This is a genomic window from Bacillus sp. P14.5, assembly GCF_003316765.1.
Classification (GTDB): domain Bacteria; phylum Bacillota; class Bacilli; order Bacillales; family Bacillaceae_B; genus Rossellomorea.
In genome coordinates, this window is sequence record NZ_NIJF01000116.1 from 115,343 (window position 1) to 173,013 (window position 57,671).

A 57,671-nucleotide genomic window follows, 5' to 3' on the forward strand; every position below is an offset into this window, starting at 1 on the left:
TTTGTACTGAAAGATGTTTATCTTGGTGATATCTCAGCTCTTTGGCTGACGATTAATGGTGAAGTTTACAAATGCGATATCACTGAAGCGGATGATGTTGATGGGGTACTGAACATCAACCTTGGCTTGGATGTCTTCTTTGACACAGTAACAAAGCTTGACTTGGATCTTCCTGAAGGACTCCATATTGAAGAGGCAAAACTCGTACTGGCAGACGGAACCTTTGTCGACCTTGATCTATCAAAGGATTGGGAGTTCCTATTCGAAGATGGAGTGTTTTATCTGCAAAATGTTACTGCCCTTTGGTTGATGATCGACGGGAAAGAATGCTTAATCAATCTTGAAGACTGGAACTATGAGCTTTCAGATGAAGGAGATCTTTCGGTAACCATTCCAGAAGAACTGATTGACTGGACGGAAGCTCCAGAAGAAGAAACAGAAATTGATTTTCTTACGTGGATTAAAATCAACCTTCTGGGCTTCACTGGAACAATCGACAGCGCCTTCCTTGTTTATGGTGACCATGAACGTTTGGAGCTGGAAATTGTTGAGGGCATGCTGATGCTTGATTTGGAAGATTTAGAACTTGCCTGGGAAGATATGCTTCATGTAGAAGTTGTCATTGATGGAGAAACCTACACGATCGAGTTCGATGAAGAAGAAATCACTATTGTGGATGGAGAAGTAACAGTTGACACAGATTTTAATGTTGATGCGGATACAGATGTAGACTCTGATGTGGATGCAGATACAGATGTAGATGCCGACACAGACACAGATGAAACAATGACTGAGGACACTGACTCGGATGAACACATGAAAAAGAGCGGGGTCCTTCCTTACACTGGGGAAAACAGCAATATGCTGTTCTACCTGATCGGATTGTTCATTACAACTCTGGGTGTATTCACGCTAAAAAAGAAAAACTTGACTGAAGAATAAGCAGGTAACAGGAGGGGACTTTTCCTCTCCTGTTCTATTCATGAGGTGAACTATGAAAAAAGTAATTGCGTTCTTACTAATCTTTATCGGGCTTGGTGTCATGGTATACCCAAAAGCGGCGGATCTCTATAGTGCCCAGAAGCAAAACAACCTGATAGAGGAATGGGAAAATCAAACGAACAGCTCTGAAAGCACTCCAGCAAACTCTAAAAGTTCCAATGAAGATGCAGCGAAAAACAGCTATATCAATCTGGATTCAATCTTTAACCCAGCTGAGAGAACAGTGGAAGCTTCGGAAACTACTTCTATAGAAGAAACCCGGCAAAATACGGATGAGGATGAAGAAAATAATCAGCCTTTAGGTGAAAGCATGCTCGGCATTATCACCATTGACAAGATTAATGTAAAACTCCCTATTTTGGAGAGTGCCTCACAGTATCACTTAAAATACGGTGCAGGTCATTTATCCGGAACCGTGCTGCCTGGACAGAAAGGCAACAGCGCAATTGCGGCACACAGGAGCCGGGAATATGGAAAGATGTTCAACCGGTTGAATGAAATCAGTGAGGGAGATACCATTACAGTAAAGACCAGGGATGGAAGCTATACTTACAAAGTAACTGAAACTAAGATCGTAAAACCTGAAGATTTATCTGTGCTTAATCACACTAGTAATGAAACATTGACACTCATCACCTGTGATACCCCGGAAAACCCGGTAAACAGACTCATTATAAAAGCAGAAATGATTTGAAATGCAGCTTCCAACCGGAATGCTGCTTTTTATTTTGTTCGACAAAACCCGGGGCGTGACTGTCACGCCCCGGGTTTTCTTTATTTTCATCCCAATTGCGCAGGTAACGATTAATCGACAAATCTCGGGGCGTCACCCAATCATATCCTTTGAGGGTTCGTCATAAAAATAAAACAAGGCACTCATTAAGGAGGCTGTCATGCGAAGAAGAAGAAGGAGCAGTTCTTCATTGCCATTAATGGCTGGGCTCGTGCTTTTAGTACTAATTATGCTATTTTCTCTGCGCTCTTGTGGGGGCGGGGCAGCTTCTGCAGGTTCTCCGGAAGATGCAATCGAGGAGTTCTATGAAGCTGAACAGGAAGCAGATTTTGGAAAGGCGTGGGACCTGTTTCACTCGGAAATGAAGAAGCGGTTTAAGAAGTCTGCCTATATCCAGACGAAAAACCATGTTTTCCTTGGCCATATGGGGGTGGAAACGTTCCGGGTGGACATCGGTGAAATGAAGAAATTGAAGGAATGGCAAATGGCCAAAGACGGTCCAGTATTTAAAGATGTTACTGCAGCTGAAGTCACGATGACTTACAACAGCCAGTTCGGTGTCTTGGAAATCGGGCAAAAGTGCTATGCCGTCTTGGAAAAAGGGGAGTGGAAGGTGCTCTGGGATTACGATTATTAATCAAACGTTTGATTAATAAATTGCTGCTTTCAAAAAACCTCATAGTAGTTGATTTTTCCCCAAATACCAAGGTACTCTCTCTAATCGGAGTGAGCAGCTCTTTTCTATCTTGCTTACCAGAACATTCAAGGTGAATTATGGCGTTACCCTACCAAAATAATATGAAAAACAACGAAGCGAAAAGAGCCTTAATAAAAAAATAATTAAAATAAGGTTTTAAAACTCTGTGTCCGGGTAACTAGAAACTAACTTTTTAATAGGAGGGTGAGAGACTGTGACAATGTTGTTCATGAAAGCGCGCGAAATGTTTGAACAGGACGCCAAGCGAGTTGAAAAGACCGGCGAGGATTTGTCAGCCAATCGTGTATATCGCAGCAAACCATCACCCATGGGCTTAAAAAAGAAATAATCATTAACCAAACTAAGAAAAACCAGCCCAAAACCGGACTGGTTCTTTTTTTGTTTAATTTTCCAAGCGGCAGCTATCGAACCCTCTTCAATTTAGGAGTGAGCGGATCTTTAATCATGTCGAAAAAAGTTATCGTTTTAGATTGATTCATTGAAAAATTTGTCATATATTTAACTTTTTTGAAAATTCATGTTTTGGAGTGGAAGGAAAAGGGTAATTCACTAATTAAGGGAACGGCAAGAGTTGAGTGGAGTGCTTTATGGAAATTTCCGTACATAGCAGGAAATACATAGAAAAAATGATTATCTTGTCGTATTGAATTTTAAAAAGGGGGGATTGTCCTGCTCGCTGACTGAATGCTCAGTCATTTTACACCTCAGAATACATACTTCCAGGAATCTTAAATTCTACTTTTCTATAACCACTTACAGTATTAATACCCATCTTAAATAAACATAAACAAAGGGGATGTCAAAATGAGAAAACCATTATCATTGCTTCTGATGTTTATTCTGCTGGTGTCCAGCTTTCTTGCGGGATGCTCGTCTTCTGAGAGCGGATCTGGATCGGACAGCGGAGACAAGGAAATCAGCTTTATTCATTGGCGTGGGGAAGATTCAGATGCCTTTGATGAATTGATCAGCCGTTTTGAAGAGGAAAATCCGGATATCAGTGTCGAAATGACGGTCTATCCGTCTGAACAGTACCAATCCACAGCTCAAACATTGCTGCGGGACGGTTCAACAGGGGACGTTTTTACAGCATTTCCAGGATCGCAGTTTGAAATCATAAAAGAAGCCGGCTTGTTTGAGGACCTATCCGGTGAGGATCTTGTCGGCAATTTCAATGAAAGTTTAATTGAAGCAGGCCAATCAGATGGAGAACAGCTGGCGCTTCCGCTGCAGCTCGTCTATAACCAGCCCGTCTATAATAAGACACTTTTCGATGAGCTTGGCTTAGAGCCTGCAGAAGATTGGGAAGGTTTCCTGGAGCTATGCCAGACGCTGAAAGATAACGGTTACACTCCTATCGCATTTCCGGGAGCTGATATCGGTCCTGGACAAATGATGAATCCGATGATGATGAACAATGCACCTGAAGGAGTCTTCGGTGAAATGATGAATGGGGAAACAGAATTGACCGATGACTGGTGGGTCGATACACTGGCTCAATTCAAGGAACTCATGGATAAAGGATATATCGGCGAGGATGCGCTTGGCATGAAACATGAAGGGGCCATCGCGCAGGTCGCACAGGAAGAAGCGGCGATGCTGGCATCCGGCTCTTATGCCATGGCAAATATCAAGGAACTGAACCCTGAAATGGAACTGGGGCTTCTGGCTCCAATCACAGTACCTGCTAGTGAAGCGGAATTTGAAGGCATCCACACGACAACCTTCATGCTTGCCGTGAACAGCAAATCGCAGAACAAAGAAGAAGCAAAAATGTTCATCGACTTCCTGTCGCAACCTGAAAATGCAGAGTTTTATGCAAACGAGACAGGCCAAGCCCTTACAATCCCGGAACTGAATTATGAATCTGACTCACTTAAGGCAACGGAGGAATGGATGGAAAAAATACACGCTTCCAGCCTCGTTACCTGATTCCTGATGCAGATGTGGAAAAAGCGGTCATTGCTTCCATTCAGAATGTCCTGAGCGGGGAAGACCCGGAAGCTGCAGCACAGTCAGCACAGGAAATCGTTAACCAGAAGATGCAATAATATCTTGTTGGGGAGAGAGGGGGGAGACTCTCTCTCTTCCTATTGAATTAGGAGGGGGTTCAATGGATCTCAAGAAAAATAAAGCCCTGTACCTGTTTGTTTTGCCGGGCCTCATACTTTATTCAATCTTTTTTATTTACCCGACGTTCAGTGCGCTTTTCTACTCTTTCACTGACTGGGATGGGTTGACGCCGGATTACAACTTTGTCGGTGCAGAAAACTACATAAACATTTTTACCAACGATTCAATATTTGTCAAAGCCCTTGGCAATAACATAAAGTTCATGCTATTCGTCGTCATTTTCCAAACGTTATTCTCGCTTGTGTTTGCTCTGTATCTCGTCAAAAATACCAGAACCAATGTCTTCTTGAGAGCACTGTATTTCTTCCCGACCATCTTGTCATCCGTATCGGTCGCATTCATTTGGTCCTTTGTGTATGATCCGAACCTCGGGATACTAAATACACTGCTTGAAAGGTTCAATCTCGAGTCATTGACCCGCAATTGGCTGGGTGACCAGGATATCGCAATTTTCTCGATTGCAGTGGTCCAGGTTTGGATGCATACCGGGCAGATGCTGATTATCTTTGTTGCGGGACTTCAGAATATTCCGAATGATTTATATGAAGTGGCTAAAATTGAGGGAGCTTCCAAGTGGCAGCGATTCCGCTTTGTAACGTGGCCGCTGGTCGCGCCTGCTGCAACCATCGTGGTCGCTTATACGACGATCCAGTCCTTTAAGGCGTTCGACCTGATTTTCGCCATGACCAGGGGAGGCCCAAACTACTCCACTGAAATCCTGGCAACCTTAATTTATTCCACAGCATTCCGCAGCTTTAAATTCGGGTATGCTTCAGCAGAGTCTGTCATTTTTATGATACTCATTGCCATCATTACAATTGTTCAATTTAAAGTGCTCCGTTCCGACCGGGCAGCAACCTGATAGAGAATGTTTTCGTGAACTTTGTTGCTGTTAAATATGATTTTCCTAGGACATCGCCATAATTAACCGGAAATTTTCCAGTAAAAGAAAAGAACTGCTCTCCGCGTTTAGAGAGAAAAAGCCTAGTATTCATTGGGAAATTCGGTTCTCGGGATTTTTCCGAAAGCGACAATACAACTGCCTTTTAAAAGGAGGGGAAACTCTTGAAGATTACAAAAGGTTTTCTGAATCTAATTTATGCCTTGCTGATCACCATTCCGGTCATTGCTATCTTTTTTGCCACATTCAAGTCAAATGCCGAGATGTACCAGGATGTTTTAGGCTTTCCTGAGACCTTCAACATTGGAAACTATGTTTCGATGTTTGCCGAGGAGTCCATGGGTGATTACTTCTGGAACAGCGTCATCGTAACGTTATTCTCAGTGAGCGTGACTCTGTTTTTCTCAAGCTTGATTGCCTTTGCGATAACGCGCATGTCCGGGTGGCCGGGAAGGATCCTTTTCGGTTTATTCACCTTGGGAATGATGGTTCCCGCTCAGGTAAATATGATTCCTCTTTATCAACTCGTATTCGATTTGGGACTGACGAACAGTCTCACCGGGTTGATTCTTGTCAACATAGCGGTAACTTTGCCGGTGGCAGTTTTCATCTTGACCGGGTTCATGAAATCACTGCCGAGTTCACTCTTTGAAGCCAGCCGGATCGATGGTGCTTCCAACTGGCAGATGTACAGGAAGGTAGCTGTCCCATTATCGCTTCCGTCCATTTCGGCTACGGCAATCTTTCTGTTCGTGATGGTGTGGAACGACCTGTTGTATCCATTGCTGTTTATCACAGACAAGGATTATAAAACCCTGCCGCTCGCTCTGCTGGAGTTCCAAGGTGAATACATGACCAACTATCCGATGCTGTTCACGGGGGTCATTATCGCTTCAGCTCCAATGGTCCTCGCCTATCTTTTCCTGCAGCGTTACTTTGTTGCCGGTATGATGGCCGGGTCTATGAAAGGATAAAAGCCTGGATTTTTCCGGGCTTTTTTTCTGTTTTTAGATGAGGCAATCAGGTCAGGTTTTACCGGATCGCATCTCTAATAAGCGGTTTCGTTGATAGACTGTCCCGAATCGTCGATAGACTGGTTATATTCGTTGATAGAGGCGCTTACTTCGTCGATAGAAAGGCCAATTTCGTTGATAGATAGAGGGAAATCCGAGGCAAAACTCTGCTGAATGACAAGGCACGAGAAGATTGGCTGCTAAAAATAGCAAAACGGTTGATAGCAATCTCAAGCTCTTTCAAAAAAACTCAGCCCGGAGAGTGGAACAGAAGCAGCATTGCCCGCAGCTCAATGCAAGACCAAAAAAACGATCACTCTTTAGAGTAATCGCCCCTCACTAAACTGTAGCCAATCAGGCCTAATCCTATTAAGAATGATAGGATGGATATTGTTACAGGCAGGGTGCCTGCCTCTTTAAGAGCTGTCCCGAAAATACCATACCTGCCATCCCAGCCCTGACCGCCATCTCCTGCCAAAACAAGCGAATAGACAGAGGCTGCTATTAAGGCACCTCCGTAAGTGATTGCGCTGGATATAATTAAGATTAACCCGATTTGTAGGTTTTTAATGTAGATTCCCCCATGCAACTTCAAAGTTTTTTAATCGATATCAGCTAATACGTTTCTGCCAAAAGAAATAAGAAATGGAAAAAGTGCAGACTGCCAAGCATAAAAGAGCGACACCTAAAATTAAGGGAATGTAGGTCCATGCCCGAGTTAACTGGTCCGAAACCATCCACACATCTTCACTACCCTGCCTGGAAAGAGTGGATGCGATGCTTCCGCCGAAACCTGACAGAATAACGAACAGACAACCAAACAGAAAACTCCAGGCAGGAATGCCAAAGGCTTTAAGAGCAAGATATTTCAAGGTGATTTCTCCTTTTATTTAGATGAAGTTATTATAACCTTTTTTATGGTAAAAGAGAACTAGTTGTTTGAAAATTAAAATTATTTAACTCGTATGCTCACAGACCCTGTATTTACTATAATAAATAGAAGAGGGGGAGAAGGGTATGCCATTAATTGAACATCATCAATTCATAAAAGCACCGACCGAAGTGTGTTTTGATCTCGCGAGAAACGTGGATGTCCACACTCAGACTACTTCAGGAACAAAGGAAAAGGCAGTCGGCGGAGTGACAAAAGGCCTTTTAAAAGAAGGAGATATCGTAACATGGGAAGCCGTGCATTTTGGAGTGAAGCAAAGGCTGACAGCTAAAGTTACTCATATGAAAAAGCCATCTCTATTCGTCGACATAATGGTGAAAGGAGCTTTCCATTCCTTCGAACATACCCACCAATTTATCGAAAAAGATGGCGGGACACTCATGATTGACCGTTTTCAGTATAAGTCCCCCTTCGGCCCGATCGGCATTCTGGCAGACAAGCTGTTCTTAGAAAACTATATGAGAAGATTTATTAAATCCCGGGCAGAAGCGTTAAAGGAGATGGCGGAAGCGTAGAAAAACCCAGCCATTTATAAACGAGTGAGCCTGATTTATCCTGAGTGGTTGATAGAATGGGTGAAATGGTTGATAGAGTGGCCAAAGTGGTTGATAGAACGTTAAACCTGGCTGATAGAGAGTCACACCTTCCTCCCTAGATCTGCACTTCGTTGATAGAAGAGGCAAAGTCGTCGATAGAACAAGCTGCTTCGTCGATAGCCAGCCAATTTTCGTCGATAGACAAGCCAATTTCGTTGATAGAACACCAAAACTCGTCGATAGAAACTAAACTGGTTGGTGGCGAAAGTTGAGACAGCCGGCCGAAAGAGAGTCTCACCTTTTAGATAGTCACAGAAAATTAGCCTTCCGAGACCAGCAACTCGTTGATAGAAGAGGCAAAGTCGTCGATAGAACAAGCTGCTTCGTCGATAGCCAGCCAATTTTCGTCGATAGCCAAGCCAATTTCGTCGATAGAACACCAAAACTCGTCGATAGAGCAACAAACAAACTTCGGTGATAGAAGAAAAAACCCACCTGCTAGGAAGCAAAAACCAATTAATAAAACCCCAAAAACAGGTTTATACATCAAATCAAAAGGGAAAAGTAAAAGAGCACCGAACCATCTAAAAATTTCGATGCCCAGTAAAATTAACTTAAGGCTTTGCGCACAACCAAAGCTCTTTCATATTTACTATACATATACCCGCCAAGCACAATCGCCGGGATAACAACGACAGCCATTCCAAGGAAGGCATAACCTGGTGCGTAGTCATACAGGAATCCGCCGATAAAGGTTAAGACAGCGGTACTCAAACCTGTACCTAACGCCGTGTAAACACCTTGTGCAGCCGGAACGTCCTTGCTTTCCAGCTCTTCATAAATTAGCCTCATAAAGGCGTAATGTGTTAGCCCGAAAGTAAAAGCGTGCAGCAGTTGTGTCGCAACAAACACGGACACACTCGGGAATAGGAACAACATCGTCCATCTCAGGACAGCGGCCGAACCGGCTATCATGAACATGATGGAAATGGAACGCCCTTTTAAAAACTTATCAGATAGTGCGAAGAAAAGAATTTCAGCAATTACAGCCACATTCAAAAGCACTCCGATATAAAGGTTGCTGACGTCGAGGTCCTTCAGATACAGCACACCATAGTTGTAGTAAGCTGCGTGAGTTCCCTGCAGGAAAATGACGATTCCCATAGCAAGGACGAACTTTTTAGACTTAATCAGATTGCGATACGACATCCGTTCCTGTCCACGAGGCGCGCTCATGGATTCCGGAAGCTTTTGCAGTGAAGAAATCAGGATAATGATAATCCCCGCGAACATCATATAGATGACCGCACCCTCATTGAAAATCGAGGTGACCACACCTGCCAGAAGAAGCGCAGCGGTGTACCCGATGGACCCCCATGATCTGCTTTTACCATAATCGATTTTATCTTTTTTCATCATGACCGCCGCCATGCTTTCAACGAGCGGCATTACCATCGGATAGACAAGACTGAAAATTACCATGCAGGCCAGCATCCCGATGTATGAACTTAATGGAAAGAATAATAGAAGTGACAGGCCTGACCCGACAACGATGATGCGGGCGAGTTGTCCAAGCGGAAACCTCTGGCTCAAGGTTGGAAATAAATAAAAGCTGGAAAACGAACGGGCAATCATGCCGGCAGCGATTAGTGAAGACGCTGTGGCAATCGAAAAGCCTTTGCTTTCAACAAGCCATGCAGTCCAATATGGTACGAAAATGCCCCAGGTGAAAAAGATTGCAAAGAATTGAATGGACAGCCAGTTTTGTTTCTTCATAAAAAGAAGGGATCCCCCTTATGTATTGGTTGAATGAATGGTTACTTGTATAATCAAGAATTCATTATACGCCTGGCAAAAAGCCGATTCAAGGGGGTGTCTGGGAAAAATAACAGTGGTTGCGCTTACATTCCCAGCGCGTCAACCGGGAAAAAATTAATACAAATTCTGCAGGTGTTTTTTGAGCTTTTCTTTAGCTCCGGAACGCCATTTTTTTACTGCGGAGGGAGATACGCATTCCGTCTGTGCGATCTCTTTTAAAGTAAGCCCATCCAAGCAAGTATAGATCACCCATTTGGTTTGATTATTGTTCAATTCATGGCAGTAAGACAGCAGCAGATCAGCTTCCAATGGCATAACCTTATTAGGGTCCTCTACATATTCCCAATACTCTTCCTTGGGAGTGCTGTGCCGCTCCTCATGTAAAATGCTTCTCTTCATTTCATCCAGGATTCTTCCCCTTATGTAAGAGTAGGCATAGCTGGAAAAATGGCCTTTCTCGTGATTGAAACGGGTGGCTGCCTCCCAAAGCGCAATCAACCCCAGCTGGTAAAATTCATCTTCATTCTTATACACATGAAGAGTCTTCATTACTTTGTAAATCATCGGCTCATACTGCACTGCAATCTCCTCAAAATTCATGGTTCTTTCCCTCTCAGGAAAGCGCGCTTTCACTAGGTTATTCCCGGGTAAGTTCATCTTACTTTTCTGGAAATAATCTGACGAATAGCTAAAAAGCCGTTTTTAGCCTAAGAAAATGGGTTTTTAATATTCTAAAATGAAACGTTCAGGAAGACTAATATTAATTTAATAAAAGAAAAATTAAAAACCGTCATTGCTTTCTAAAGGTAAGCTGATTTTTCCTTCATTCTTAGTAAAAGCCTAGAACAGTAGAACAACACCTTAAAAGATTAAAACACTATTAATAAGTGGATAAGATTACAGGCTTTAACTAAAGCATTAACTTAGGGGAAGAAGATAAGGAGATAATAGTGCGACATATTTTAAAGTTATCTACTTGAAGTGGTGGCTCCAATGAAACATGAAAACACCAAATAGAGCACTCTAATGGGAAATCCTGAAGGTAAATACACTTCTTCACCTTTCTTTACTTAAGGCAGCATTGAGTTGGGGGAGGAAAGAAGTAAACTTTATTGTAGATAATGGCTAGATGGTTGCTGCAGGATGGTTGAAAAGAACGCATCCTTTAAGGATGCGTTCTAACTTTAGACAGATGCGAATTATTGTTTAATAGGAAAGATCTTATCTATTAAATTGTTTTCCAATAAATATCTGGATAATTGTACATCATTATAAACTTTTTCATAGTTTAGCTTGCAATTCTCTAGTTTAACTGCGGTTCCATTTTGACTATTAATACATTTTCCATCTTCAAATTTACCGGTATGTGCTGCCTGATAACTATAGGTACTTCCATAGTAACTATATTGTGTGGTCTCATAGTAAAAACCTACAGTTCGTTCTATTTCTGAGTCAAGGGGGAGACCGAATTGTACAAGCGGCCTTGTAATTCCCATCATTTGAGAGATGGTTGGATAAATATCCATCTGACTTCCTATGACTTTATTGACAACCCCTTTAGATTGTTCAGGATGGTGGATGATCAGTGGGATATTAAATCGTTCCTTTTCATCAAAATCAACATTGATTAGATCTTTCATTTCCTCTCTATCCTTTGGGACTGGCCCGTAATGGTCACCATAAATAATAAAAATAGTATTATCCCATAAGTTATTTTCTTTTAAATCTGTGATAAAAGATCCTAATGCTTGATCAAAATAATTAACACTTTCCAAATAGTTTCCTGTTGGAGTATTCTTTATATTGCTCGTCAAGTTCAAGTGCTGGTGCTCTTGAGGTAACTCAAAAGGTCTGTGAACAGTTAGAGATACAATAAAATTATAAAACGGTTGGTCCATGTTTTTATATTGTTTAACCATTTGACGAAAAATACTCTCATCAGAGATTCCAAGCCCCACAATTTCATCACTTTCAATTTGTTTATGTCCGGAATGATAAAATGTGTCAAATCCTTGATTAGGGTATGCTTTCTGTCTGTTCCAAAACTCAGGGCTGTTTCCATGGGTGACCGAAGTTTCATATCCTTTTTCCCTTAAAACATTAGCTAGAGAAAGGTAATTATTATTAGGATATTTTTTGTATACCCCATTATCAGACATAGGATAGAGGGAATTATTTGCTACAAATTCAGCATCGGATGTATTTCCCCGCCCGATCTGCAAGTAAATATTGGGATAGTAATTACTAGTACTTGCTAATTCATTCAGAACTGGGGTTACTTCCTTGCCCTCTACCTCTAGATTGATAACAAAATCGTTTAGGGATTCTGCTTGAATAATTATAAGGTTTTTTCCTTTGAACTTACCGAAGTCAGGATTACTTTTTTGTATATCCTGAATAAGTGAGAATCTTTTTTGTAAGCTGTCTGATTCATCTTCATCAGCAGTAGAAGAAGTATCGAGGAACACTGCTTCTTCAATAGGGTCATTAGATTTAAAAGTGTTGTAAATATGTGCTGGAATAATTCCTGAAACAGCAACTTTATATTGATCTGAATAAGAAGGCTCCAAAGTAGTAAAGGCTAACAGGATAATCATTCCAAGGCCTATAACATATAAAAATAGAGGAGCTAAACCTGCGCTTATAGTTTTATTTCTTTTTGAATAATATATTAGCAGAATTAATAAAAAGGGAAGATCAACCCAATACCATAAATCAGATATGTATATTAAAGAAAGAATAGAGCTGAAAACAGTACCGACTTGATTAGCTTGACTTAATAATTGAATATCTAATATGGCATCATAATATCGTTCGTATACGACATCGGCATATAAAAGTAAAGTTACTAAAAAATATAGAAAGAAAGAAAGAGCTGCTTTTTTCAGGGTAGGCTTTGATAAAGAAAAACTGCAGACAACAAAGCCCACTGCTAATGATGAAATAGTCATGAAGAGGATATTGATATTAAAGGACAACTCATTAATGAATAAAGTTTGCTTAATGAGCCAGGAAATACTAAAAATGAATATCAGCAAAGTTTGCATTAAATATACTCTTTTGCGTTCAATCAATAAACTCCCTCCTTATTTTCTTTGTAAATTTTTTGTAAAGTTTATTACATTCTAACAAAAATAGTTTAATGTTGAAAATATTAGAACGAATAAAAAACCGGTCTCCTATAAGAGACCGGTTGACTTAACTTTATTTATTGTTATATTTCTTCAATATCTAAGATGTAGAATCTTACGGAATTACTATTAAGATCAATGGGGTAAAGCATAACTGTAATTTCAAATTCCTGAAATTCAAAACTTATTATCTGAGTTTCTCCAGAGATTAAAGAAGTTTCAAGTTTATAATAGTCTTCTATTCTTCCGCCTTCTTTAGTGAAAAAATAAAAATTCATTGTATCTTGGTAATTATCAGAGGAATACATAAGAAATTCCGTTACATAACCATATATATCAGGTTCTTAGTTATAATCCATCATTTCTTCAAAATCAACTAACTCATCTTGGAGTGCTTTGAAAACGTGAGCAGGATACCTAGCATGAACTTCAGGGAGAAATCCATTGATAGTTTCGAGCATATAATAAGCATCATAATTATCTGATGAAAGTTCTAAATTTGCTTCTTCGACTAAATCATAAACTGTCACAAAATAGGTAAAGTGTTTTTTAATTTCTTCAGCTGGCAGCTTATATTTTTTTAATATGGCATCTCTTGTAGATTTTCCATATACCCTTTAAAGCAAGACTGCTTGTTTTCTTATTTCTGAAGAGAGTTTGTGATAATAACTGCTTGTAACAGGCAGCATGTATATCTCTCCTTTTTTAAATGCTTCAATTCATTTGTTAAAGTTTCAATTTTCTTGCCGGCGTTCAGTGCATCAATGTAAGCTACAGCCCTGTCAATGTGAAGTTTAACGTTTGAATTCAGCCTGCTAAACAATTGTACTTTAGCTGGACTGCTTTTTAATGAGGTCACAGCAGAATATGCTTTTGTATATGATTTTTTTGTTTGATTAAAAAGTTTCATATTAGGGGTAGATAAAGTTTAATTATATTCAAAAGAGATTTGCTTCCTCAGCAGGTTCGCATTAGTTTCAGCAGTTTTCACCAGGCTTTCTGTGTAGCTTAATGAAACTGCTGCACTTGCTCGATAGCTTGGAGCTGCCATGCTAAAAACAATTAAAAGGGTTAAAAGGGACAATATCATTTTAATTAACTTTATGTTCATACGTTCTCTCCTCTATTTAGAAAATATATCCGATTTTATAGTTTTTAAGCCATAGGTATAATAGTGTGTTTTTTGTTCTTTAGAATGATTTTTAATATGGTTGAAAGTAAATTGGTTACTGTATTTATCATAGTATTTTTAACTAATAGTGACATTCGCTTTTTTAAGTTTTAAAAACTGAGGGCTAAGTCCGGAGATTTCCATTTAAAAATCTTTTTCAAAATCTTCCTAGCAAAAAAAGAAAGTTTATATAGAAGCAATTAATATTCCCTCCATAGAAGCGACTCATCGGGCGAGAGTTCACCCTATAAAAAGTTAAGCATCCTGGTCGACCATGGAAACAAATAACCCCCTGAGATAAAAAAAGGTCTTCCTTTTTATCTCAGGGGGTTATTTTAATCTGAGAGTCTGTGCTGCAAAGGACGCCTTCCGTTCCAAACGTCTTAAAATCTAAAAGTTTTTTTAGGCAGCAGTAGACGCTTTTTATGTATACCCTATCCTGATGTCTGTCTGTTTGAAGGAGGGCTAACATACCTGATTTAATCCTTTTTAATGGTAAGTAAGCGATCAGTTCTTCAGTTCCATTTTATTAAACTTATAGATCTAATTCCTGAAATTTTTACCTATCCTTGAAAAAATTAATTTTGAGTTCATGACATCATTCTAAAAAATGAGGATCCTTCTAATAGTTAGGTTTGTTTCCCTGATTCAATAGAAGTCTTTAAAAATACGCCCATTAATTGTAAAGGTTAACGTTTTTATATTCTAATGAACACATTTCAAATGATTATAAGGAATCAGGTGATGCTTTAGAGGAAAAAAGGAAATCGGTACAGTGAAGCAAAAGCCCTTATATAATTATGGAATTATTTGTAAGTGGTATACGTTAGTTTAATTTGGTTTTTATGTAATAATAAAACTTTTTTATAAAATATTCTATTTTTATGGGTAATTTATCCTTTACATTCCATCCAATTATGGTAATATATTGGTGTGTTTAAATAAATACTGGTAAAAATTCAAATGATATGGAAATGTTGTATTACAATATTACGGAATACGTCAAAATAAATGCTAAAATTCTAAATTTTTTAAAAAAGTTACTTTTTATCTAGTAATATAGAATTTTTTATATTATAATCGAACTAGGGTTAAGGAATACTTTGTAATTAAAGGTCTTTTGTCCCAAGTTTTACATATATAGGTTCCGCAATGGTTTATAATTCTGGTTGAAGTTAGCGAAGGATTTTAGTTTGTTATTTTACATAACTTATAACTAGTAATCTTAAAGGTTGGCCCTTTGCTAATTCACATATAACTTATTGATAATAATGAAAGGGGAATATTATTTAATGAATAAGAAAAAAGCATTCAAAGTAGCAACATCTTCTGCTATTGCGGCAGCTGCATTTGTTGCTGCAAACCCAGCTCAAGCAGCAACTTCTTCACAAGCAGAAACATTAGTTAAAGACGCAGAACAATTAGCAGGTGCTCTTAAGTGGGCAATCTCAGTTGAGGGATCAGCAACTGTTGACTACCCTAACATGGAAGTATTCAATGCTACGAAAGCTGCTCGTGATAAAGCTGCAGCAGCAGTTAAAACTCTAAGCGGCACTCAAAAATATGTTCTTCAAGCTCGCCTGGATGCTGAAGTAAACCTACACATCAACCGCGCAGTAGCATTCATCGATGCTGTCACTTCTGGTAAGAAAATTGAAGAAAAAGCGGCAGCGCTTGAAGCAGAATTAAATGACGGTATTACTAACGATACAGTTTCTGCTTATCACACATTAACTGAAGAGATTCGCAAACAAGCGGAACTTCTCTACCGTGTGTATGGTAAATCTACTCGTGATGCTATCCTTGATACTTACAAAGCACCAGCGGAAGGTCTTCTTAATGAAGCGCTTTACCCTGTAAGTGTTAAAGTTGAATTGAATCGTTTAGCTTCTGCTATCTCAAGTGATGATCTTACTGAAGCTAACAAGCGCTATGCTAACATTACTGCTTGGCTGCCAAAAGTTGAAGATTCTTCTCTTGAAGCAGAACTAACTGCAGAATTAGAAGCTTTGGAAGCTGCCTATGAGGCGTTAAAAGGAGATCCTATCTCAGTTGATCCTTCTCCAGCACCAAGCGTACCTTCTACAGATGTGAAAGTTGTAACTGTTGGTGACGAAGTTGAATATACACTGACAGCTCGCAATGCTGATGGAACTCTTGCTAAAAATGCTGCAGTAGACATCAAATTGGTTGATCCAAGTGCAGTAACTGTCAGCGAAGATGGCAAAGTAGTATTCAAAGACAGTGACCCTGCTGATGCTTTGGCTGACTTAGATCTTGCTAAAGCAGATGCTCTAATCAGCAAAGTTAACGGATTGGCTCATAACAAGAAAACTTTAAGCCACTTCAGTACTGGTGCTTCTGGAACAGTGACATTCTCTGTTAAATCCGGCACAGCGCTTTCTGCAGTTCCAGTAATGTTCGTAGAAGAAAATGTTAATGACAATGATATCAGCCTGGCTGTAGACAATACTCCAGTAGAAGGAGTTGCGGTTGGTGCGGTTGCTAAATGGCTGCCTAAAGAAGCGGGAATCGACGCTTATAAAATGGGTACAGTAGTTGAGGTTAATAAAGCAGAGGGTTGGTATACTCTTGACCTTACAGGAAATGGATATGCAGACGTTCTTGCTAAATTCGATAATAACGATCGCTTCCGTTACCTTGAAACAGGCGCAACTGTTGATGGCGGGCTCACTCGCGCTCAATTTGAAGCACACCTAAGTGTAGGTGACAAACTTGACTTCACTTACAATACTGATTCTCAAGGTGTAACAATCCACTCTATCCAACAAGATAAAGTAGGAGCTGTTTCTAACCTTAAAGCAGTAGTGGATGGGAATAAAGCTATCGTCACATTTGATAAAGTAGGCAACTATAACGTAGAAGGTTATATGGTAGAACGTACTGTTAAAGATGCAACTGGTGCTGTTAAAGACCAAACAACTTTCAATACTCCAATTCTTCAATCTGCAGCAGGTGAGTTTGTGGATACTGGTCTTGGGAAATTTTCTTCATCATACTCAGTTACTTATACTGTTTATGCTGTAGATCTTGAAGGTGATACTAACTTCTATGCTTACGGAGAGAGAGCAACATCTAATGCTGTAAATCCTCCTGTGAAAGCTGATACTGAAGCGCCTGTATTAATAGGAAATGCGCTAACTGATGTAAGTGCTGATAATACAATGGACGGTATCCTAAACCTAGGCGATGTTTTCACGCTTGAGTACAGTGATTCTCTAAGTGCTGTTGCCAGCAATGCAACATTGCATGTAACGGATACGGACGGTACTGTAACTACAATTACTAATGGCAAAAATGCTACGTTCACTGTATCTGGAAATAAAGTTCAAGTGAAAATCACTGGTACACTAGAAAATACTGTAACAGGTGGAGTGAACAAATTGTCTGTACCATTCGCGATCACTAACGCTTCTGGTATTAAAGATGATGCTGGTCATGCTTGGGTACCAGGTGATAATGATCAATCACACCGTTTTGTAGGAGATGCTGATCTTAGCACTTCAGCTTACGATGTTCCTACAAGCGACCTGTTTAAAAACCTAATTGATCTTTCTACTGTTAGCATCCTTGGTGATACAGATGGGAAACTTAATGCGGGTGACCAAGTTCAGTTAACGTTTGCTTCTGTGAACGATGCTATCGCTTCTGCAAAAGCTATTACACTTGTAGATGAAGCTGGCAATAAAGTAATCCTTGATTCGACTGAAGCAGTACATGATTCAGCAAATGACGGGATCACTAACGCTGAAGTAATTGTAAATGGTCATACAGTAACATTCACGGTTGGTAATGACATTGATGTTCTTAACAGCGCAGGAAACGATGGCTGGATCAACATTAATTCCGATGTGCACGTAACATCGACAGAAGGTTTCTCTGGTGTTAAATCAGGATTAGTATTTGACATCCGTGGAGACAAAGACGGTCTAGCTAACTAATTTTCACAAAGGAATCAGGCTCCAATCTCATTAAGAGGTGGGGCCTGATTATTAATTAAAATTATCTGACAAATTTGATATTTTGAAATATTAGGTTTTATTAGTTTTTAATTGATAAGGAGGAAAATAAATGCATTGGAAGAAGATACTTGGAACGAGTGTGTTGACAGCTTCTTTAGCGATTTCAACTTTCGGCCCAGCAAGCCTGGCTGCTAATGAAAGTCTAGGTGATTCAGGACACTCACACGCTGAAGAACATTCGCATTCACATGCAGAAAAACATTCGCACTCCCATTCTGGTCCTTTTGACATGGGGATAGCTAATACTGACCGGTTGATTGAAATGCTAAAAGAAGAAGGGAAAATTCCTAAAAATGCAACCACTGCTCAGGCAGAAAAAGCGTTAAATACTTTTTTGAAAAAGAAATCTAAGGCAGCGGAATTAGCTGTTGAAGGTGAAGAAAATGAAAACCTCAACTTAATTCCTTCTGCAGCGGGGCATTCAAATAGTTCTGGAGGAATTGAAAAAGGGAAGACACAGCAACCATTTGCGAGTTCATCCATTCCTTCAGTTGAACAAGAAGCTTGGAATGGTGAGAAAAGAACAGATAAGGTTTTAGTATTATTAGTTGATTATCCGGATAAACCACATAACTCTATGTCTCCTTCGGAAACTGATATGTATTATGACGATGAGAATGCGTATTCTCAAGCTCATTATCAGGATATGTTGTTTGGCACGGGCGGATGGACTGGTCCAGACGGCAAAACATACGTATCTATGAAACAATATTATGAACAGCAATCTGGCGGTAGTTATTCTGTTGAGGGTGATGTTGCAGGTTGGTATACTGCTAGCAAGCCTGCTGCAGCATATGGTGGTAACTATCCTACTCCAGATGGGAGTGATGTTGATGCACGCGGATTAGTGAAAGAGGCTCTTGAGATGGCTGCAGCTGATCCTAATGTAGATCTTTCTGAATACGATAAATGGGACAGATACGATCTTGATGGTGACGGTAATTACCTTGAGCCAGATGGACTTGTTGACCATTTAATGGTTATTCATTCTGGTGTTGGTGAAGAAGCTGGAGGAGGGTCATTAGGTGCCGATGCAATTTGGTCTCACCGTTGGAATCTTGGTGGAATTTTCCCTATCGCAGGATCGGCTAAACCAGAAGTAGACTACTGGGGTGCTGGAACCATGTATGCATATGACTATACAGTTGAACCAGAAGATGGGGCGGTTGGTGTTATGGCACATGAATTTGGGCATGATTTAGGGCTTCCAGATGAGTATGATACTCAATATACTGGAACGGGTGAGCCTGTGAGCTACTGGTCTATCATGGCAAGTGGAAGCTGGGCAGGGGATATTCCTGGGACAATGCCTACTGGATTTAGTCCGTATATGAAAGAGATGCTGCAAGAAACAGCAGTCGTTGATAATGAAGGTACAAAGGGTAACTGGTTAACGGGTACTACAATTGATGAGGAAGATGTTACCACACAAGGTATCACTCACTTGCTTGATGAAGCGAATACAAAAGGAACAAACAATGATGCTATCAAGATAGACCTCCCGCAAAAAGAAACTGTGATAAATAAACCTTACAGTGGAGACTATGAATACTTTTCTGGCAGCGCAGACGATCTGCATACAGAAATTTCTGCAAACATTGATTTAACGAATGCAAATACCGCTGAGTTCAGTTTTGCTGCATGGTACGATATTGAAAAAGATTGGGATTATGCCTATGTAACTGTGAACGGAACACCAATTGCTGGTGAAGTTACAACTAACTCTAATCCAAACGGTTCTAACTTAGGGAATGGAATCACTGGTACTTCAAATGGTTGGAAGAACCTGTCATTTGATTTATCAGCTTACAAAGGACAAAAGGTAGAAGTGGCAGTTGAGTATGTAACAGATTCAGCTGTTTCTAATCCAGGTATTTATGTGGATGATCTTTCTGTTAAAGTAAATGGTAGTCAAGTGCTTTTTGATGGTGCTGAAGGATCTTCGAAGTTTGCACTAGATGGATTTACAAAAAATGATGGTATGAAACGTTCAGACCATTATTACCTTTTAGAATGGCGCAGCCACAATGGAGTCGATGAGGGGCTTGCAAATGTCCGACGTGGCGAAAGTTTAATGGTTTATGATAAAGGGTTAGTAGTTTGGTATGTTGATAAACAATTCAGTGAAAACTGGACTGGAGCACATCCAGGTGACGGTTTTGTAGGAGTTGTAGATGCACATCAAAGTATTGCATCTTGGAGCGACCGTTCTGTGGCTGCTACAAGATATCAAATTGATGACGCAGCATTCTCTCTAGATTATACTAATAACGAATTCCTTAATTACACTAACATCAATGGTGACTATCTACGGAAACGCAGTGAATCACCGGTTGCTACATTTGATGACAGTAAGAGCTATCTAAACAAAGGGATGGTAGATGCTGGTCGTAATGTACCTAACTATGGTTTGAAATTCCAGGTTGTTGGTCAATCTGCGGACAAAACTGTAGGAAAAGTAAAAATCTCCAAATCAGCTCCTCAAACAACAAACTGGGGTTGGGGCTGGTAATAGCATATATTATTAAGTAAGAGGCCGGTGAGATTTTCGCCGGCCTTTTTACTTACGTTATTTACATCTTTTGACTATTATCTCTTTTTATATTATTATAAAAAAGTAGTAAAAATGTAACATGCTACTAGTATTTCCAGATTAAAAGGAGGTTAAATGGTTGGGTGACTCTTTAAACAGATTAGATGGTAAAGATGAGGAAAATCAACTGCCTAAGGAATTGATAGGAAAATCTCCAAAAATTAAAGGTAATTATAAAAAACAAGGCTGGGCCATAAAGGTATTGGAGAAAATCGAGAATCCTTCCATAGAAGTAGAAGAAGAAGGAATTGTCACAGCGAAGGCCATTTTGCTCTCGAATATAGGAACCTATTATCCTGCTTTCTTAACTATTTCTATTAAAGAGCGGGGGAGGATTATCGGAATGTATTTTATTGTTGAAAATACAGATGCCTATTCTCTTATACCATTTGAACTGTCTGAAAAGTTTATTGATCATTCTGATTTGCTTCCATTAAAATATAAAACCTTAGAAAAAATTGAAAAAGATGAACAGCAGAATAAGTGGCCTGATTACTCTTAAAGAAAATCGATAATCGATTTTCTTTTTTAATTAGAGGCGAGGATTCTACATATATTGTCTAGTAATCTTATATATATTCGTGAAATTATGACAATCCTCCTGAACATTCGTAACACTTCTGTAAAGAAACACTCAATTTTTAATCTTATGTTAATAGTATTTTAACCCTATTAAATGTAGAATAATTTATAGAAAAGAGGTTTAAAGATATTTAGTAGGGGGAAAACATGAAATTTTTTAATGGTCTTAGGATATTTGTTCTTGTTGGTATATTACTTTTGACTAGTGAAAATATTGGATCAGTAAGTGCAGCTTCAGCTTCTACTGATATTGAAGAATATAGTAAGCAATTTGTTGGTGTTCCTTATAGTTGGGGAGGTACAACTACAAGCGGTTTTGATTGTTCAGGGTTTGTTACCTATGTTTATTCAAATTATGGTGTTGATTTACCTAGAACGTCAGCTGGTCAGTATGATTCTGGAACTGCAATCAATGCGAGTGAGTTAGAAAAAGGAGACTTGGTCTTTTTTAGTACATATAATCCAGGGCCTTCTCACACAGGTATTTACTTAGGTGACAATGAATTTATACATGCTGGAAATAGCGGTGTGGAAGTTTCGGGGCTTGGAGAACATTATTGGAAAGACCGTTATATTGGAGCAAGAAGATATTCTGAAAAAATATCCAGCAGTTCTTTGGAGAATTCTATTTCTGCGGAGTCAATGGGGAAAACAAAAGTATACTGGGATGGTTTGCTGATGGTAGATGGGCAAATTGGAAAAGTGCAGATTGTTAAGCCTATCAATCTCTGGAAGAGAACCGATGAAGGGCTGAAGTTTGAAAGAATATTATGGCCGGGCGAGCAATACAGAGTTTATCGTTATGATAATCTTTATGGAGGGCAGTATGGACTCGGTGGAGGTTACTATGTAACAAATATGGATAGTTATGTTAGTTATAAAACACCATCTAAACAAAAACTATTGCTATTAAATGGTATTAACTAGTAAAATACTAATAGAAAGTAACATTAGTCTTGGGAAAAAATCCAGGGCTTTATTTTTTGAATGAGGGGGATTTAATTGAAACATATTAAGTTATTATTTGCTGCGTTATTCCTTGGAGGTTCCATTTTTTTGTTCATTGGTCAACCAGCTAGTGCTGCTAGTTTTTCTGAAGCTGAAAGATTAGTGGAAAAAGCGGAATCATGGGGAGGGGCTCTTAAGTGGGCGATCTCTATTGAGTACACCGGGAAAGTGGACTATCCTAATATGAATACGTTTAACCATACCAAATCAGCACTTTTGGAAGCTCAAAAAGCTGTGGCTGCCTTACCGGAAGGTGAACAAAAACGAGAGTTGGAGAACCGTTTAGAATCTAAAGTGAATGTTTACTATACACGTGCAGTAGCTTATATCGACGCAATAACCTCAGGGAAAAAATACAAAGTCATCAAGCTGCGCTGCATGATAACATCTACGTCTATGAAGATATTGAGAAAACCAGGGATTCTTATTATACTTTGGGCGAGGAGATCAGGAAGCAGGCGGTTTTGTTATATAGAGTGTATGGAAAATCAACTCGAGACGCAATTCTTGAGAAATTTAAGGATCCAGCAGAGGTTCTTCTCAGATCAGTCATTTATGATGTAACTGTTTACAACGAAATGAACGAGGTTGAGGGAAAGATTGCTAAAGGTGTTTCTCACCCTGTGCTGGAACAAGCTAATATCCATATTAAAAATGTTAAGGGCAGCAGTCCGTTTTGGAGTGAACTGTTTCATTCGGTTGAGAGTGCGAATGACACTGTAAGAATGTCCACAGCTGAAAAGAAGGACCTTCTAACTAAACAGGCGGTAAAAGCAGGTATACCACCAGAAATCCTAAAAGCTATTGCTCACAACGAAACAGTATTTACTCAATTTGGTCCTAATTTAGAGCCGAATATCAGCTTCGACAACGGAATTGGCATCATGCAAATCACTGAAAATCCTGAAAATACTCCTTATGATTATGAGAGATTAAAATACGACATAGCCTATAATATACAAGTTGGCACTGACAAATTAAAGAGAAAACTGGGCTATGCAATACCTGTTATAAATGATGGGAATACAGCTTTTCTCGAAAACTGGTATTTTGCTATAATGGCGTATAATGGGTTATCCAAGATAAATGATCCTACTATATATCCAGCCACATACCAGCAAAAGGTTTACTCTACTATTAGTAAAAATAGTGATGTAGATCCTGAGATTCTTTCAAAAGATGATTTTGTTATTACTTATAAAGAAAACTCCAACCTCATGGAGTTTGGTGGAAAAATGCAATACGAAACCACTAAGTTAACAAAATCCACCCAGGTGTATGGTATAGGTGAGACTGCTGTTTTAATGGATAGCGTCACTTTAAGAAACAAGCCTACCACTGCCGGTACTCCCATTGATTCACTGCCTGCGGGCTCAGCGTTAAAAATACTAGATAACCCCGTAAGTGATAATAATCCAAGCAACCATTTTGTTTGGTACCGAGTCTCTCTTGAAGACGGACAAGAGGGCTACGTAGCTTCAGTAAGTTTTTAATAAGTAAATATTACGAAAGAAGGAGCAGTCAAAGTGACTGCTCCTTCTTTCGTAATATTAAAGTTTAATTAACAACCGTCATATTTACAGGTGTTACTCTCCATCTTCGTAAATCTAAATTCTCTATATCATGGTCATCGGATAATGGAAAGATGAATGACCAGGGTTTATAGGTATTAGGTTTTACTTCCAACTCCTTAAAAAAGAAGTTGTTTCTAGTTATCTCAGTCTCATAGGCATCTTCTAAAGCTAAGCTTAGAGATTCCAATTTGACAGTTTGTTCTGTGGTGTTGCGTAAGAAAACATTCACGATGATTTCTCTCTCATTTTGATCTAAATGAAGTTCCAGTCCCATCAGATTAAAATCGTTCTTATTTACAAGGGTTGGCTGCTGATCAACAATTCTTTGTAAGGCTCCTTTTTGGGTGTCGCTCAGCTTTTTGGTCCATACAGGGTCCAGGTCAAGGGTTGGCTTAATGATTTTGGGTTTAAGATCGACAAGGAGCTTCCAGCCATCCTTGTCGATTGGTTTGTCAGTATAACGGTCCTCTTTGCTGAAGAGGAAACGCCAAGGAACACTGGTGAATGGCGGTAAAGAATCTAAATCTCCTAAATCCACTAGTTTACTTGCAACCTTCTGCTGCTTACCATCCAATACTGTTATAACTATATTCTGCAACTTAGCAAGCTTTTTAAATGCATTTCTGATAAAAGCAGTAATCACTATGCTTTTATCATCATTTTCAACCAAGTCTATACCGGAAAAAGAAAGCTGGTCCTCCCTTAATGCTGTCAGTTTGGCATGATGGAACATGTATATATATTTTTCTTGGTCTGTCATCCTCCATGCTGCAGGGAAGTAAAGGCTGGTTTGGTATAATTTTTCTGTTAAGGATTCATTCTCTTTTTGGGCATTCATTTTAGTTATTCACCTCACTTCTAATATCAATATAGTGCTTTATTAGTACGGAGAATCTTCTTGAAATTCGTGTGTTCAATTGGTGCATAAGTTGTAAGAATGTCTCATACCCTTCCCTCTCGAAATATCTAAAAGGGTCTTCCTGGCCAAATGCTTGCAGATGAACTCCTTCTTTTATTTTTTCCATATTCTCAATATGTTCAACCCAGACTTGGTCAAGTATAGTGAGGGCTATAGATTTCATCTGTTCATTAATTTCTTGAATTGATGGATGGTTTTTAATGATTGAAAATGCCTCGGTTTTAATTGCCTCTATTTTTTCTAGCAGGGCAGTATATTCTATATTCTTAAAGTTTTCTAGTTTTAGGTCCAGAAATGAGAACTGAAGGGAAAGTTCCTCTAATAGACCAACAGTATTCCACTGTTCGTGAATTTGTTCTTGTGGACAATAATTGTCAACAATAGTAGATATGTTGGATTCTATTGCTTCTTTAATAATATAAAAAATGTCATCATTAGCAAGCAGGCGGTTTCGTTGAGAATAAATAGCACGGCGCTGCTGGTCAATAATATTGTCGAACCGGACCAAACTTGAACGCGATGAGAAGTGACTGCTTTCCACTGTCAGTTGAACTTTATCCAAGAACTTAATTGGATTAGGCTGAAGAATTACTCCGGTAGAGTCTGTCTTAACTTTTTTCTTCCACTTTTCTACATCTTCAGCATCATAATAGGTAATAATTCTGTCATCCAATGAGAGGATGAACTGAGTTGTACCGGGATCGCCTTGTCTGCCAGCTCTTCCCCGAAGCTGGTTATCTATTCTTCTGCTTTCGTGACGGTCTGTTCCAATAATATGCAGACCTCCAAGGTCACGAACTTCTTGGTCAATACCAATGTCTGTGCCGCGTCCTGCCATATTAGTAGCAATAGTTATCTTGCCTTTTTGACCAGCCTTGGCAATGATTTCTGCTTCCTGTTCTTCTGTCTTTGCATTCAGTAATTCAAAGGGTATATCTTTCTTGGCGAATTCATCGGCAATTTGTTCAGATTGCTCTATAGAAGTTGTTCCTATTAATACTGGTCTCCCCGAATTGTTCATTTGAATAATCTCTGCCATTATTTTCTTTAATTTAGAAGGGAGGTCTTTATAGATTAAATCAGGTAAATCCTGGCGGATAGCTGGTTTGTTTGTTGGCACTTCAATTACGTTCATTCCATAGGTTTCGAAGAATTCCTTTTTCTCTGTTGAAGCGGTTCCTGTCATGCCGGATACCAATTTATAAAGTTTGAAATAATTTTGTACTGTTATAGATGCCATTGTGTGATTCTCATCTTGAATAGCCAGTCCTTCTTTAGCTTCTATTGCTTGCTGAAGGCCGTCACTGTAGCTCCGCCCTTCCATAACTCTTCCTGTAAAGGGATCTACCAGCAAAGCTTGCCCATTTCTGACGATATAGTCCACATCCCGCTTCATAATTACATGTGCACGCAGCGATTGCATAATGAAATGAAGGAGGATTTGGTGTTCGGCATCATATAAATTGGAAATCCCAAATGCATTCTCAACCTTGGTGGCACCATCGCCTGTAAGATAAATTTGTTTCGATTCAGGATAATATTCATAATCAGCCTCTTCAATAAATGAACGGACTACGATGGATGTAATAGTATATAATTCCGCAGAATGATTGGACTTATTCGCTATGATGAGCGGTGTTCTTGCTTCATCGATTAAAATACTGTCGATTTCATCAATAATAGCGAAGAATAAAGGTCGTTGAACCTTGTGTTTTTCTTCAGTGACCATATTGTCTCTGAGGTAGTCGAAACCAAACTCATTAGCCGTCCCGTATGTTATATCTTTGTTGTATGCTTCCTTTTTTAAGTCAGCAGACAGTCCAGAAATATTAATACCTACACTCAAACCGAGAAATTCGTGGATTTTTCCGATAGTTTCAAAATCACGCTTCGCCAAATATTCATTCGCCGTAATGACATGCACCCCTTTTCCGTAAAGAGCGTGAAGAAAGCTTGGAAGTGCAGCCACAATTGTTTTTCCTTCCCCTGTTTGCATTTCGGCGATGTTTCCTTCTGACAGGGCAAGGCCGCCAAGTATTTGAACGTCATAGTGCCGTAAACCGAGGATTCTATCGGAGGCCTCTCTCACCAAGGCAAAAGCATCAAAAATGATATCATTTATTGATGTTCCGTCTAAAATACGCTTCTTTAGAGATGAAGCTTCACTTTGTAATTGTTCGTCTGTCATTTCTGTATAGGATGATTCAAGATTATTGACTTTGTAAAGATCTTTTTTTAATCTTTTCAACTCTTTGAATGAACCGTCACCTAAGTAATTTTTGATGTTTTTTAACATATGTTTAATCACCTGAATTCCCTTAATTTCTGGTTAAATTATACCATATTAAGATGGGCTATTCTGCGATTTATTACAAAAAATGCTAAAAAACTATTGAATGGCTCCCTTGGGAACTCCTGGGTGTTTACTAGCGGTATTTAAAAGGTATGTAATGTAGTAAATGCGACATTTTAGATTAAAATGAAACCTTTTCCAACTAATTTCGTCTATAATTAGGGGAAGGGGGCTGTAGAAATAAAGAACTTGTTTAATGTAAAAACTTTCTTCGTGTAAATAAAGATAATAATTTGTAATATAAAAGTGATTGAATTCTTTTTAAAATATGATACGATTACAATGGTTTTAACAAGCACTAAAAAATATGAGAAAACCTAGGTGATGCTAGTGGATATAATTAAATTCTTACTGCCTTTCGTCATAGCCATGGCAACATCATTAATCATTACACCATTAGTGATAAAGTTTGCTGTCAGGATCGGTGCGACAGATAAGCCGAATGAACGTAAAGTACATCAAAATATCATGCCGCGAATGGGTGGCTTAGCTATTTTCATCGGTGTAATAGCAGGCTACTTTGCTGGCGGATTATATAATGAAAAAATAACTGGAATTATTCTCGGTGCGGTTTTAATAATGGCTGTCGGGTTATTAGATGACAAATATGAGTTATCAGCTAAATACAAACTTGCTGGTCAGTTTCTTGCTGCAGGTGCAGTAGTAGGCAGTGGATTAACGATAGACTTAATCACCATTCCTTTTATAGGAACATTTGAGTTGGGAAATTGGTCGTTTTTTGTAACATTTTTTTGGATTATCGCTATTACGAATGCTATTAATTTGATTGATGGTCTGGATGGCCTGTCGGCAGGGATTTCTTCAATTGTAATTGGAACAATTGCCTTTATGGCCGGACTTGCGGGTAAACCGTTAATTCTTATGCTTTCCTTGATTTTATTAGGTAGTGCATTAGGATTCCTTTACCATAACTTCTTTCCGGCAAAGATATTCATGGGAGATACCGGTGCTTTATTTTTAGGGTACTCCATTTCAATACTTTCTTTACTGGGACTGTATAAAAGTGTAACCTTATTTAGTTTTATTATTCCTATTATTATTTTAGGAGTGCCTGTTTTTGATACAACATATGCAATTATACGGAGAATTGCCAATAAAAAGCCAATATCGGCCCCGGATAAATCGCATTTGCATCACAGGCTTTTGGCGTTAGGGTTATCACACCGAAGTACGGTTTTGGTCATATATGCATTTGGTTTATTATTCAGTATAAGCGCAATCACATTGGAAGCTTCCACAATGTGGGGAAGTATACTCATTGTATTTGGGCTGCTCCTTATTACCGAAATTATAGCAGAAACCATTGGATTGGTTCATGACAGATACAAACCCGTCATTAAACTGTACAGGAAAGTGACAGGGAAACAATAAAATACTGCCGTTTGTGGTTTCCACAAGCGGCTTTTTTAAGAAAATGTATGCGAAAGTTGTCACAAGGTGGTATAGGTTTTAACATAATTATATATGTTAAAATATAGAATGTTGTCTGATTTTGAAATTAATGGAGGAATTTACATGAAAGTCCCTATGCTTGATCTTACCGAACAATATAGCGAGTTAAGAGAAGAAGTTCTTAAAACATTAGATGAAGTAATGTCCAGTTCTCGCTTCATCTTAGGAGATAATGTGAAAAAATTAGAAGAGGACGTAGCAGAATATAGTAACGTGGCTCATGGAATTGGATGCGGGAATGGAAGTGACGCTATTCATATTGCCCTCCAAGCAGCTGGAGTAGGTCCTGGGGATGAAGTCATCACAACTCCATTTACCTTCTTCGCAACAGGCGGAGCGATCGCCAGAGCTAATGCCACACCAGTTTATGTGGATATCGATCCTGTAACGTTCAATATTGATCCCGAAGCGATTGAAAAGGCAATCACAGAAAAAACAAAGGCAATTATACCTGTTCATCTTTATGGTCAAATGGCAGATATGACACGTATTGCTGAAATCGCTGAAAAATACAACCTTTTTGTTATTGAAGATGCAGCCCAGGCAATTGGTGCAAAGCACAATAATAAAAGTGTAGGTGAATTAGGAACAGCTGCAACTTACAGCTTCTTCCCGACTAAGAACCTGGGTGCTTATGGTGATGGTGGTATGGTTGTAACAAACAACGATGAAATCGCTGAAAAAAGCCGAGTGATTCGTGTGCATGGAAGTAAGCCGAAATATTATCACCATGTATTAGGTTATAATAGCCGCTTAGATGAACTTCAGGCTGCAGTACTTAATGTGAAGTTCCCTCACTTGGATAATTGGGGCAAGCTCAGAAGAGAAAAGGCTGACACTTACACTAACCTGCTCAAAGAAATGGCAGGGGAAAATGTGGTTACACCTGTAGAAGTAGAAGGTAATTACCATGTTTTTCATCAGTATACAATTCGAGTGGATAAACGTGATGAACTTCAGGCTTATCTTAAAGAGCAGGGAGTAGCAAGTATGATCTATTATCCTCTGCCTTTGCATGTTCAGCCTGTATTTAAAGACTTAGGCTACAAAGAAGGTGACTTTCCTGTTGCCGAAAAGGCAGCTAAGGAAGCTTTATCCCTTCCAATGTTCCCTGAATTAAAAGAAGAACAGCAAGTTTATGTAGTTAAGAAAATAGCTGAATTCTTCAATAATTAAAACGACACCAGAAGCGTCGCCTAGGCAATAGGGGCGTTTCTGTTTATTGTGAACATTATAACCAAAAGGTTGGTGTGATTTTTGGAAGAGAATAGAAAACAGTTCACCTTGTATGAATACTTACTTTTTTCTGGAGAAAAAACTTTTTTTAATACTTATACCCTTAATTGCTTTAGTACTTGGGATTGCAGCCTCTTATCTTATCCCCCAAAAAGCTGAATATGTTGGGCAGGCAACTGTTTATACAGGATCAGTACATTTAGATGTGTTAAATGATGAAGATATGATCAGTAAAAGGTATGGTCCAGTTGATGACATTTATGTTCCTGACAGTAATTTCATAAAGTTAACAGTGAATGAGGATACTACCGCTAAAGCGGAAAAAAAGTTACAAGCGTCCATTTCTAAGTTAGAGAGTGATCTCATGGACCAATATGAAATGCAGCTAACTGAAACAAGAAACGTGATAGAACGAACGGAAAATCACTTAGATAGACTGGAAGCTGCTCAGGATAACTACTTAAACAGAATAATGAATAACACTTTAACGGTTGAGGATAGTGTATCTTACGCCGAATTGTTAAGGAAAAATGAAATTGATTTTTCAGATGAAGAAAATATAACTTTCGCAAGTCTTTTTATTCAATTAGACGTGGATATTGCCTTAGCGAAGGCTAAAATTGACAGAGTCGAAAACGATCTCACTTTCTTTGAAAAGCCTGAAGTAAGTGATATAAATATATCTGAAACAGACAAACATACCTTAGAATATGCAATCGCAGGGTTTATTTTTGGCTTGTTTTTCACAATATTAGCTTTAATTTTATGGAAATATATATTGGATGCAAGGAGGGCTTTAAAAATTGATTAATTTTGCCGTTGTGGGAGTAGGACATATTGCCAAAAAACATATAGAGGCGATTAATAATATAGAGGGCGCACGTTTGGTTGCAGTATGTGATACAAACGAAGAAAGACTGAATGCCCCGGAGTACGAAGAGTACAAAAAGTATACTGACTTGAAAGAAATGTTAAGTGAGAATGAAGATATTCAGGTTGTTAATATCTGCGTGCCTTCCGGTTTGCATGCTCCATTAACTAAGATTGTCACTTCCTTTAAGAGGCATGTCATTGTTGAAAAACCTATGGTTTTGAAACTGGAAGATGGAGACTCAATGATACAGGATGCGGAGGAGAATGGCGTTAAGCTGGCTGTAGTCCATCCAAATCGTTTCAGACCAGCTATCCAAGCATTGAAGGAAGCTGTTGATACAAACAAATTTGGCGTATTAAGTCATGCTAATGCAACGGTTCGCTGGAATCGTAATCAGGCATATTACGATCAGGCTCCTTGGAGAGGGACAAAGGAATTTGATGGCGGAGTGCTTATGAATCAGGCTATTCATGACCTTGACTTATTGTTATGGCTAATGGGACCTGTGAAAAGTGTTCAGGCAATGGCGGCGACTAGGTTGAGAAAGATTGAAACAGAAGATGTAGCTGTTGCCACTGTAATGTTTGAGTCAGGAGCGTTAGGGGTAATAGAAGCAGCCACAACTATATATCCTAGTAATTTAGAAGAATCGCTTGCTATTTTTGGTGAAACAGGATCGGCAAAAGTTGGCGGGAAAACAGCCAACCTGATTAAGCATTGGGACTTTGAGACGGTATCTGATGAAGAAGTTCAGTCCTTATCGGAGCAAATTGAGAAAGACCCGTTTGGCACACCTGGCCATCAATGTATAATCGAAGATATGGTGAGTGCTATCAATGAAGGCCGCTCTCCAATCGTCTCAGGAAAAGATGGAATGGCGCCAGTTAAACTAATACACGCAATTTTAGAATCAGCTGAAACTGGAAAGAGAATTGACTTATAAAGGAGTTAGACAGATGAACCATTATGAAAATTTATTAAACAAAATAGAGAAAAAAGAAGCGGTAATCGGTGTAGTTGGACTTGGATATGTAGGATTGCCTCTAGCAGTAGAAAAAGCTAAAGCGGGTTATAAAGTAATTGGATTTGATGTTCAACAGTCAAGAGTAGACGAAGTCAACAAAGGCATCAACTACATTGGTGATGTAGTTGATGAAGATTTAGCCGATATGGTTAAATCAGAACGTTTGGTTGCCACAACCGATTATGCGCAAATTGCCGAAGTGGATGCTGTAGCAATTTGTGTGCCTACTCCTTTGGATATATACCAACAACCAGATACTTCTTATGTGAAAAGCTCTTCTTCGGAAATTGCTAAGTATGCTAAGCAAGGTACGTTGGTTGTTCTTGAATCCACAACATATCCTGGAACAACTGAAGAAATAGTGATGCCTACCCTAGAAGCAAAAGGTTATAAGACGGGCGAAGATATCTTTATTGCTTATTCTCCAGAACGTGTTGATCCGGGTAACAAGCAGTTTAAAACAAAAAATACTCCTAAGGTAGTTGGAGGTATCACTGAAAAGTGTACTTCTGTAGCAGCCAGCTTATACAAGAATGTCCTTGAAGGTGATGTTTATGAAGTTTCCAGCCCGGCCGTAGCTGAAATGGAAAAGATTTTTGAAAATACGTTCCGTCATATTAATATTGCCTTATCCAATGAAATGGCTATTCTGTGTGAAAAAATGGGCATAGATGTCTGGGAAGTTATTGATGCTGCTAAAACAAAGCCATACGGTTTCATGGCGTTCTATCCTGGACCAGGATTAGGTGGACATTGTATCCCAATCGATCCGTTTTATCTGACTTGGAAGGCTAGAGAGTATAATTACCATACCAGGTTAATTGAGTTGGCTGGAGAGATAAACAACACAATGCCTGAATATGTTATCAACAGAACAATGCAGATTTTAAATGAGGATGGTAAGGCTTTACGAGGAGCTAAGGTCACTGTTCTTGGAGTGGCTTATAAAAAAGATATCGATGACGTACGTGAATCCCCAGTACTTAAAATCATTGAGCAATTAGAAGCTCAAGGTGCAAACTATAAAGTTGTAGACCCATACGTATCTTCATTTAAAGCTGCAGGAAAAACAATCGAGACAATTGAGGCAAACAGGGAGCTGCTGAATGACTCTGATATTGTTCTTTTGACCACTGATCACTCAGACTTTAACTATGAAATGATTGCTCAAGAAAGCAAGGTTATCTTCGACACAAGAAATGCATTGAAAGATGTAGAGAAACCTAACAAATATATTAAATTGTAATGGGAGAGAGTGTAATGAATTTTGTTCATGATAGTGTAAAGCTTGATGAATCGGTTACTATAGGACATTTTTCAGTTATTGAAGAAGGTGTCCAAGTTGGAAAGAATGTTCATATCGGAAACAGAGTTACAATTCACAAGGATACAGTGATAGGAGAAAATACAGTTATCTCTGATGGTGCAGTTGTAGGAAAACCACCTAAGCCGGCAAAGACTAGTACAGTTAAGCTTCAAGAGAATATACCTGCCCTGACAATAGGGGAGGAGTGTACTATAGGAGCGAATGCTGTCTTGTATCGTGGAGCCAGTATTGGTAATTTTACTCTGGTTGCAGATTTGGCAAGTGTGAGAGAAAATGTTGAAATTGCAGACTATGTAATCGTTGGACGTGGAGTAACGGTCGAAAATCATGTTAAGATCGGAAGCAGAACAAAAATTCAATCCAATTCTTATATTACAGCTTATACTACGCTTGAAGAGCAAGTATTTATTGCACCGTGTGTAACTACTACAAATGATAACTTAATGGGAAGAACAGAAGAGCGCTTTGACAAAATCAAAGGAGCCACTATAAAGAGGGGTGCCCGGGTTGGCGGCGCATCGATTATTCTTCCTGGCATTACAGTTGAAGAAGAAACCTTTATTGCAGCCGGTGCGCTGGTTACAAAGAACACAGAGCCAAAGAGTTTAATTAAAGGGGTACCGGCAAAATATGCCCGTATGGTCGACGAGAGAGAGTTGTTATAATTGTTAAAGCATTTAAAGCGTTTAGGGGCGGATTCGCTCCTTTACGCTTTTATGAATGTAGGGACTAAGATAATTGCTTTTATCATGCTTCCTATCTATACAAGATTTTTATCAGACCCCGCACAATATGGAGTATTGGATTATATTGATCGAATTACTTCTATGTTGACGTTTCTAATTATATTCGGGACAGACTCTGCTCTTGCTTATTATTATTTTGAAGCAAAAGACAAAAAGTTGAAAGATTATTATGTTAGAACTGTTATGATGTTTCGCCTAGGATTGGTCGCACTTATCGCTCTCGTTATTTTTATAGGAGGAGACTGGTTATCAGAACTCTTACTTGAAGAGGAGGGGAAGACATACCTGCTGCTGATTGCGATGGGCACCTTGTTTTTTGATACAATTTTAACGTTAGTGTTAACGGTATTGAGATATGACTTCTATACAAAACGTGTAGTGTTCTTTACAGTTCTTAAGATGCTTTTGATAGCTTTAGTTTCTTACTTAATATTAGTTACAGTATGGCCGACGGTTACGGGAATTCTTGCAGCACGTATATTAAGTGTAGCCTTTGTTGCTATCTTATTATCCAAATATGTATTCAAATACATTCGGCCTTATTATGATAAAAATATGCTGATTGAAGTTCTAAAATATGCAGCACCGTTAGTTCCAGCTTCATTGGCTTTCTGGATAATTGTAAATGCTAATACTATGTTCCTTAAAGAATTTACATCTTTTGAAGAAGTAGGTATCTATGGGACTGCTATTAAATTTGCAACAATCATAACCTTGGTTACCAGTGGTGTGCAGCTGGCTTGGAGACCCTTTTCTATGTCTTTAAAGGATAAGGAAGATAATGCTCATATATTCTCTAAGATTTATATGGCAATATTGCTGGTCGGAACTTTAGGAATCATGGTTGTAGCTACTATTATGCCATGGGTGATTAAAGTTTTGGACTCAAACTATTGGGAAGCGTATAAGTACGTGGCACTTATATCAGCAACCACCTTCCTTAACTTTTACTATATGATCATCTCGATCGGCGTATTTTTTACAAAGAAAACCAAGTATATATCCTATGCTTTTGGTATGGCAGCAATAGTTAACGTTATTATGAATGTTATTTTGATTCCTGTATTTTCCATTTGGGGTGCTGTGGCAGCCTATTTACTATCTTATATAGTAGCGATCGTTTATATATTCATTAAGAGTCAAACACTCTTTTACGTACCTGTCTCAGGATGGAAAATGTCCATTCAATTCATCTGGGTAATCATATCTGTAATTGGAATAGTTTATATACAAGAGCAAGTAGCTATTTCAGATATGAACATCCTATATGTTTGGGTATTCTATCTTATAGGCTTGTTTGTGGTAGGAATTCATAAGGACCTCTTATCAAAAGGCTCCAAAAAAGGTGTGAATTAAGATGAATATCCGTGTTGAGGTTAAAAATGATCATTTAATAAAATCTACAGCTACCAATAGAGGTAATGTCTATTTTGCTGGATATGTTTATTATAAGAATTCATTATATGATGAGAAGAATATTAGAGACTTAATTCAGCAAACCGAAAACGAGGAATTTCAAAAAATCTTACTCGATTTAAGAGGAGAATTTGTACTGGTAATACACAATGAGGATGAATTTTTGGGGGCTGTAGACCGCAAACGCAGTATTCCGCTCTATTATTACAAAGAAAATAATGGATGGGTAGTTACTGATAAGATTTCAAGCCAAGGCAATGATAAACTTACTGGGACAGCTGTAACAGAATTCATCATTACAGGGTTTACAACGAATGATAAAACACTGTACGAAGGTGTAAAACAGGTGGAAGCAGGCTGTTATATCACGGAAGGAACCACTTCCCTTGAAATGCATCGATACTATTCTTTTTATCATGCTCCTCTCCCAGATGATATTGAGTTGCTTAGTCAAGAACTCGAATCGGTATTATTAGATGTGTTTCGCGATTTAAGTGAACGTACCAAAAACAAAACAATCGTCCTGCCTTTAAGTGGAGGATATGACTCCAGAATCATCGCATTGCTACTAAAGAAGTTCGGCAATGACAACATAATTGCTTTTACATATGGCAAAAGACAAAATAAAGAAGCTGGAGTTAGTGAGGAAATTGCCAAGACTCTAAATATACCGTGGGAATTTTACGAGTATAAAAAGGAGGATTGGTATTCCTGGTACCAATCGGACAAATGGAATGAATATGTTGAGTTTGCAGTCAATGGAAGTAATTTGGCGCACTTACAAGATTGGCCAGCGGTTACTCAGCTTGTACAAAAGCATTCAGAAGAACTTGTCTTTATTCCAGGTCACTCAGGCGACTTTATTGCTGGGAGCCATTTGCCTTTTGAAATCACAGAAGACCGTGAGTTTTCTATCGACGAGGTCATCTCCTTTATTCTAAATAAACATTACAAACTATGGGATATTGGTACTATTCCTGAAAATGGTCCTGACCTTGTCGAAGAAATAAAAGAATCCATTCAACATCTTCCCTATAAGAGTAACGAAGAGGCAAGTGCCTTATTCGAATATTGGGATTGGAAAGAGAGACAAGCCAAATTTATCATCAATTCACTTAGGGTGTACGAGTTTTATCAGGAGAGTTGGGAAATCCCATTATGGGACGACCGGATAATGGAGTTTTTCAAAAAGGTGCCTGTTTCCCTTAGATTCAATAAATATCTATATGACTACACTTTACACAGAATGTATCCGAGCTTCTTCGCTAAGCCTAAAAAGCTTTATGGAAGAGATGCCTCTCTTTCCAAAAAATATGGAAAGCTTTACGGGATGGGAAAAAAAGTTTATCAAAAAAAGAAGCTTTGGCAACAATATTATAAAGATCCCATGGAATGGTATGGCATTTTTCCTGATTATAAGAGTTATCTGTTAGCTTTGCGGTTTAGAATCGACGGGCTAACTTATAAAAATCCCTATAATATCAATTCTTTCTTGGTGAAAGATTTTATTCTGAAAAACAGGAGGGTTACACCTAAATGAAAATCATTACAATTATTGGAGCAAGACCTCAATTTATAAAAGCGGCCCCGGTATCAAGAGTCTTGAGAGAGCAAGTGCAAGAACTTATTATTCATACTGGTCAGCATTATGATGCAAACATGTCCGATATTTTCTTTGATGAACTTAATATTCCTAAGCCGGATTATCAACTTGGTATTGGCTCTGGTTCACATGGAAAGCAAACTGGTGACATGCTTGCAGGAATTGAAGAAATCCTTTTAAAAGAACTCCCGGATTACGTATTGGTTTATGGAGATACAAATTCAACATTGGCAGGTTCTTTGGCTGCGTCTAAATTGCATATACCGATTATACACATTGAAGCTGGGTTAAGAAGTTTTAATAAGAAGATGCCTGAAGAAGTAAATAGAATATTAACCGATCATATCTCAGAGTACTTGTTCTGCCCTACCGATACAGCAGTACGAAATTTAGAGAATGAAAATATAACCAAGAATGTCTTCAATATAGGAGACGTCATGTATGATGCGGTTCTTTATAACCAAGAGCTTGCAAAAGAGAAGTCCACTATTATTCAAGATCATGAACTTTCTGATAACCAATACCACTTGATTACCATTCATCGCGCTGAGAATACTGATGATCCTGAAAGAATTAAAAACATTTTAGAAGCCTTAAATGAGATTGACACATTAAAAGTTTGGCCTATTCATCCCCGGACTAAAAATGTTCTGAGCAACATGGGATATGATTTAGAAAAAATACACAATCTTAAAGTGATTGATCCTGTTGGTTATCTGGATATGTTGACCTTGGAAGCACATTCAAAAAAATCATTACTGACTCAGGCGGGGTTCAAAAAGAAGCCTACTTTATGAAAGTCCCTTGTATAACGGTTCGCGATCAAACGGAATGGGTGGAAACTCTGCAATTTGACGCTAATATTCTTACAGGTACAGATAAAGAGAAGATTCTTGATGCTGTAGCTAAAGAAAGTACTCCGGAATATTTAAATGTATTTGGTGATGGTCATGCAGCTGAGAAAATTTTTAACATAATCAATAAATAAAGAGGGTGCTTATAAGTGCTCGAACTGTCAATATTTATCGTAGTATTAACGGCTTCTGTGCTGCTATTCCGTAAGGTGGCAGGAAGCCTTTCTCCACTAAAACCCAATTTAATATCAATAATATTTTATTATTCGTTACTGATTTCCAGTTTCATTGGAAGTGTTCTAATTGCTCTGGATATTGATCACTACTATATGATTAATAGATTGGATCATGAAAAATACAGACTAATTGGGTTTTTGTGTGTTTCTTTTGTAATGCTGTTTTTACCTTTAACAATGTTAATGGTAAATAAGTTATTAGGATTTGATTCCAAGCGGGAATTTAACGAATACTTAAAAAAGCCTATTCACTATTTATCGAGCACAAAGCGCGATGTGTTTTTTTGGTTGTTTTTTATTTTATCAAGTATCTCAATTTTGTCTGTTGTATATACATTACTAATGACAGAAACAATCCCGCTATTTGAATTGCTTAAAGGGAATTCTGCAGATTTAGCTATGTTAAGAATTGAAGCTTCCAGAAGCTTTAATGGGTATGTATATGTAAGGAATATATTCGCTATAGCTTTAACACCCATTTTATCTCTTATTGCCTATATAGTCAGTTATCAACAGAAAACTCTGCGTTGGAAACTTTTGTTCCTAATACTATTCAGCTTATCTATATTAATTAGTATTTATGACTTGGCAAAGTCACCCGTGTTTTTCTATATCATAATGTTTATTCTGATCAGATTATATATTGGAAGCTTGAAGTTAAATTGGAAAAGGATAAGTGTTTATCTGATAATGGGAGGCACTGTCCTAATAGGGATGTACGTATCTATTCAGGGAGTCAGCAATATCAGTGAGTATTTGTCTTATTCTTCTGGTCCGATTGGAAGAATCATTCTTGCTCAAATTTCCCCAGCTTTTCTCCATTTAAACCTGTTTAATGAATCTATCCCTTTTCTGCAAGGGCAAAGTCTGCCTTCCATTCTAATAAGCTGGTTGGATATTGAGAATGTCCGCTCTGCACGACTGGTAATGGAAAATACCTTCCCTAATAAAGTCGATGACGGAACAGCCGGGGTATTAAACACCTTATTTATTGGAGAAGCTTACGCCAACTTTGGATATTTAGGGATTTTGTTTGGAACGTTGTATTTAGGGGTGCTCATACAAATTGTTTATATTTGTTTTTTACGCCTGCCAAAGAATCCGGTATTTATTGGTTTGTTCGTATACTTTACTGTAAATATTCCCAGAACTTTAGTTGGAGGGTTTGCAGACTTTCTATTCAATCCAATATGGGTCTTTATTACCTTCGTATTAATAGGTTTGTTAGTTGCTGAAAGATTACTACATGATATACCATATCTCCGGAAAAAGTTTAAGCTTTATAAATAGTAAGGGGAATCTATATGAAATCTGTCCTTTTATACTACCCTTTCACAATGGTAGAAAATGCGAATAGCGGTTCTAAGCTCCGTCCCATTGAAATGTATAGAGCATTTTTGAGGTGGGGGCAGCGAAATAACATTAACATTGTCCTTATTTCCGGTAATTCTGAGGAGAGGACGGCTCGCTTTGCTGAATTAAAAAATGAGGGAGCGTTTGACAATCTCCTTTTTTGTTATATGGAGAATCAAACCATCCCTCTATGGTTAACTGATCAAAACCATATTCCTAAGAAACCTTTTATTGATCGACAAATTCTCTCATTGTTAAAAGCAAAAAGCATCCCAGTAGGAGTATTTTATAGGGATGTCTACTGGAAATTTGATGATTTATATCCGTTGAAAGGTATAAAGAAATCTATAATGCAGTCTATTTATAGAGCCGAGGAAAAGTTCTATGAGAAATTTTGTGATGTGATTTACCTGCCCAGTGATGCTATGGGAAAGTATGTTAACATAAATACCAAGAAGGCAGCATTGCCGCCAGGGGGTAAAGAACAAGAGTTAACTAAGAAGGAGATATCCCTCCCAATTAAAGGGTTATACGTTGGAGGCATAAATAATGAGGCTTATGGGTTACCTTTGCTGCTCAAGGCCTTAAATAAAATCAATGAAGATGAGGCAAGATTATCGCTTACAATTGTCTGCAGAAAAGATGAACTTGAGAAAGTTTCGCCTGACACTTTAAAGGATATTTCACAATTAAATGTAAATGTTCTGCATGTGAGCGGTTCAGAGTTGGATGAAGTCTATAAGAATTCTGATATTGCTTTCATTCCAAGAGAAAAAACCACCTATAATGATTTTTCAGTTCCTGTTAAACTGGTTGAATATTTATCCAATGGTCTACCTGTAGTCGCTACAAATTGCGAAGCTCAACAAGAGTTTATCGAATCAGGGCCCTATGGGGTAATTGGTGAAGCGAATGTAGAAAGCTTTATTCAAGCAATTGAGAAAATCAGTGATAAAGTAGCCATGTATAAAGACAGGATAGAAGAAAGCTTTTTAGAAAATCATTCTTGGGATGCACGAGTTGAAAAGGTACAAAAAACATTATTAAAGGAGAAAATATGAAAGTCATCTTATTAGCTCCAAGTAAGTCTATTCACACCCATAAATGGGCAAAATTCTATCAAGATAAAGGAATACAAGTAAAGGTGGCTACATTTTCAGATCATTTTTCGAAGGAGAATGCAAGTCAAGTTGACACTTTTACTCTTCCGAAGCATCTCCCTGCGAAAATGTCATACTTTTCCTCTGTCTTTGCTTTAAAAAAATTAATTAAAGACTTCCAACCTGATATTGTACACGCACACTATGTATCCAGCTACGGAGTACTGGGTGCACTCGCCAACTTTCATCCTTATTATGTTTCAGTTTGGGGAAGAGATGTATTTCAATTTCCTCAACAAGGACAGGTGAACAAAAAGTTAGTACAATTTGCATTAAAGAAGGCAGATGTCGTATGTTCAACTAGTAAGGTTATGGCAGAAGAAACAAATCTTTACACCGATAAAAAAATACATGTGACTCCTTTTGGTGTCAATGTGGAGTATTTCAACCCAGAAAAAAATTCAATTACCCCTGGCAAGAAGAAGGTTATAGGTACGGTAAAGGCTTTAGAAGATAAATATGGAATAGGAGATCTCGTACAAGCCTTCGCTAAGGTACACAAAAAACATCCTGATACAGAGCTGTTAATTGTAGGTGATGGACGCCAGCGAAAAGAATATGAGGACCTTACAATCAGCTTGGGCATTGCAAATGTAACAACCTTTACAGGAAAGGTGCCTAATGAGGAAGTTCCTGCTTACATCAAAAAAATGACAGTCTTTGCTGTTCCATCTACTGAAAACAGCGAAAGTTTCGGAGTAGCGGCGGTTGAAGCGATGGCATGTGCAGTTCCTGTTGTAGTTTCAAATGTAGGGGGGCTACCCGAAGTTGTTGTAGATGGGGTCACTGGGATTGTGGTACCTAAAGAAAATCCTGAGAAACTAGCTGAAGCATTTAACCAGCTTATTGATGATCCTCACCGTGCTGCCGAAATGGGCCGAAAAGGGGTTGCACATGTAATGGAAAATTACAACTGGGTCGATAATGCAAATTATATGCTGTCTCTATACAAGAAAACATTAGAGGGAGGAGTATGACTATGATAAAAAAAGCTGTAATACCAGCAGCGGGGTTGGGAACGCGCTTTCTGCCTGCAACTAAAGCGCAGCCAAAAGAAATGCTGCCTATAGTAGATAAGCCTACTATCCAATATATAATTGAAGAAGCAGTTAAATCGGGTATAGAAGATATTATTATCGTCACAGGAAGAAACAAGCGGGCAATTGAAGACCACTTTGATAAGTCTGTGGAGCTTGAAATGCTCCTCGAACGTACTGGAAAACATGAAATGCTTGAGATAGTAGAATCTATTTCTAATTTAGTCGATATCCATTATGTTAGACAGAAAGAGCCTTTAGGACTTGGACATGCTGTACTATGTGCCAAGAAGTTTATTGGTAATGAGCCTTTTGCTGTATTACTGGGAGACGATATTATAGACAATGAGGTCCCGGGTTTAAAACAGATGATGGATCAATACAATAAAGTTCAATCAAGTATCCTTGGGGTTAACGAGGTACCAAGATCTGAAGTAGACAAATACGGTATTGTTTCTTATAAGGAACAACAGGGTGAACTTTACAAAGTGGATAGTTTAGTTGAAAAACCGGCTATTGAGGATGCACCGTCTACACAAGCAATTGTGGGAAGATACATTCTTTCTCCAACCATATTTGAAACTCTGGAAACGGTAAAACCTGATAAAAAAGGAGAAATTCAACTAACTGAAGCGATTGACAAATTGTTGGATAAAGAAGATATCTACTCTTACATTTTGCAAGGAAACCGCTATGATGTAGGAGATAAATTCGGATTTTTACAAGCCTCGATAGATTTCGCCCTTAAACGTGAAGATTTAAGTGAAAAATTGAAAGCCTATCTAAAAAACATCGAGAAATAGTGAGGGTTAATTAATGAGAGTAATATATTTATGCCAACATTTCCCTCCTGAAACCGGAGCCCCGCAAATAAGGGTGTTTGAAGTGAGCAAAGAGCTCTTGAATAAGGGACATCAAATTGAAGTAATTACGGCGTTTCCCCATCATCCTCATGGCGTGATTCCGCCTGAGTATAGTGGGAAATTTTATATGTTCGAAGAATGGAAAGGGGTACCAGTACACCGTACCTGGATTTATCCTTCTGCGAAGGGTTCATTTTGGAAACGGTTAGCTTCATATTTTTCATTTACCTTCAGTTCTTTCTATGGCTTGATGAAGGCAAAGCCTACTGATATAATTATTTGTAATTCTCCCCCGCTATTCCTTGGAATTACAGGATATCTCGGTGCAAAGTTAAAAGGTGCTAAATTCGTATTTAATGTTGCGGATATTTGGCCGGAATCAGCAGTAGAGCTGGGTATTTTGAAGAACAAAACCTTTATAAAATTGGCTGAGATGCTTGAAAAATTCTTATATAAAAAATCATGGAAGATAGCAGCTGCTACTGAAGGTATCAGTGAATATATAATTAATAAAGGTAAGTCAGCTAAGGATGTTTTCTTGTTACCCAATGGAGTGAATACCGATTTCTTTAAACCTGAAGCTCCAGATGAAGACTTATTGAAGAAATTAAATCTGCAAGGAAAAACAGTTATTACTTATGGAGGAAATTTAGGGTATGCCCAAGGATTAGATTCCATTTTAAAAACTGCAGCAATTTTGCAGGATGATTATCCTGATGTCCATTTTTTATTTGTAGGAGATGGACCAGAAAGGGAGTCCCTTCTAGCACTTAAAGAAGAGTTAAACCTCTCAAACGTTACTTTTTATGGTTCTGTTCCTTTAGAAGCAATGCCGCAAATTTTTTCAATTTCCGATTTTAGCATTGTTTCTCTGCGAAATATTAATTTGTTTAAGGGAGCTAGACCATCAAAGATCTTTCCTGCTCTTTCGACAGGTACACCAGTAATCTATTGTGGAGTTGGTGAATCAGCCCGAATCCTTGAAGAGAAAAACTGCGGCAGAATTGCTCCGCCGGAAGATCCTGAAGGTATCGCGCGTGTTATAAAGGAATTAGAAAACCTGACGAAAACAGAATATGAAGAAATGGTTGCGACTGGAAGAGAACTGGCTATAAATGAGTACTCCTGGAACCGAATTGTGGATGATCTATTATTTAATATAGAGCAAAAAAATAAGCACAGGTGCACCTGTGCTTATTTTTTGTTCTATATATTTTATTTAGAAACAGTTGTACCTTTAAAATAATGAGTGATGATTTGTTCAGCAGTCCAGCCCTTTTCGGCAAAGCCATTCGCTCCATATTGACTCATACCTATACGGTGCCCCCAGCCTTTACCATTAAGAGTAATGTTGCTCACTCCATTAACAGTAGGATAAGCTTGTATTCCTGAAGGCATTTGAACTTCCACTTCCTTAGAAGAGACAGTTGTAATACCCGAAGCTGTTTGAACTGATTGTCCATTCATCTCATTCATAGTGACACTTCCGTTTGGCGTCTGCACACTGAATGAATTTGATTGTTTAGTCAACTTTACATCAAACCAGTTGGAATAAAGCATATTGTAGTAGCTGGAATTAGGAATAGGGAACAGCTTCCTTATCACTGATTCATTTCCCTCAATAGTCTTAGATCCATCTGTTGTTTCAATCGTCACCCCTCTTACTTCACCATTCTGACCTGGTTTGTTCAAGGACATATTTAGTAGGGAGGTGGTGGTAGGGTTAAAGCCAAACTGAGTCAACACCTGTTGTGGCGAAAAATCTACTGACCAATTACTATATATGGAATCCTCATACGGGTCATTTACAGATACAAGATAAGGGAAAGAAGCTTGATTTGAATTCCAGACATCTCCTACATTTGCCGTTTGACCGCCGCTAGTTGAAAAGAAGAATGTTTGAATAACCTTTCCATTATATCGAACGACCAAACCATCTGTCTCTTGGATAGCAGCATTTGATCTCGAATTTTCACTGGAATATCCTCTGTAAACCTGACTGGAGGCAGTATCTGAAAGAGTCATAGAATTAGCTGCATAACTTCTTGCAGCAATTGCTTGTGCCTTTAATGCTTCTTTATGCCAGGATGAGGGCATTTCATTTGGCACAACACCTTTAAGATAGTTTTCCAAATCTAAAGTGTTCACAATTTGAATATTAGTTCCTTTTGGAGTTATTTTATAGCTTCCTCTATAGGTTCTCCCATTGCTCAATTTCCCTAAGTTAAGTGTGTTATTAATAGCCTCTTGAAATGAAGTATCCTTTGCAGACACCCATCCATTACCACTATCTGAAGAAACGTTATACCACACCTCTCCTAAAAAATTTGTAAATGTTCCCAAATAAGGAGCTGCTTCACCAGAATTTAATTGCTTTATTACATCATATGATACAGTTGCTCCTTTTCTCAGGGGAGCAGATTGATTAAAGATAACCATTTTCGGCAAGGAATTCAATTCAAGGAGTTGAAAGCCCTTATTGGACACTATTGTACTACCCGCAAATTGGACAGAGATCCCATTGCTTGCCTTCTTAAATGTAAGAGCTGTTTTTGTTGGCAAGTAGCTGATACTGTTTGTATCTAAATTAATTAATTGAAATGTTCCTTGGGTGGTGATGCTGCCCGAGGAGGAGTTAACTACTGCTACATTCGTAGGTTTATTATATTTAATAGATTGCATGGCTTTGAGTCCATTAGGATTAAAAAGGGAAACTACAAGAAATCCTATTAGAAATAGCGTTAATTTCTTCATATTATCTCACCTCAGCCAAGCTGCTAATAATCCACCCGCGGTCTCCATTCGATGTTTCTACATTATACCAAGTTTCACCAAGGCTGTTTTTGAAAGATTGAATATACTTTAAAGTGGTGCCGCCAGAAAGAGTTGTTTTGATAGAATAGCTTGTTGTTGCTCCCGCTCTCAGGTGTACATCACTTTTAGTTACTACTTGTGTTGGTACTGTATTCGTTGGCTTGGTAGTTGAAGTATCGCCAGAAAATACCCAGCCTTTTAATGTACTCGATAGCTCGACTCTATACCATACTCCTATGCTGGTTGTATGCTTATCTATAACTTTCAGCGCAGAGCCGAAAGGCTTTGTAGCTATCACTCTGTATTGACGTGTTGCACCTGAATGAATGGTAACATTATTGTTAGTTGTATACACTGCAGAAGGCAATGACGGAGTTGTATCCCCTGGTCCAGTACTTCCATCTGCAATTTGGTCTTTTAATTGGTTAATTTGAGATTGCTGTGACTGCACGGTTTGTTCTAATTGACTTATTCTGCTATTGATTGGAGAGAGTTGTGACTTTACCCAATCCACACTTGCTAAAAGTACATTAGAATCGGCAGATGTGGAGGCAGGTGCTGTCATCCCAATCCCTGATGCTAGTCCTATAGTAATAGCTATGGCGGCGATAGATTTTTTCGATTTAAACATTCATTCCACTCCTCTTTGATTTTTAAGGGTGATAAAATATCACCCTTTGAATTAATAGTTGAAGTATTCTTCTAGTCCTTTTCTGATTCCCAAAGCTGCCTGACGTCTGAAATTCTCGGTCTTTAACTTAGCCTCTTCATTAGGATTTGATAGGAAAGCAAGCTCTACTAGTATACTCGGAAGCTCGTTCTCTCTATTTACATAAAACAGCTGCTCTTTTACTCCTCGGTTAGCTGTTCCTATATGAGAAACCATATTATTTTGAACAGCTTTCCCTAATAAATAACTTTTTGGACCATTGAAATTTACTGATTTATTATAAAAAGTAGTTGATCCAGCTGAATTTCTAGTGTAGGAATCTCCATGGATGCTGATAAAAGCATCATAATCAGAATTATTTGAAATATCCGTTCTTTCATGCAGTTCCAAGAATGTATCATTACTTCTTGTCAGTTTTACAATAGCACCGGCTCTTTCAAGTTCTTCTTTTAAATAAAGAGCAGTATATAAATTGACTTCTTTTTCATATAGACCTGTGACACCTATAGCACCACTGTCACGTCCCCCATGGCCAGCATCAATGATAATTTTCTTACCTGCTAAACCTTTAGGCACGACTTTAATTGAAAGTTTTTCATTATAATCCCTAAGAGTGTAAGAATAGCCTGAAGCAAACGTAACAACCATGGCTTTTTTACCATCTGAAAGGGTTTGAGAAGAAATAGAGGAAACCCCTTTCGGATAACTTGTCGGAAGAACCAAGTCAGTTAACCCGCCAAAAATTCTGATTGAATTATTTGACAGAGTAGAATAAGCTAGGTTAAATTCTGATGGTTTCTGCCATGTTATATAAGTATCTTTTCCAACATTGGATATAGAGGGTTTAGTTAAGCTTTGTATAGAGATATTAGAAATTTGTGCTTTATTTACCCATCCTCTTATACCATCTGGTGTTTCGACGTTTAACCACTCATTCAATTCTCTTAAAACGAGCAAGGTTTCGTTAAGTTCCAGGTGTTCTGCTATGGAATAATTTCCATTTGCACCTTTTCTTAATACTGCTTTTTGAAGTGCGTAGACCTTGGAATAATCAGTTTTCACTTCATATTCAGGTACCCACCCCTTCGTACCATCTTGCAACTGAACATTTATCCATTTTTCATTTGAGGAGTTTACATGTTCAGCCAATAGGGTAACTCTATCACTATAGGATAAAATTCGTTTAACAGGGTATTGGTATGTAGCACCTGAACGAACGATCCCTCTTTGAGTTCTTATATTGATAGTAGTGTTTAATTTAATTGATGAGGCAGCTACGACAGACTCGTGCACCCAAATAAGTTTTCCATTATACAAAGCATTATACCAAGTCTCACCATTGCTTTCTCTTTGTTCTTTTACTGCTGTAAGTTGTGTACCCTTAGTCGCTTGGGTTACCACGAGACTGTTTAAAGAGGGCTGGCTCCTTAAATTAGCAACGTCTACATTAATATAGAGTGATTTATTTATAGAAGTGCTCTCGCTTAAAAAATCAACATTGATCCAGCCGGAAACCTTTTCCGAAACCTGTACACGAACCCATGTTTCATCAAAACTATTTTTAAAACTGCTTAATACTTTGATTTTTTGATTAGCATTGAGCTTTTCGACAATTTTGTAACTTGTTGTTGCCCCACTATGAACATTGACTCCATTGGTTTTAGCATACATATTTTCAGGTAGTACTAATTCCTTTTCCTCATCCGGTGTAGACTGTTCTGTAAAAGCAGAAGAATTGATCCAGCCTTTAACAGTTCCTAAATCAACTCTATGCCATAATTCTCCCTTAGCATTTGTAAAGGAATCTATCACGGTTAGTTCATCGGATTTCTTAGCGGTATACACTACTTCGTAAGAATTCGTTGCACCTTTATGTATGGATGCAGAATCTACAGTGATTTTCATAAGCTTAACTACTGGAGGTAATGGTGTCTCAACTTCTTCAAATGCTTCAGAACTAACCCAACCCTTAATAGTACCTAATTCAATCCTGTACCATAATTCTTTTTGACTATTAGTAAAGGAATCTATTATCACAGCCGTATCGCCAACCTCTACTGTTGCCACTTCGTCGTATGCTGCTGTAGCCCCTTTTTTAACGGAAGAAGCTTGCATTACAACCTTTTGAGTTTTCTCAGGAGCTTCTACAATTGGTTCTTTTGAAACTAACTCACTAAAAACCCAGCCTTTTTTTCCATCAAATTCAATTCGATACCAGACTTCATTGAGACTGTTTTCAAAGGAATCAATTATTTCAACAGTGCGGCCGTTACCTAGTTTATCTACTATAGGATAAGAGGTGCTAGCTCCTTTTCGTATATTTACATTGTCAGTATTAATGGTAGAGTTTGAGCCTGTAAGACTTTCTGATTCAGTGCTGAAACTAGGGATCCAGCCTTTAACTTCTCCTAAGTCTATTCTGTACCATTTTTCACCCTTGGCATTCGTGAATTCATCAATGACTATGAGTTCTGTTCCTTTGTCTAAGTGCTTCACAACTGGATATTGTGCAGTAGCGCCTTTCCGAACCTCTACATTATCTTTTGTAGATACTTCATCGGCGTTGGCAACCAATGGAAACAAGAATGCTGTCGAAAGCACTGAAGAAGCTATTATTCTTTTCACTATTTACCTCCAAATAATCTTTGTAATTAACTATTACATTTTATCGAAATATGTCAATTATTACAATCAGTTCTAGAAAGTTATTGTAAAAGAAAATTTTTCCATCTTAAATTTAGGTAAAAAAAGAAAAGGAAGACCTTTTCTAGGAAGATAATGTTTCATTAAGTTGGTAGGAGGTTTCGTCTATTGATTCCATATCCGGAATATAATAATATGACCCATTTATATAATCATCATAGCCTTCCAGTTTTAATTGTTTAATTTCCGCTTCTTTAATTTGGGTATATAACTTTACAAAACTCAGAAATTTAGAAGGGGGGATATTCGTCTTAACATTATCTCCGATATCTTCCAATATTTCATCCGTTTTAGTTATAGAAGTAAATGAAGTTCCTTTATCCGTAATGGCTTTAATAACTTGTTGCTGCCTTTCATTTCTCCCAAGATCACCATTAGGATCTTGTTTTCTCATTCTTACATAAGCTAGAGCTTCATTTCCATTAAGCAATTCTGTTCCTTCATAGAACGTCTTCCATTTTAGACTTCCCGTCAATTGAGCTTCAAAGGTAAATGGTATATCTATAGTTATACCTCCTAATGAATCTACAATATCTTCAAAACCTTGAAAATTCGTAGTCACATAGTAATCAATAGGAACATCAATAAAATGATTAACAGCTTCTACAGTAGGTTCTACTCCCCCATACCCATAGGAATGGGCTATTTTAGTATCTATTCCAGCTTCCGGAATATAAGTCAAAGTATCTCTTGGAATACTAAGCATTTTTATATCCTTGTTAGCGGGATTTACTGTTAGTAGTAAAAGCACATCAGAGCGTCCTAACCCGCCTTCCTGATTTTCAATTCCTACCAATAGTATAGAGAATGGTTCCTTTGTTACTTCAACATCTTCCAATGCTCTTTTACTGAGATTAGAAGAGTTTATTTCTTGATATATTTTATCAGTGGTATTTTTAGTATCCCTATAAAGGTTGAACCCGAAAATTGTTAATCCTAAAGTTCCTGTCATTATAAATAAAAGTAATAAGCTCCCAATCACTCGTCTTCTTCTTTTACGTTTAATATTTTTATGATTTATACGAGAATCGTGCAAAATTATCCCTACTTTAATGTAATTTCTTTTATCGATTCATTCTAATATAATTTAAACTTTTCGTAAACCGCCTAGAGAATGCTTACTCTATTGGCACATTTTTTATTTATTCGTTCTCCAAATACTCTAAATGACTCTCAGTGATGTATCCCTGCCCATTCGTCAACTCCGTCATCCACTCGACAAATTCCTCTTTCTTATCCTCTTCGACATAAGTCTCAATTTCGACAGTGTCGAGGTAGTGAATTTCTTTTAGCGGATATTTCGACGATCTTACTTCGTTTTCGACTTTTCCCAGCAGGGTATAATCGATTTTCGTCTTCATGACACGCATAAGGGTTCTTTCGACAATACCGACCGCGTTCAGGCCCTCTGAGACGGCTTTACCGTACGCTCTGATTAATCCGCCTGCTCCGAGCTTGATTCCGCCGAAATAGCGCGTGACGACCACGACGGTGTCCTTCAAATCGCGCTTCTTCAGAACTTCCAGCATGGGTACTCCAGCGGTACCGCTGGGTTCGCCGTCATCGTTGGCTTTTTGTATGAGGTTATGCTCTCCGATCATATAGGCAGAGCAGTTATGATTGGCATTCGAATGGTCTTTTTTTATGGTGTTGATGAATTCCTGGGCTTCTTCTTCTGATTCAGCCCTTTTGATTTGTGCGATGAAGCGGGAGCGCTCAATGTTGATTTCGTGCTGTCCGGCTTCTTTCACTGTCAGATATTTTTGAAGCAAAATCATTCTCCTCTCAAAAGGTTTATCTATGGTATATAGAGGGTAGGTATCATAATTCGACAAAAACAGCTTAATCTCTATTCTACTATATGAGAAGAGACAAAGCATTATTATTGTCTGTTTACTTTATTGCGTTAAAGCGTGAAGAGGGGCTGTGCCTTTTGGTTCGTCCAGATTCAGCGGCCGCTTACTCTTCTCATGCATTAGTGTATTAAAGCGGTACAGGGTAATATGTAACGAAATTTTAATATCCGACAAAATGTGACATGGTATAATAGATGTGCCTTGGGATACTATTTCAGCAAAAATATGCCTAGATGAATAAAGGACTTTACTGGATGCTGTTGAATTCTTAAAATATCCGATTAAATAGGGAAAGCTATATAGTAAATTGGATTCAGGCGCTGTCATTTAGAATGTGTCTTTTTATCTAATTTTGACCCTTGTGCTGATTTTAACTATTTTGAAATAGTGATGAAATAAACTCCATGTACAATAGGCTTGGTATTAAGGAGGGTCCCCGTGTCTATTAGAAAGGTGAACACCAAGATGCTGGATAATATCTTAGAGCAGATGATCGACACGGTCGGCCGCAGTAAAAGTGATGTTTTTGAAATCGGCGAACAGTGTCGGCAGGATTATGAATCGATAACAGAAGAATTGAAAGTAATAAGAGAGTCTGTGTTCAGGGTCATTCAAGAAGGCGATGATCTTGAGAGGAAATCGAGGTTTGCCCGGAAAAGGCTTTCTGAAGTCAGTCAGCACTTTCAGAATTTCTCTGAAGCTCAGGTAAGGGAAGCATATGAGCAGGCGCACGATTTGCAGATGAAGCTTTCTTTGAACAGGCAGACAGAAGCCAGGCTCCGGGAACGCAGGGACGATATCGAGCGGCGCATCAAGAATCTCCAGGACACCATCGATCGGGCAGAACAGCTGAATTCTCAAATATCGGTTGTGCTGAATTATTTAAGCAGTGATCTTAAGCAGATGGGGGCAGCTCTTGAGGATGCGAAAGAAAAGCATGACTTTGGACTGCAAATCATTGAAGCTCAGGAAGAAGAGCGGAAGAAGCTGTCACGGGAAATCCATGATGGCCCTGCCCAGATGCTGGCGAATGTGCTCCTGAGATCGGATCTGATTGACAGAGTGTACCGTGAGAGCGGGCCAATGGCGGCATTAGGGGAGATCAAGGACCTGAAAACCATGGTCCGGTCAGCCCTGTATGAAGTCCGCAGGATCATTTATGATCTAAGGCCGATGGCGCTGGATGATTTAGGACTGGTACCGACCCTCACAAAATACTTAAGTACTATCGAAGAGTATCATAAGAGCACTTCGATCAGTTTTGTGAATGTTGGTCAGGTCAAAAGGCTGCCTTCCAAGTATGAGGTGGCACTCTTCAGGCTCATCCAGGAATCAGTACAGAATGCATTGAAGCATTCAGAAGCCAGGGAGATCCAAGTGAAGCTGGAGATTTCCAAAAGCAAGGTAACAGTCATCATCAAGGATAATGGAAAAGGATTCGATACAAAAAAGAAGAAAAACGGATCCTTTGGAATCATGGGCATGAGGGAACGTGTGGAGCTCCTTGAAGGGGAGATGAGCATCGATTCAAAAGTCGGCTCAGGCACGGTCATCCTTGTTCAGGTTCCATTAACAGCATAAATTTTTTCTCGTACACATAGGGAGGCGAAATCATGGCAACGAACATTGTCATTATAGACGATCATCAGTTATTTCGAGAAGGGGTAAAACGCATCTTAGAATTTGAACCATCTTTTAACGTACTTGCAGAAGGAGATGACGGTTCACAAGCCATTCAGTTGGTAGAGGAACATAATCCTGATGTGGTTTTGATGGATATCAATATGCCGGAAATCAACGGTGTGGAAGCGACAGCTCAGCTGGTGAAGAAGCATCCTGATACAAAGGTCATCATTCTTTCCATCCATGATGATGAAAATTATGTGAGCCACGCGCTGAAAACAGGTGCATTAGGATACCTCCTTAAGGAAATGGATTCCGAGGCATTGGTTGAAGCTGTGAAGGTTGTGGCAGATGGAGGTTCTTATATCCATCCTAAAGTCACTCACAACTTGATCAACGACTACCGCCGATTGGCGAATACGCAAGAGTCAGGCGGCTTCAAGCAGACAGAAGTAAGACGCCCTCTGCATTTGCTGACTCGCCGCGAGTGTGAAGTGCTGCAGATGCTAGCAGACGGCAAAAGCAACCGTGGAATCGGTGAAGCACTGTATATCAGTGAGAAAACCGTTAAGAATCACGTAAGTAATATTCTTCAGAAAATGAGTGTGAATGACCGTACGCAGGCTGTTGTTACAGGAATCAAAAATGGCTGGGTAGAGGTTAGATAGTGAGAGAGCGGGTCCTTTTTGGGGCTCGCTTTTTAGTTTTGTTGGTGCGTTAAGCTGCCTGCGCTGCAGACTTCATACATGAGTGGGTGGAAAAGAGCTGCTCGTGACTGAGGGGAAGGGACTTCATACATGAGTTACTGAAAAAGAGCTGCTCGCGACCGAAGAGGGTAGAACTTCATACATAAGTGGGTGAAAAAGAGCCGCTCGTGATTGAAGATTTTTTTAGATGGAAGGAAAACAGGCTGCACCTGATTAGATAGGGGCAGCCTGTTCTTTAATGCTTTCTGCGGGCAAAATCGACGAAACGGAACTTATCGAGCCTGTGCCGGGACTCTGTGTATTGAAAGAGGGTTGTATCTTCCAGGTGGACATAGTTTTTCACGACGACCACATGGTCATAGCCGGACAGGTCCAGGTAGGCGCGGTCTTCCTCTGTACATTTCTCCACGACGATTTCTTTTTTAGCATAGGAGATGGGAAGCTTCATTTCGTTCTCCAGGTATTCATAGATGGATTTCTCACAGATTTCCTTTGTCAGGAGAGGGACGTTCTTTCTTAAAAAGAAGTCTTTATCCAGAATGATGCGTTCTCCTTTGATGTTACGGGCGCGGACGACCTTCCATACCTCGTCATTCTGCTGGCAGGCGAGCTGGTGCGCAAGGGTTTGATCAGGCTGGATGAGTCCGAAATCGTAGACGATGGTTTGCGATTCGCCCCCGAGCGAGCCTTGGAGTTCCTTGAAGCTGACGAGTCCTGATATAGGGAAACTCATTTTTGACACATCTAATACAAGCGACCCTTTTCCGCGGAGTTTTTGGATGAATCCGCGCTGCGAGAGGAGGGTGAGCGCTTTTCGTATCGTTTCCCGGGAAGTCTCGTAGGCTTCAGAAAGTTCATTTTCCGATGGAAGTGTTTCGTTGGCCGGGTAGGTCCCGTCCTGAATTTTATCTGCGAGTTCTTGGTATATTTGCATATATTTATTGTTTTTTGTCATAATATCACCATATTTAGTTTACCATACTCCGGTAATTTCAATAAGAGGTTGAGAATTGTGGGATTTTTCAGGTAAAATGGAGTTATCGCATATTTTAGAAAAGGGTGAAGGATTTGACTAAACAACTTTGGAAAAAATTCATGATAGGTCTTGGGGTCAGCAGTCTCCTGCTTGCAGGGTGCAATAACAATGAGGGCGCCGACGATACGGACAAGCCTGAGGAGAACACAGAAGAGCAGGCTGAGGAAACACCTGCTGAGGATCAGACTTCGGCTTTGTTAGAAGAAACTTCAGAACTAGAAGAAGCTGAGGACGTCCCGGAAGAGGAAAAACAGGCAATCCTGGATGCTTATAATGAATATATCGAGTCATTCAATGCTGAAGATGTTGAGAGATATATGGCTACCCTTTCCGAAACTCCAGTGAATTTCGAACTGGAAAAGGAAGAAGAGGCTGTGAACAATGTGTTCTCTAAGCTGGATGTGAGAAGAGAAGCTTCCAATGTAAAAATCGTTAACTACTCTAGTAAAAAAGCGGATGTATACTCTGATTTGGAGGTAGTGACATCTGACCCTGAGAGTGACAGGGAAGCGACGACGACTGGAAAGCAGCTGACGATCTTCCAGAAGACGGATGATGGCTGGAAGGTTTCAATGATTAAAGTGAAGCAGAATGTTGAAGAGTCTGCAGAGGGATAAGGTTTTGAAGTGTTAGTAGAATAAAGAGACTCGTCTGTTGGCGAGTCTTTTTGTTTTGTGTTTTTTTGGGTCTTGAGGTGGCGATTTTCTAGGGAGCATGATGAAGTATGAACAGCTTGGGCCGGAAGTGGGGGGAATTGCTTGAGCTATGTATGATGTTGGAGCAACTTCGGTCGGGAATGGGTAGATTTCGAGCTCTTATGTATGAAGTACGGGCAGCTTCGGTCACGAGCGAGGGGATTTGGTGAACATGTGGATGAAGTACGGGCCCGTACGGTCGGGAGCGGGCGTTTTTCGTGAACATCTGCATGAAGAACGACACGCATCGGTCAAGAGTGAGCATATGTATGAAGTACGAGCAGCTCCAGCCTCATGCGGAAACCAGAACTAGAATGGTATCTATTTTCAGACAAAAAATACCCGCCTATTACAGCGGGCATCTCAATTATTTCGTCAAACGATAAACCACAGACTCATAAGGACGCAGCTTGATCAGCTCAAGGTCCGTCTGGCTGTCTTCATAGTTGGAGAGCAGGATTTCGCTGTTCCAGCCGTTCAGATCCACCTCATCATTCGGCAGGTCAAAGACGGTTTTGTTGCCGTAGAAGTTATTAACGACAAGCAGCTTTTCGTTCTCGCAGTTGCGCACGTAAGCGAAGACATCGGCGTGTTCGGGAGTCAGCAATTGGTAGTCGCCGTCCGTAATGATGTCGTATTCTTTGCGCAGTGAAATCAATTTTTTATAGTGATAGAACACGGAGTCCTCGTCCTGCAGGGCTTTTTCGGCGTTAATTTCCGGATAGTTGCGTGCTGCCGGAATCCAAGGTGTGCCGGTTGTGAAGCCGGCATGCTCGCTATCATTCCACTGAACCGGTGTTCTTGAGTTATCACGAGATTTGTGGCGAAGGATTTCCAGAATTTCATCCTCAGATTTTCCTTGTTCTTTTAAAATATTGAAAATGTTGATCGACTCAACATCGCGATACTCCTCGATGCTGTTGAATTTCGGATTGGTCATTCCGAATTCCTCGCCCTGGTAGATATAAGGCGTACCCTGCATCATGTGAATCGTGGTTGCCAGCATTTTTGCTGACAGGTTCCGGTATTCACCGTCATTTCCATAACGGGAAACGATGCGCGGCTGATCATGGTTGCACCAGAACAGGGCATTCCAGCCGCCGCCTTTGTGCATTTCGCTCTGCCAGGTTGACAGGATATCCTTTAATTTCAGGAAATCAAAATCTGCCACGGTCCATTTTTCGCCGTTCGGGTAATCGACTTTTAAATGATGGAAATTGAAGGTCATGCTGAGCTCGTTGCGTTCAGGGTTAGAGTACTCTATGCAGTTCTCGATGGTCGTCGAGCTCATTTCGCCGACGGTCATGATGTCGTAGTTTGAGAAGACCTCTTTGTTCATTTCGTTCATGAACTCGTGCACACGAGGGCCGTCTGTGTAAAATTTGCGCCCGTCTCCCGGTGCCACGGAGCCGTCATCATCAGGGAAGTCCTGGTTTTTTGAAACAAGGTTGATGACATCAAGGCGGAATCCGTCGACACCTTTATCGAGCCAGAATTTCATCATGTCGTATACTTTGGTGCGAAGTTCTTCGTTTTCCCAGTTAAGGTCAGCCTGTGTGACGTCGAACAGGTGAAGGTAATATTGGCCGGTTGCCTCGTCGTACTGCCAAGCATTGCCGCCGAATTTGGACTGCCAGTTGGTCGGCTCTGATCCATCTTCTTTACCGTCTCTCCAGATGTAGTAGTCACGATAAGGGTTGTCCTTTGCTTTCCGGGATTCGATGAACCACTCGTGCTCAGTCGATGTATGGTTGACGACGATATCCATGATGATCTTGATCCCTCTGTCGTGGGCTTGAGATAAAAGCTCATCAAAGTCTTCCATTGTGCCGTACTCTTCATGAATGTTGAAATAGTCGGCGATGTCGTAGCCGTTATCGCGCTGAGGCGATTTGTAAATCGGTGTCAGCCAGACGACGTCGACGCCAAGCTCTTTAAAGTAATCCAGCTTCTCTGTGATTCCTTTGATATCACCGACTCCGTTGCCTGATGTATCGTTGAAGCTCTTTGGATAGATTTGATACACAACCGACTTCTTCCACCAAGGTTGTTGTTTCTTCATATTAAAACACCTGCCAATTCAGAATTTGTTTGTCATTTCGCTTTCGTACTTTACCGCGCAAAGAGGGACAGTCCTTTCAGTGCTGTGGTGCGTTAAAGCTTGTAGACGATGGCTTCGTATGGCTGCAGTTTCATCTGTTTAGCCAGTTTAGTTTCGCCTTTGTAGTTGGTGATGAGAGTGCTGGCGTTTGAGCTTACGACCTCTTCCGGAAGGTTGATTTCCAAATCTTCACCGTAGAAGTTGCACAGAACCAGCAGTTTTTCATCTCCTAATGTCCTCGTGTAGGCGTATAGCTTTTCGTGATCGCCTAAAATCAGTTTGTATCTTCCGTACACAATTATCTCATGCTGTTTGCGCAGCTCTATCAATTTTTTATAGTAGTTGAAGATAGAGTCTTCATCGTTCACTTGGGCTTCAGCATTGATCACGGTGTGGTTTGGATTCACCGCAAGCCAAGGCTCTCCGTCAGTAAAACCAGCATTTCTGGAAGCATTCCACTGCATCGGTGTGCGGGCATTGTCACGGCCTTTTACATAGATGCTTTCCATTGTCTTCTCAACCGGTTCGCCGGCTTCCATCTGCTCGTTGTAGAAGTTCAGCGTTTCGATATCCTCATACTCATCAATGGAAGAGAAGCGGACATTCGTCATGCCGATTTCCTCGCCTTGATAGACATAAGGAGTTCCTTTCATCATGTGAAGGACAGTTGCCAGCATCTTCGCGGACTCGCAGTGGTAGTTGCCGTCATCACCGAAACGAGAAACGACGCGGGGCTGGTCATGGTTGTTGAAATAAAGCGAGTTCCAGCCGTCTTCTTCGAGTGCTGTCTGCCAGTGTGTCAGATTTTCTTTTAAATCAGGCAAGAAGAGGGGCTTTAAATCCCATTTCCCGTTTTTGCCATTATCCAAGCTCATATGTGAAAATTGGAATACCATATTCAATTCATTGCGGTCCTTGCCGGTATACATGCGCGCCTGCTCCGGGTTAACGCCGGGCATTTCCCCGACTGTCATGACATCGTAGTTGGAAAGGACTTCTTTATTCATTTCCTTGAAGTAATCATGAATTTTCGGTCCGTTGCGATAATATTTGCTGCCGGAAGCATACTTTTTACCTGGCTTTA

47 protein-coding genes and 3 pseudogenes (2 of these 50 running past the window's edge) are annotated in these 57,671 nt (G+C 39.3%); 31 read left to right on the forward strand and 19 right to left on the reverse strand.

Going from position 1 to position 57,671, the window contains the following annotated elements; all coding sequences use genetic code 11:
- From B9Z54_RS23025 to B9Z54_RS23050, 7 genes and pseudogenes are all read left to right on the forward strand, one after another.
- Positions 1-942, forward strand: partial view of an LPXTG cell wall anchor domain-containing protein gene (locus B9Z54_RS23025; protein WP_113930671.1) — the final stretch only. The gene continues 1,374 nt to the left of window position 1, outside the view; the window shows 942 of its 2,316 coding nt (coding positions 1,375-2,316); the start codon falls outside the window, past its left edge; the stop codon is at positions 940-942.
- 52 nt (positions 943-994) lie between these two features.
- Entirely contained in the window at positions 995-1,696 is a 702-nt protein-coding gene (locus B9Z54_RS23030; RefSeq protein WP_113930672.1) for a class D sortase, read from the forward strand.
- Positions 1,697-1,895: 199 nt separating this feature from the next.
- Positions 1,896-2,372 (forward strand): hypothetical protein, encoded by a 477-nt coding sequence (locus tag B9Z54_RS23035; RefSeq protein WP_113930673.1) that lies wholly within the window; start codon positions 1,896-1,898, stop codon positions 2,370-2,372.
- A 274-nt stretch (positions 2,373-2,646) separates the two neighbouring features.
- Positions 2,647-2,781 (forward strand): hypothetical protein, encoded by a 135-nt coding sequence (locus tag B9Z54_RS26300; protein ID WP_262371085.1) that lies wholly within the window; start codon positions 2,647-2,649, stop codon positions 2,779-2,781.
- 503 nt (positions 2,782-3,284) lie between these two features.
- A pseudogene (locus B9Z54_RS23040) lies at positions 3,285-4,504 on the forward strand (ABC transporter substrate-binding protein).
- 62 nt (positions 4,505-4,566) lie between these two features.
- On the forward strand, positions 4,567-5,448 hold the full coding sequence (locus B9Z54_RS23045; RefSeq protein ID WP_113930674.1) for a carbohydrate ABC transporter permease: 882 nt from the start codon (positions 4,567-4,569) through the stop codon (positions 5,446-5,448).
- Positions 5,449-5,651: 203 nt separating this feature from the next.
- The gene (locus B9Z54_RS23050; RefSeq protein ID WP_113930675.1) at positions 5,652-6,461 is read left to right on the forward strand and encodes a carbohydrate ABC transporter permease; all 810 of its coding nucleotides are present in this window, start codon (positions 5,652-5,654) and stop codon (positions 6,459-6,461) included.
- A 352-nt stretch (positions 6,462-6,813) separates the two neighbouring features.
- On the opposite strand, the gene B9Z54_RS23055 is transcribed toward B9Z54_RS23050, so the two are convergent.
- Both B9Z54_RS23055 and B9Z54_RS23060 read right to left on the reverse strand, forming a co-directional pair.
- Positions 6,814-7,095 carry a phosphatase gene (locus tag B9Z54_RS23055; protein ID WP_113930676.1) on the reverse strand — a complete coding sequence of 94 codons (282 nt, stop codon included), beginning with the start codon at positions 7,093-7,095 and terminating at the stop codon, positions 6,814-6,816.
- 16 nt (positions 7,096-7,111) lie between these two features.
- Positions 7,112-7,372 carry a hypothetical protein gene (locus B9Z54_RS23060; RefSeq protein ID WP_113930677.1) on the reverse strand — a complete coding sequence of 87 codons (261 nt, stop codon included), beginning with the start codon at positions 7,370-7,372 and terminating at the stop codon, positions 7,112-7,114.
- A gap of 145 nt (positions 7,373-7,517) precedes the next feature.
- Here B9Z54_RS23060 and B9Z54_RS23065 point away from each other — a divergent pair, with 145 nt between their 5' ends.
- Positions 7,518-7,967: an SRPBCC family protein gene (locus tag B9Z54_RS23065; protein WP_113930678.1), complete on the forward strand. Its 450-nt coding sequence runs from the start codon at positions 7,518-7,520 to the stop codon at positions 7,965-7,967.
- A gap of 340 nt (positions 7,968-8,307) precedes the next feature.
- Here B9Z54_RS23065 and B9Z54_RS25090 read toward each other — a convergent pair whose 3' ends face one another.
- The 7 genes from B9Z54_RS25090 to B9Z54_RS23105 all read right to left on the reverse strand — a co-directional run bounded on the left by B9Z54_RS25090 (position 8,308) and on the right by B9Z54_RS23105 (position 14,048).
- The gene (locus B9Z54_RS25090) at positions 8,308-8,535 is read right to left on the reverse strand and encodes a hypothetical protein (protein WP_162785338.1); all 228 of its coding nucleotides are present in this window, start codon (positions 8,533-8,535) and stop codon (positions 8,308-8,310) included.
- 62 nt (positions 8,536-8,597) lie between these two features.
- Entirely contained in the window at positions 8,598-9,764 is a 1,167-nt protein-coding gene (locus B9Z54_RS23075; RefSeq protein ID WP_113930680.1) for an MFS transporter, read from the reverse strand.
- Between the two features lie 156 nt (positions 9,765-9,920).
- On the reverse strand, positions 9,921-10,406 hold the full coding sequence (locus B9Z54_RS23080; protein ID WP_113930681.1) for a sigma-70 family RNA polymerase sigma factor: 486 nt from the start codon (positions 10,404-10,406) through the stop codon (positions 9,921-9,923).
- Between the two features lie 599 nt (positions 10,407-11,005).
- Positions 11,006-12,880, reverse strand: coding sequence for an LTA synthase family protein (locus B9Z54_RS23085; protein ID WP_113930682.1), 1,875 nt, complete (start codon positions 12,878-12,880; stop codon positions 11,006-11,008).
- Positions 12,881-13,281: 401 nt separating this feature from the next.
- Positions 13,282-13,467: a hypothetical protein gene (locus tag B9Z54_RS23095; protein WP_113930684.1), complete on the reverse strand. Its 186-nt coding sequence runs from the start codon at positions 13,465-13,467 to the stop codon at positions 13,282-13,284.
- 110 nt (positions 13,468-13,577) lie between these two features.
- Positions 13,578-13,847, reverse strand: coding sequence for a hypothetical protein (locus B9Z54_RS26790; RefSeq protein WP_113930685.1), 270 nt, complete (start codon positions 13,845-13,847; stop codon positions 13,578-13,580).
- An 18-nt stretch (positions 13,848-13,865) separates the two neighbouring features.
- The gene (locus tag B9Z54_RS23105) at positions 13,866-14,048 is read right to left on the reverse strand and encodes a hypothetical protein (protein ID WP_113930686.1); all 183 of its coding nucleotides are present in this window, start codon (positions 14,046-14,048) and stop codon (positions 13,866-13,868) included.
- A 1,352-nt stretch (positions 14,049-15,400) separates the two neighbouring features.
- Here B9Z54_RS23105 and B9Z54_RS23110 point away from each other — a divergent pair.
- The 6 genes and pseudogenes from B9Z54_RS23110 (at position 15,401) to B9Z54_RS23135 (ending at position 23,827) form a co-directional block, all read left to right on the forward strand.
- A complete protein-coding gene (locus B9Z54_RS23110; RefSeq protein ID WP_113930687.1) occupies positions 15,401-18,070 on the forward strand; it encodes a hypothetical protein in 2,670 nt (889 codons plus the stop codon).
- Between the two features lie 130 nt (positions 18,071-18,200).
- The gene (locus B9Z54_RS23115) at positions 18,201-20,663 is read left to right on the forward strand and encodes an immune inhibitor A domain-containing protein (protein ID WP_113930688.1); all 2,463 of its coding nucleotides are present in this window, start codon (positions 18,201-18,203) and stop codon (positions 20,661-20,663) included.
- Between the two features lie 160 nt (positions 20,664-20,823).
- Positions 20,824-21,246 (forward strand): hypothetical protein, encoded by a 423-nt coding sequence (locus tag B9Z54_RS23120; RefSeq protein WP_481747819.1) that lies wholly within the window; start codon positions 20,824-20,826, stop codon positions 21,244-21,246.
- Between the two features lie 227 nt (positions 21,247-21,473).
- Entirely contained in the window at positions 21,474-22,253 is a 780-nt protein-coding gene (locus tag B9Z54_RS23125) for a C40 family peptidase (protein ID WP_113930689.1), read from the forward strand.
- Positions 22,254-22,517: 264 nt separating this feature from the next.
- Positions 22,518-22,807: pseudogene (locus tag B9Z54_RS26795) on the forward strand (hypothetical protein); the annotation flags it as partial.
- A 3-nt stretch (positions 22,808-22,810) separates the two neighbouring features.
- Positions 22,811-23,827 carry an SH3 domain-containing protein gene (locus B9Z54_RS23135; protein WP_162785339.1) on the forward strand — a complete coding sequence of 339 codons (1,017 nt, stop codon included), beginning with the start codon at positions 22,811-22,813 and terminating at the stop codon, positions 23,825-23,827.
- A 64-nt stretch (positions 23,828-23,891) separates the two neighbouring features.
- On the opposite strand, the gene B9Z54_RS23140 is transcribed toward B9Z54_RS23135, so the two are convergent.
- On the reverse strand, positions 23,892-24,746 hold the full coding sequence (locus B9Z54_RS23140) for an SLAP domain-containing protein (protein ID WP_113930692.1): 855 nt from the start codon (positions 24,744-24,746) through the stop codon (positions 23,892-23,894).
- 1 nt (position 24,747) lies between these two features.
- Positions 24,748-27,123 carry an accessory Sec system translocase SecA2 gene (gene secA2, locus B9Z54_RS23145; protein WP_113930693.1) on the reverse strand — a complete coding sequence of 792 codons (2,376 nt, stop codon included), beginning with the start codon at positions 27,121-27,123 and terminating at the stop codon, positions 24,748-24,750.
- A 426-nt stretch (positions 27,124-27,549) separates the two neighbouring features.
- Between secA2 and B9Z54_RS23150 the strand changes: the two genes are divergently transcribed.
- The 14 genes and pseudogenes from B9Z54_RS23150 (at position 27,550) to B9Z54_RS23215 (ending at position 43,628) form a co-directional block, all read left to right on the forward strand.
- Complete coding sequence (locus B9Z54_RS23150; protein WP_481747820.1) at positions 27,550-28,572, forward strand: glycosyltransferase family 4 protein; 1,023 nt, start codon at positions 27,550-27,552, stop codon at positions 28,570-28,572.
- A gap of 144 nt (positions 28,573-28,716) precedes the next feature.
- Positions 28,717-29,829 (forward strand): DegT/DnrJ/EryC1/StrS family aminotransferase, encoded by a 1,113-nt coding sequence (locus B9Z54_RS23155; protein ID WP_113930694.1) that lies wholly within the window; start codon positions 28,717-28,719, stop codon positions 29,827-29,829.
- 112 nt (positions 29,830-29,941) lie between these two features.
- Positions 29,942-30,700, forward strand: coding sequence for a hypothetical protein (locus B9Z54_RS23160; protein ID WP_113930695.1), 759 nt, complete (start codon positions 29,942-29,944; stop codon positions 30,698-30,700).
- Entirely contained in the window at positions 30,693-31,706 is a 1,014-nt protein-coding gene (locus B9Z54_RS23165; RefSeq protein ID WP_113930696.1) for a Gfo/Idh/MocA family protein, read from the forward strand. Before B9Z54_RS23160 ends, B9Z54_RS23165 begins: the two co-directional genes overlap by 8 nt.
- Before the next feature lie 13 nt (positions 31,707-31,719).
- Positions 31,720-33,033, forward strand: coding sequence for a nucleotide sugar dehydrogenase (locus B9Z54_RS23170; protein WP_113930697.1), 1,314 nt, complete (start codon positions 31,720-31,722; stop codon positions 33,031-33,033).
- Positions 33,034-33,047: 14 nt separating this feature from the next.
- Entirely contained in the window at positions 33,048-33,779 is a 732-nt protein-coding gene (locus tag B9Z54_RS23175; RefSeq protein ID WP_113930698.1) for an acyltransferase, read from the forward strand.
- Positions 33,780-35,216 (forward strand): lipopolysaccharide biosynthesis protein, encoded by a 1,437-nt coding sequence (locus B9Z54_RS23180; protein WP_113930699.1) that lies wholly within the window; start codon positions 33,780-33,782, stop codon positions 35,214-35,216.
- 1 nt (position 35,217) lies between these two features.
- On the forward strand, positions 35,218-36,816 hold the full coding sequence (locus tag B9Z54_RS23185; protein WP_113930700.1) for an asparagine synthase family protein: 1,599 nt from the start codon (positions 35,218-35,220) through the stop codon (positions 36,814-36,816).
- Positions 36,813-37,867: pseudogene (gene wecB, locus B9Z54_RS23190) on the forward strand (non-hydrolyzing UDP-N-acetylglucosamine 2-epimerase). Before B9Z54_RS23185 ends, wecB begins: the two are co-directional and overlap by 4 nt.
- 15 nt (positions 37,868-37,882) lie before the next feature.
- Positions 37,883-39,259: an O-antigen polymerase gene (locus B9Z54_RS23195; RefSeq protein WP_113930701.1), complete on the forward strand. Its 1,377-nt coding sequence runs from the start codon at positions 37,883-37,885 to the stop codon at positions 39,257-39,259.
- A gap of 14 nt (positions 39,260-39,273) precedes the next feature.
- Positions 39,274-40,383 carry a glycosyltransferase gene (locus tag B9Z54_RS23200; protein ID WP_113930702.1) on the forward strand — a complete coding sequence of 370 codons (1,110 nt, stop codon included), beginning with the start codon at positions 39,274-39,276 and terminating at the stop codon, positions 40,381-40,383.
- Positions 40,380-41,459: a glycosyltransferase gene (locus B9Z54_RS23205; protein WP_113930703.1), complete on the forward strand. Its 1,080-nt coding sequence runs from the start codon at positions 40,380-40,382 to the stop codon at positions 41,457-41,459. The genes B9Z54_RS23200 and B9Z54_RS23205 overlap by 4 nt, the downstream gene beginning before the upstream one ends.
- 2 nt (positions 41,460-41,461) lie before the next feature.
- A complete protein-coding gene (gene galU, locus B9Z54_RS23210; protein WP_113930704.1) occupies positions 41,462-42,322 on the forward strand; it encodes a UTP--glucose-1-phosphate uridylyltransferase GalU in 861 nt (286 codons plus the stop codon).
- 13 nt (positions 42,323-42,335) lie between these two features.
- Positions 42,336-43,628, forward strand: a complete 1,293-nt coding sequence (locus B9Z54_RS23215; RefSeq protein ID WP_113930705.1) for a glycosyltransferase family 4 protein — start codon at positions 42,336-42,338, stop codon at positions 43,626-43,628.
- Here the strand turns inward: B9Z54_RS23215 and B9Z54_RS23220 are convergent.
- From B9Z54_RS23220 to B9Z54_RS23240, 5 genes are all read right to left on the reverse strand, one after another.
- Complete coding sequence (locus B9Z54_RS23220; RefSeq protein WP_113930706.1) at positions 43,598-45,136, reverse strand: SpoIID/LytB domain-containing protein; 1,539 nt, start codon at positions 45,134-45,136, stop codon at positions 43,598-43,600. The genes B9Z54_RS23215 and B9Z54_RS23220 overlap by 31 nt on opposite strands.
- Position 45,137: 1 nt before the next feature.
- Complete coding sequence (locus B9Z54_RS23225; RefSeq protein WP_113930707.1) at positions 45,138-45,827, reverse strand: SH3 domain-containing protein; 690 nt, start codon at positions 45,825-45,827, stop codon at positions 45,138-45,140.
- Between the two features lie 51 nt (positions 45,828-45,878).
- Complete coding sequence (locus B9Z54_RS23230) at positions 45,879-48,491, reverse strand: N-acetylmuramoyl-L-alanine amidase family protein (protein ID WP_113930708.1); 2,613 nt, start codon at positions 48,489-48,491, stop codon at positions 45,879-45,881.
- 142 nt (positions 48,492-48,633) lie between these two features.
- Complete coding sequence (locus B9Z54_RS23235) at positions 48,634-49,521, reverse strand: LCP family protein (RefSeq protein ID WP_240190070.1); 888 nt, start codon at positions 49,519-49,521, stop codon at positions 48,634-48,636.
- Positions 49,522-49,711: 190 nt separating this feature from the next.
- Complete coding sequence (locus B9Z54_RS23240) at positions 49,712-50,341, reverse strand: YigZ family protein (protein WP_113930709.1); 630 nt, start codon at positions 50,339-50,341, stop codon at positions 49,712-49,714.
- A 522-nt stretch (positions 50,342-50,863) separates the two neighbouring features.
- On the opposite strand from B9Z54_RS23240, the gene B9Z54_RS23245 reads away from it, so the two are divergent.
- Together B9Z54_RS23245 and B9Z54_RS23250 are read left to right on the forward strand one after the other, a co-directional pair.
- Positions 50,864-52,006 carry a sensor histidine kinase gene (locus B9Z54_RS23245; RefSeq protein ID WP_148954168.1) on the forward strand — a complete coding sequence of 381 codons (1,143 nt, stop codon included), beginning with the start codon at positions 50,864-50,866 and terminating at the stop codon, positions 52,004-52,006.
- 29 nt (positions 52,007-52,035) lie between these two features.
- The gene (locus B9Z54_RS23250; RefSeq protein WP_187444416.1) at positions 52,036-52,716 is read left to right on the forward strand and encodes a response regulator; all 681 of its coding nucleotides are present in this window, start codon (positions 52,036-52,038) and stop codon (positions 52,714-52,716) included.
- Between the two features lie 274 nt (positions 52,717-52,990).
- On the opposite strand, the gene treR is transcribed toward B9Z54_RS23250, so the two are convergent.
- Positions 52,991-53,710: a trehalose operon repressor gene (treR, locus tag B9Z54_RS23255; protein ID WP_113930711.1), complete on the reverse strand. Its 720-nt coding sequence runs from the start codon at positions 53,708-53,710 to the stop codon at positions 52,991-52,993.
- Positions 53,711-53,823: 113 nt separating this feature from the next.
- Here treR and B9Z54_RS23260 point away from each other — a divergent pair, with 113 nt between their 5' ends.
- A complete protein-coding gene (locus B9Z54_RS23260; RefSeq protein WP_113930712.1) occupies positions 53,824-54,408 on the forward strand; it encodes a Cif family virulence factor in 585 nt (194 codons plus the stop codon).
- A 445-nt stretch (positions 54,409-54,853) separates the two neighbouring features.
- Here the strand turns inward: B9Z54_RS23260 and treC are convergent, their stop codons facing one another.
- Both treC and B9Z54_RS23270 read right to left on the reverse strand, forming a co-directional pair.
- On the reverse strand, positions 54,854-56,548 hold the full coding sequence (gene treC, locus B9Z54_RS23265; protein WP_113930713.1) for an alpha,alpha-phosphotrehalase: 1,695 nt from the start codon (positions 56,546-56,548) through the stop codon (positions 54,854-54,856).
- A 92-nt stretch (positions 56,549-56,640) separates the two neighbouring features.
- On the reverse strand, positions 56,641-57,671 hold the 3' portion of the coding sequence (locus B9Z54_RS23270; protein WP_113930714.1) for a glycoside hydrolase family 13 protein. The gene runs 643 nt beyond the window's last position; only the last 1,031 of its 1,674 coding nucleotides appear in the window; the start codon falls outside the window, past its right edge; it ends in the stop codon at positions 56,641-56,643.

Coding starts and splice junctions, on each gene's coding strand:
- B9Z54_RS23155 (WP_113930694.1), top strand. CDS start 28,717: ATGAAAGTCCCTATGCTTGATCTTACCGAACAATATAGCGAGTTAAGA.
- B9Z54_RS23235 (WP_240190070.1), bottom strand. CDS start 49,521: ATGACAGGAACTTTAGGATTAACAATTTTCGGGTTCAACCTTTATAGG.
- B9Z54_RS23030 (WP_113930672.1), top strand. CDS start 995: ATGAAAAAAGTAATTGCGTTCTTACTAATCTTTATCGGGCTTGGTGTC.
- B9Z54_RS23140 (WP_113930692.1), bottom strand. CDS start 24,746: ATGAATGCCCAAAAAGAGAATGAATCCTTAACAGAAAAATTATACCAA.
- B9Z54_RS23075 (WP_113930680.1), bottom strand. CDS start 9,764: ATGAAGAAACAAAACTGGCTGTCCATTCAATTCTTTGCAATCTTTTTC.
- B9Z54_RS23110 (WP_113930687.1), top strand. CDS start 15,401: ATGAATAAGAAAAAAGCATTCAAAGTAGCAACATCTTCTGCTATTGCG.
- B9Z54_RS23170 (WP_113930697.1), top strand. CDS start 31,720: ATGAACCATTATGAAAATTTATTAAACAAAATAGAGAAAAAAGAAGCG.
- treR (WP_113930711.1), bottom strand. CDS start 53,710: ATGACAAAAAACAATAAATATATGCAAATATACCAAGAACTCGCAGAT.
- B9Z54_RS26790 (WP_113930685.1), bottom strand. CDS start 13,847: ATGAAACTTTTTAATCAAACAAAAAAATCATATACAAAAGCATATTCT.
- B9Z54_RS23045 (WP_113930674.1), top strand. CDS start 4,567: ATGGATCTCAAGAAAAATAAAGCCCTGTACCTGTTTGTTTTGCCGGGC.
- B9Z54_RS23035 (WP_113930673.1), top strand. CDS start 1,896: ATGCGAAGAAGAAGAAGGAGCAGTTCTTCATTGCCATTAATGGCTGGG.
- B9Z54_RS23105 (WP_113930686.1), bottom strand. CDS start 14,048: ATGAACATAAAGTTAATTAAAATGATATTGTCCCTTTTAACCCTTTTA.
- B9Z54_RS25090 (WP_162785338.1), bottom strand. CDS start 8,535: ATGTATAAACCTGTTTTTGGGGTTTTATTAATTGGTTTTTGCTTCCTA.
- B9Z54_RS23065 (WP_113930678.1), top strand. CDS start 7,518: ATGCCATTAATTGAACATCATCAATTCATAAAAGCACCGACCGAAGTG.
- B9Z54_RS23225 (WP_113930707.1), bottom strand. CDS start 45,827: ATGTTTAAATCGAAAAAATCTATCGCCGCCATAGCTATTACTATAGGA.
- B9Z54_RS23175 (WP_113930698.1), top strand. CDS start 33,048: ATGAATTTTGTTCATGATAGTGTAAAGCTTGATGAATCGGTTACTATA.
- B9Z54_RS23200 (WP_113930702.1), top strand. CDS start 39,274: ATGAAATCTGTCCTTTTATACTACCCTTTCACAATGGTAGAAAATGCG.
- B9Z54_RS23220 (WP_113930706.1), bottom strand. CDS start 45,136: ATGAAGAAATTAACGCTATTTCTAATAGGATTTCTTGTAGTTTCCCTT.
- B9Z54_RS23080 (WP_113930681.1), bottom strand. CDS start 10,406: ATGAATTTTGAGGAGATTGCAGTGCAGTATGAGCCGATGATTTACAAA.
- B9Z54_RS23115 (WP_113930688.1), top strand. CDS start 18,201: ATGCATTGGAAGAAGATACTTGGAACGAGTGTGTTGACAGCTTCTTTA.
- B9Z54_RS23185 (WP_113930700.1), top strand. CDS start 35,218: ATGAATATCCGTGTTGAGGTTAAAAATGATCATTTAATAAAATCTACA.
- B9Z54_RS23205 (WP_113930703.1), top strand. CDS start 40,380: ATGAAAGTCATCTTATTAGCTCCAAGTAAGTCTATTCACACCCATAAA.
- B9Z54_RS23125 (WP_113930689.1), top strand. CDS start 21,474: ATGAAATTTTTTAATGGTCTTAGGATATTTGTTCTTGTTGGTATATTA.
- galU (WP_113930704.1), top strand. CDS start 41,462: ATGATAAAAAAAGCTGTAATACCAGCAGCGGGGTTGGGAACGCGCTTT.
- B9Z54_RS23150 (WP_481747820.1), top strand. CDS start 27,550: ATGGCAACATCATTAATCATTACACCATTAGTGATAAAGTTTGCTGTC.
- treC (WP_113930713.1), bottom strand. CDS start 56,548: ATGAAGAAACAACAACCTTGGTGGAAGAAGTCGGTTGTGTATCAAATC.
- B9Z54_RS23215 (WP_113930705.1), top strand. CDS start 42,336: ATGAGAGTAATATATTTATGCCAACATTTCCCTCCTGAAACCGGAGCC.
- secA2 (WP_113930693.1), bottom strand. CDS start 27,123: ATGTTAAAAAACATCAAAAATTACTTAGGTGACGGTTCATTCAAAGAG.
- B9Z54_RS23160 (WP_113930695.1), top strand. CDS start 29,942: ATGAATACTTACTTTTTTCTGGAGAAAAAACTTTTTTTAATACTTATA.